The sequence below is a fragment of the Undibacterium sp. GW821-FHT11B02 genome (assembly GCF_058808955.1).
Genome location: NZ_JBXASD010000005.1, coordinates 250020 through 307690 on the forward strand (window position 1 = coordinate 250020; position 57671 = coordinate 307690).

The 57671-nt window shown below is 51.1% G+C and carries 55 protein-coding genes (1 of these 55 only partly in view); 43 read left to right on the forward strand and 12 right to left on the reverse strand.

The genetic code is table 11. From position 1 onward, the window contains the following. Both AC1RVX_RS12300 and AC1RVX_RS12305 read left to right on the forward strand, forming a co-directional pair. A partial coding sequence (locus AC1RVX_RS12300; RefSeq protein ID WP_493216881.1) for a histone occupies nucleotides 1-478 on the forward strand: 478 nt, incomplete at its 5' end. A 90-nt stretch (nucleotides 479-568) separates the two neighbouring features. Further along, nucleotides 569-1120, forward strand: a complete 552-nt coding sequence (locus AC1RVX_RS12305) for a YggT family protein (protein WP_493216882.1) — start codon at nucleotides 569-571, stop codon at nucleotides 1118-1120. A 24-nt stretch (nucleotides 1121-1144) separates the two neighbouring features. On the opposite strand, the gene AC1RVX_RS12310 is transcribed toward AC1RVX_RS12305, so the two are convergent. Then, nucleotides 1145-2149 carry a LacI family DNA-binding transcriptional regulator gene (locus AC1RVX_RS12310; protein ID WP_493216883.1) on the reverse strand — a complete coding sequence of 335 codons (1005 nt, stop codon included), beginning with the start codon at nucleotides 2147-2149 and terminating at the stop codon, nucleotides 1145-1147. Nucleotides 2150-2252: 103 nt separating this feature from the next. Here AC1RVX_RS12310 and AC1RVX_RS12315 point away from each other — a divergent pair, with 103 nt between their 5' ends. Further along, nucleotides 2253-3530: an amidohydrolase family protein gene (locus AC1RVX_RS12315; protein ID WP_493216884.1), complete on the forward strand. Its 1278-nt coding sequence runs from the start codon at nucleotides 2253-2255 to the stop codon at nucleotides 3528-3530. A gap of 54 nt (nucleotides 3531-3584) precedes the next feature. On the opposite strand, the gene hemL is transcribed toward AC1RVX_RS12315, so the two are convergent. Then, nucleotides 3585-4865: a glutamate-1-semialdehyde 2,1-aminomutase gene (gene hemL, locus AC1RVX_RS12320; protein ID WP_493216885.1), complete on the reverse strand. Its 1281-nt coding sequence runs from the start codon at nucleotides 4863-4865 to the stop codon at nucleotides 3585-3587. 56 nt (nucleotides 4866-4921) lie between these two features. Continuing rightward, complete coding sequence (gene thiD, locus AC1RVX_RS12325; RefSeq protein ID WP_493216886.1) at nucleotides 4922-5737, reverse strand: bifunctional hydroxymethylpyrimidine kinase/phosphomethylpyrimidine kinase; 816 nt, start codon at nucleotides 5735-5737, stop codon at nucleotides 4922-4924. Nucleotides 5738-5905: 168 nt separating this feature from the next. Between thiD and AC1RVX_RS12330 the strand changes: the two genes are divergently transcribed. The 6 genes from AC1RVX_RS12330 (at nucleotide 5906) to AC1RVX_RS12355 (ending at nucleotide 16594) form a co-directional block, all read left to right on the forward strand. After that, a complete protein-coding gene (locus AC1RVX_RS12330; RefSeq protein WP_423035256.1) occupies nucleotides 5906-6058 on the forward strand; it encodes a rubredoxin in 153 nt (50 codons plus the stop codon). 127 nt (nucleotides 6059-6185) lie between these two features. Then, on the forward strand, nucleotides 6186-6578 hold the full coding sequence (locus AC1RVX_RS12335; RefSeq protein ID WP_493216887.1) for a response regulator: 393 nt from the start codon (nucleotides 6186-6188) through the stop codon (nucleotides 6576-6578). Nucleotides 6579-6615: 37 nt separating this feature from the next. After that, nucleotides 6616-6981: a response regulator transcription factor gene (locus AC1RVX_RS12340; RefSeq protein WP_186947024.1), complete on the forward strand. Its 366-nt coding sequence runs from the start codon at nucleotides 6616-6618 to the stop codon at nucleotides 6979-6981. Nucleotides 6982-7039: 58 nt separating this feature from the next. Beyond that, nucleotides 7040-7624, forward strand: coding sequence for a chemotaxis protein CheW (locus tag AC1RVX_RS12345; protein ID WP_493216888.1), 585 nt, complete (start codon nucleotides 7040-7042; stop codon nucleotides 7622-7624). Nucleotides 7625-7684: 60 nt separating this feature from the next. After that, entirely contained in the window at nucleotides 7685-10012 is a 2328-nt protein-coding gene (locus AC1RVX_RS12350) for a methyl-accepting chemotaxis protein (RefSeq protein WP_493216889.1), read from the forward strand. 90 nt (nucleotides 10013-10102) lie between these two features. Continuing rightward, nucleotides 10103-16594: a hybrid sensor histidine kinase/response regulator gene (locus AC1RVX_RS12355; protein ID WP_493216890.1), complete on the forward strand. Its 6492-nt coding sequence runs from the start codon at nucleotides 10103-10105 to the stop codon at nucleotides 16592-16594. A gap of 588 nt (nucleotides 16595-17182) precedes the next feature. On the opposite strand, the gene AC1RVX_RS12360 is transcribed toward AC1RVX_RS12355, so the two are convergent. Then, the gene (locus tag AC1RVX_RS12360) at nucleotides 17183-18673 is read right to left on the reverse strand and encodes a cryptochrome/photolyase family protein (protein WP_493216891.1); all 1491 of its coding nucleotides are present in this window, start codon (nucleotides 18671-18673) and stop codon (nucleotides 17183-17185) included. Nucleotides 18674-18780: 107 nt separating this feature from the next. On the opposite strand from AC1RVX_RS12360, the gene AC1RVX_RS12365 reads away from it, so the two are divergent. From AC1RVX_RS12365 to AC1RVX_RS12390, 6 genes are all read left to right on the forward strand, one after another. Then, a complete protein-coding gene (locus AC1RVX_RS12365) occupies nucleotides 18781-19461 on the forward strand; it encodes a YqgE/AlgH family protein (RefSeq protein ID WP_493216892.1) in 681 nt (226 codons plus the stop codon). Beyond that, the gene (gene ruvX, locus AC1RVX_RS12370) at nucleotides 19461-19856 is read left to right on the forward strand and encodes a Holliday junction resolvase RuvX (protein WP_186947028.1); all 396 of its coding nucleotides are present in this window, start codon (nucleotides 19461-19463) and stop codon (nucleotides 19854-19856) included. The genes AC1RVX_RS12365 and ruvX overlap by 1 nt, the downstream gene beginning before the upstream one ends. Continuing rightward, on the forward strand, nucleotides 19853-20365 hold the full coding sequence (gene pyrR, locus AC1RVX_RS12375) for a bifunctional pyr operon transcriptional regulator/uracil phosphoribosyltransferase PyrR (RefSeq protein ID WP_493216893.1): 513 nt from the start codon (nucleotides 19853-19855) through the stop codon (nucleotides 20363-20365). The genes ruvX and pyrR overlap by 4 nt, the downstream gene beginning before the upstream one ends. After that, on the forward strand, nucleotides 20358-21329 hold the full coding sequence (locus tag AC1RVX_RS12380; RefSeq protein WP_493216894.1) for an aspartate carbamoyltransferase catalytic subunit: 972 nt from the start codon (nucleotides 20358-20360) through the stop codon (nucleotides 21327-21329). Before pyrR ends, AC1RVX_RS12380 begins: the two co-directional genes overlap by 8 nt. A 7-nt stretch (nucleotides 21330-21336) precedes the next feature. After that, on the forward strand, nucleotides 21337-22623 hold the full coding sequence (locus tag AC1RVX_RS12385; protein ID WP_493216895.1) for a dihydroorotase: 1287 nt from the start codon (nucleotides 21337-21339) through the stop codon (nucleotides 22621-22623). A 161-nt stretch (nucleotides 22624-22784) separates the two neighbouring features. Continuing rightward, on the forward strand, nucleotides 22785-23522 hold the full coding sequence (locus tag AC1RVX_RS12390) for a lysophospholipid acyltransferase family protein (protein WP_493216896.1): 738 nt from the start codon (nucleotides 22785-22787) through the stop codon (nucleotides 23520-23522). Here the strand turns inward: AC1RVX_RS12390 and AC1RVX_RS12395 are convergent. From AC1RVX_RS12395 to AC1RVX_RS12410, 4 genes are all read right to left on the reverse strand, one after another. Then, nucleotides 23519-24343, reverse strand: a complete 825-nt coding sequence (locus AC1RVX_RS12395; RefSeq protein ID WP_493216897.1) for a symmetrical bis(5'-nucleosyl)-tetraphosphatase — start codon at nucleotides 24341-24343, stop codon at nucleotides 23519-23521. The two genes, AC1RVX_RS12390 and AC1RVX_RS12395, sit on opposite strands and share 4 nt — an antisense overlap. 6 nt (nucleotides 24344-24349) lie before the next feature. After that, the gene (hemH, locus tag AC1RVX_RS12400; protein ID WP_493216898.1) at nucleotides 24350-25456 is read right to left on the reverse strand and encodes a ferrochelatase; all 1107 of its coding nucleotides are present in this window, start codon (nucleotides 25454-25456) and stop codon (nucleotides 24350-24352) included. Nucleotides 25457-25470: 14 nt separating this feature from the next. Continuing rightward, nucleotides 25471-27117 (reverse strand): DNA repair protein RecN, encoded by a 1647-nt coding sequence (recN, locus tag AC1RVX_RS12405; protein WP_493216899.1) that lies wholly within the window; start codon nucleotides 27115-27117, stop codon nucleotides 25471-25473. Nucleotides 27118-27222: 105 nt separating this feature from the next. Continuing rightward, a complete protein-coding gene (locus AC1RVX_RS12410) occupies nucleotides 27223-28116 on the reverse strand; it encodes an NAD kinase (protein WP_493217113.1) in 894 nt (297 codons plus the stop codon). Nucleotides 28117-28191: 75 nt separating this feature from the next. On the opposite strand from AC1RVX_RS12410, the gene AC1RVX_RS12415 reads away from it, so the two are divergent. The 3 genes from AC1RVX_RS12415 to AC1RVX_RS12425 all read left to right on the forward strand — a co-directional run bounded on the left by AC1RVX_RS12415 (nucleotide 28192) and on the right by AC1RVX_RS12425 (nucleotide 30489). Continuing rightward, nucleotides 28192-28878 carry an HAD family hydrolase gene (locus tag AC1RVX_RS12415; protein ID WP_493216900.1) on the forward strand — a complete coding sequence of 229 codons (687 nt, stop codon included), beginning with the start codon at nucleotides 28192-28194 and terminating at the stop codon, nucleotides 28876-28878. Between the two features lie 44 nt (nucleotides 28879-28922). Further along, nucleotides 28923-29942: a heat-inducible transcriptional repressor HrcA gene (hrcA, locus tag AC1RVX_RS12420; RefSeq protein WP_493216901.1), complete on the forward strand. Its 1020-nt coding sequence runs from the start codon at nucleotides 28923-28925 to the stop codon at nucleotides 29940-29942. Nucleotides 29943-30105: 163 nt separating this feature from the next. Then, entirely contained in the window at nucleotides 30106-30489 is a 384-nt protein-coding gene (locus AC1RVX_RS12425; RefSeq protein WP_493216902.1) for a response regulator, read from the forward strand. Nucleotides 30490-30577: 88 nt separating this feature from the next. Here the strand turns inward: AC1RVX_RS12425 and fur are convergent, their stop codons facing one another. After that, on the reverse strand, nucleotides 30578-31006 hold the full coding sequence (gene fur, locus AC1RVX_RS12430; RefSeq protein ID WP_493216903.1) for a ferric iron uptake transcriptional regulator: 429 nt from the start codon (nucleotides 31004-31006) through the stop codon (nucleotides 30578-30580). Between the two features lie 75 nt (nucleotides 31007-31081). On the opposite strand from fur, the gene AC1RVX_RS12435 reads away from it, so the two are divergent. The 16 genes from AC1RVX_RS12435 (at nucleotide 31082) to AC1RVX_RS12510 (ending at nucleotide 47928) form a co-directional block, all read left to right on the forward strand. After that, nucleotides 31082-31651, forward strand: coding sequence for an outer membrane protein assembly factor BamE (locus AC1RVX_RS12435; RefSeq protein WP_493216904.1), 570 nt, complete (start codon nucleotides 31082-31084; stop codon nucleotides 31649-31651). A gap of 6 nt (nucleotides 31652-31657) precedes the next feature. Next, entirely contained in the window at nucleotides 31658-32464 is an 807-nt protein-coding gene (dapB, locus tag AC1RVX_RS12440; RefSeq protein WP_493216905.1) for a 4-hydroxy-tetrahydrodipicolinate reductase, read from the forward strand. 21 nt (nucleotides 32465-32485) lie between these two features. Then, complete coding sequence (locus AC1RVX_RS12445) at nucleotides 32486-33133, forward strand: MotA/TolQ/ExbB proton channel family protein (RefSeq protein WP_493216906.1); 648 nt, start codon at nucleotides 32486-32488, stop codon at nucleotides 33131-33133. Nucleotides 33134-33202: 69 nt separating this feature from the next. After that, the gene (locus AC1RVX_RS12450) at nucleotides 33203-33583 is read left to right on the forward strand and encodes an ExbD/TolR family protein (RefSeq protein WP_493216907.1); all 381 of its coding nucleotides are present in this window, start codon (nucleotides 33203-33205) and stop codon (nucleotides 33581-33583) included. A 147-nt stretch (nucleotides 33584-33730) separates the two neighbouring features. Continuing rightward, complete coding sequence (leuS, locus tag AC1RVX_RS12455) at nucleotides 33731-36358, forward strand: leucine--tRNA ligase (RefSeq protein ID WP_493216908.1); 2628 nt, start codon at nucleotides 33731-33733, stop codon at nucleotides 36356-36358. A 56-nt stretch (nucleotides 36359-36414) separates the two neighbouring features. Further along, nucleotides 36415-36924, forward strand: a complete 510-nt coding sequence (locus AC1RVX_RS12460) for an LPS-assembly lipoprotein LptE (RefSeq protein WP_493216909.1) — start codon at nucleotides 36415-36417, stop codon at nucleotides 36922-36924. Nucleotide 36925: 1 nt separating this feature from the next. Continuing rightward, complete coding sequence (holA, locus tag AC1RVX_RS12465; protein ID WP_493216910.1) at nucleotides 36926-37945, forward strand: DNA polymerase III subunit delta; 1020 nt, start codon at nucleotides 36926-36928, stop codon at nucleotides 37943-37945. A 100-nt stretch (nucleotides 37946-38045) separates the two neighbouring features. Next, nucleotides 38046-39338 (forward strand): glutamate-5-semialdehyde dehydrogenase, encoded by a 1293-nt coding sequence (locus AC1RVX_RS12470; protein ID WP_493217114.1) that lies wholly within the window; start codon nucleotides 38046-38048, stop codon nucleotides 39336-39338. A 15-nt stretch (nucleotides 39339-39353) separates the two neighbouring features. Then, nucleotides 39354-39776 carry a CopD family protein gene (locus AC1RVX_RS12475; RefSeq protein WP_493216911.1) on the forward strand — a complete coding sequence of 141 codons (423 nt, stop codon included), beginning with the start codon at nucleotides 39354-39356 and terminating at the stop codon, nucleotides 39774-39776. 95 nt (nucleotides 39777-39871) lie between these two features. Next, entirely contained in the window at nucleotides 39872-41086 is a 1215-nt protein-coding gene (locus AC1RVX_RS12480; protein WP_493216912.1) for a THUMP domain-containing class I SAM-dependent RNA methyltransferase, read from the forward strand. A gap of 115 nt (nucleotides 41087-41201) precedes the next feature. Further along, nucleotides 41202-42683: an NAD-dependent succinate-semialdehyde dehydrogenase gene (locus AC1RVX_RS12485; protein ID WP_493216913.1), complete on the forward strand. Its 1482-nt coding sequence runs from the start codon at nucleotides 41202-41204 to the stop codon at nucleotides 42681-42683. Nucleotides 42684-42786: 103 nt separating this feature from the next. Then, a complete protein-coding gene (locus AC1RVX_RS12490; protein ID WP_493216914.1) occupies nucleotides 42787-44022 on the forward strand; it encodes a multidrug effflux MFS transporter in 1236 nt (411 codons plus the stop codon). A 380-nt stretch (nucleotides 44023-44402) separates the two neighbouring features. Further along, nucleotides 44403-45479, forward strand: coding sequence for a porin (locus tag AC1RVX_RS12495; RefSeq protein ID WP_493216915.1), 1077 nt, complete (start codon nucleotides 44403-44405; stop codon nucleotides 45477-45479). A 210-nt stretch (nucleotides 45480-45689) separates the two neighbouring features. Continuing rightward, a complete protein-coding gene (locus tag AC1RVX_RS12500) occupies nucleotides 45690-46130 on the forward strand; it encodes a hypothetical protein (RefSeq protein WP_493216916.1) in 441 nt (146 codons plus the stop codon). Between the two features lie 29 nt (nucleotides 46131-46159). After that, complete coding sequence (locus AC1RVX_RS12505) at nucleotides 46160-47122, forward strand: homoserine kinase (protein ID WP_493216917.1); 963 nt, start codon at nucleotides 46160-46162, stop codon at nucleotides 47120-47122. After that, entirely contained in the window at nucleotides 47122-47928 is an 807-nt protein-coding gene (locus AC1RVX_RS12510; RefSeq protein WP_493217115.1) for a BPSS1780 family membrane protein, read from the forward strand. The genes AC1RVX_RS12505 and AC1RVX_RS12510 overlap by 1 nt, the downstream gene beginning before the upstream one ends. Here AC1RVX_RS12510 and AC1RVX_RS12515 read toward each other — a convergent pair. Beyond that, complete coding sequence (locus AC1RVX_RS12515) at nucleotides 47913-48368, reverse strand: OsmC family protein (RefSeq protein WP_493216918.1); 456 nt, start codon at nucleotides 48366-48368, stop codon at nucleotides 47913-47915. The genes AC1RVX_RS12510 and AC1RVX_RS12515 overlap by 16 nt on opposite strands. A gap of 408 nt (nucleotides 48369-48776) precedes the next feature. Here AC1RVX_RS12515 and rplM point away from each other — a divergent pair, with 408 nt between their 5' ends. The 9 genes from rplM (at nucleotide 48777) to glcF (ending at nucleotide 56512) form a co-directional block, all read left to right on the forward strand. Then, nucleotides 48777-49205: a 50S ribosomal protein L13 gene (gene rplM / locus AC1RVX_RS12520; protein ID WP_110255178.1), complete on the forward strand. Its 429-nt coding sequence runs from the start codon at nucleotides 48777-48779 to the stop codon at nucleotides 49203-49205. Nucleotides 49206-49214: 9 nt separating this feature from the next. Further along, nucleotides 49215-49607, forward strand: a complete 393-nt coding sequence (rpsI, locus tag AC1RVX_RS12525; protein WP_162039944.1) for a 30S ribosomal protein S9 — start codon at nucleotides 49215-49217, stop codon at nucleotides 49605-49607. A gap of 161 nt (nucleotides 49608-49768) precedes the next feature. Beyond that, nucleotides 49769-50806 carry an N-acetyl-gamma-glutamyl-phosphate reductase gene (gene argC, locus AC1RVX_RS12530; RefSeq protein WP_493216919.1) on the forward strand — a complete coding sequence of 346 codons (1038 nt, stop codon included), beginning with the start codon at nucleotides 49769-49771 and terminating at the stop codon, nucleotides 50804-50806. Between the two features lie 9 nt (nucleotides 50807-50815). Continuing rightward, entirely contained in the window at nucleotides 50816-51541 is a 726-nt protein-coding gene (locus AC1RVX_RS12535; protein WP_493216920.1) for a DUF6776 family protein, read from the forward strand. A 78-nt stretch (nucleotides 51542-51619) separates the two neighbouring features. Further along, a complete protein-coding gene (locus tag AC1RVX_RS12540) occupies nucleotides 51620-52009 on the forward strand; it encodes a bactofilin family protein (protein ID WP_493216921.1) in 390 nt (129 codons plus the stop codon). Nucleotides 52010-52058: 49 nt separating this feature from the next. Further along, nucleotides 52059-52409, forward strand: coding sequence for an iron-sulfur cluster insertion protein ErpA (gene erpA, locus AC1RVX_RS12545; protein ID WP_110255173.1), 351 nt, complete (start codon nucleotides 52059-52061; stop codon nucleotides 52407-52409). A gap of 256 nt (nucleotides 52410-52665) precedes the next feature. Next, the gene (locus AC1RVX_RS12550) at nucleotides 52666-54147 is read left to right on the forward strand and encodes an FAD-linked oxidase C-terminal domain-containing protein (protein ID WP_493216922.1); all 1482 of its coding nucleotides are present in this window, start codon (nucleotides 52666-52668) and stop codon (nucleotides 54145-54147) included. Between the two features lie 40 nt (nucleotides 54148-54187). Then, nucleotides 54188-55252 (forward strand): glycolate oxidase subunit GlcE, encoded by a 1065-nt coding sequence (gene glcE / locus AC1RVX_RS12555; protein WP_493216923.1) that lies wholly within the window; start codon nucleotides 54188-54190, stop codon nucleotides 55250-55252. A 6-nt stretch (nucleotides 55253-55258) separates the two neighbouring features. Continuing rightward, complete coding sequence (gene glcF, locus AC1RVX_RS12560; protein WP_493216924.1) at nucleotides 55259-56512, forward strand: glycolate oxidase subunit GlcF; 1254 nt, start codon at nucleotides 55259-55261, stop codon at nucleotides 56510-56512. A gap of 66 nt (nucleotides 56513-56578) precedes the next feature. Here the strand turns inward: glcF and AC1RVX_RS12565 are convergent, their stop codons facing one another. Both AC1RVX_RS12565 and AC1RVX_RS12570 read right to left on the reverse strand, forming a co-directional pair. Then, nucleotides 56579-57061, reverse strand: coding sequence for a glutathione peroxidase (locus AC1RVX_RS12565; protein ID WP_493216925.1), 483 nt, complete (start codon nucleotides 57059-57061; stop codon nucleotides 56579-56581). Beyond that, nucleotides 57058-57671 carry the 3' portion of a PilT/PilU family type 4a pilus ATPase gene (locus tag AC1RVX_RS12570; RefSeq protein WP_493216926.1) on the reverse strand. 523 nt of this gene lie beyond the right edge of the window, so the window shows 614 of its 1137 coding nt (coding positions 524-1137); its start codon lies beyond the right edge, outside the window; it ends in the stop codon at nucleotides 57058-57060. The genes AC1RVX_RS12565 and AC1RVX_RS12570 overlap by 4 nt, the downstream gene beginning before the upstream one ends.

The window sequence follows — 57671 nt, forward strand, 5'->3', positions numbered from 1 at the left end:
AGCTAAACCAGCAGCCAAGGCCGCTAAGCCAGTAGCTAAAAAGGCAGCAGCCAAGCCAGCAGCTAAAAAAGCCGCCGCTAAGCCAGCAGCAAAAGCTGCAGCTAAACCAGCAGCCAAGGCCGCTAAGCCAGTAGCTAAAAAGGCAGCAGCCAAGCCAGCAGCTAAAAAAGCCGCCGCCAAGCCAGCAGCAAAAGCCGCAGCTAAACCTGCAGCCAAGGCCGCTAAGGCAGCAGCTAAGCCAGCAGCAAAAGCCGCAGCTAAGCCAGCAGCTAAACCAGCAGCAAAAGCCGCAGCTAAACCTGCAGCAGCTAAGAAAGTTGCAGCTAAGCCAGCAGCAGCGAAGCCAGCCGCAAAAAAAGCCGCGGCTAAGCCAGCCGCAAAAAAGGCCGCTCCAGCAAAACCAGCGACACCTGATGCAAAAACCGTTGTTAGTCCAAACGCAGCTTGGCCTTTTCCAACTGGTAACCGCCCGGCATAATCTTTGATATGCTTGGTTGCCTGGTCTTATTCAGGCACAATACCCACTGTTTGATTCGTCATGCAGTGGGTTTTTTTTTGAGGATGTGTCGTGTTATATGAAATTTTCACTTTTGTCATTGATACGGTGACAGGTTTGTTTGCAGGTTTTTTGTTGCTGCGTTTTTGGATGCAGGTGCAGCGTGTCCGGCCGCCTATGGGCCTGGCTCAAGCTATTTTCCAGCTGACAGACTGGCTAGTACATCCTATCCGGCGTGTGGTGCCTGGTTTCCGTGGTTATGACTGGGCCACGCTGATTGCTGCATTCCTGGTATCGCTATTGGCTATGTCATTGAATGTCTGGCTGATGTCGCAGTTCTCTTTCAATGCAATCTTGCTGCTGGCGGTTTTTCGTATGGTGCAGTGGATATTGTATGGGCTGATGGCCTTGCTGGTGCTGGAGGCGATTTTTAGTTGGGTCAATCCACAGGCACCGTTTGCGCCATTTATCCGGGCCCTGAATGAGCCTTTGTTGTCGCCGTTACGCAAATTGATCCCCCCATTGGGCGGACTGGACTTCTCACCACTGGTGGCCCTGATTATCTTGCAGGTATTGAACAAGGTGTTAAGCGAAGGCTTTCCCAAGTTGCTAATGTTGCTGTAGACAATATTCTTCCTGCCGGCTCGCTTACCGGTCTGGTCTGGAGGTAGATTGGCGAATAACCAGTTGTGGCTTCAGCATTTCACGCCTTAACGGTGCTTCTGGATCCACAATACGGTTGACCAGAATTTGTGCAGTCAGGTTGCCAATATCCTTCTTGGGTTGGGCAATGGTGGTCAGTGGTGGTGTGCTGAATGAAGCCAGGGCAATATCATCATAGCCAATGACGGACAGGGATTCTGGTATCTTGACCCCAACTTCATTGGCGGCACAGATACCACCTATTGCCATCAGGTCATTACTGGCAAAGATGGCAGTCGGTCGTTGAGGCAAGCTCAACAATTGCTGAAAGGCGTTAAACCCACCCTGGCTGGTAAAGTCAGCATGCACCAGATATTCCGGCCTGAATGCCAGTCCGGCCTCGTTCAGGGCGCGCCGGTAACCGGTCACGCGATCACCGCTGGGTAATAAGATATCCGGTCCAGCAACACAGGCAATCTGTGTGTGACCGAGGTCGATGAGGTAGCGGGTCGCCTCATAGCCGCCCTGTTCGTGGTCGGCTTCGATAAAATCTGCCACCACACCTGACACTTCACGGTCTACCAATACCTTGGGAATACCTTCGTCGGCCAGCAATTGAGTCAGTTCTTCATCCGAACCGGATGACACCAGGATCAGGCCATCGATACGTTTCTCCATCAACACACGGATATAAGCAGCCTGTTTTTTGGGGTCATCATAGGAATTGCACAGGATAATGTTATAGCCCAGCTTGAATGACGCGTCTTCTATTCCCTGTATGATTTCTGCAAAATAGGGATTGGAATTGTTCGGTATCATCATACCCAGGGTATGTGTGCGGTCATTTTTCAGGCTGCGGGCGACAGCACTGGGGATGTAGCGCAATTCCTGGATGACGGCCAGCACACGTTCGCGAGCATCTTCGCTGACGACACGGGTATTATTGATGACGTGAGAAACCGTGGTCGTGGACACCCGGGCTTTCTCTGCGACTTGCTTCATTGTTGCCATAAGATTCCTGCCTTTCTGTGTCAAGATTATGACGCAGGATGCGGCTCATGGCGTAAATTTTATGTAATAACTATTGTGTAATAATTATATAGAGAGATTTCTGATGAACGATCTTGTTATTCGTAACGCCAGTTTGCCGGATGGTCGCAAAGGTCTTGATATCGCCATCCAGGATGGTCGTATCAGCGCAGTAGAGGTGGCCCTGCCAGCCAAGGGCGTAGAAGAGATTGATGCACATGGCAATCTGGTCACGCCGCCATTTGTGGATGCCCATTTCCATATGGATGCCGTGCTCAGCTACGGCTTGCCACGCGTTAACCAATCTGGCACTTTATTGGAAGGCATAGCCCTGTGGGGAGAATTGAAACCCATGTTGACGCAAGAGGCATTGGTGGAAAGGGCCATGCGTTATTGCGATTGGGCCGTAGGGCGTGGCTTGCTGGCTATACGTTCACATGTGGATATTTGTGATGACCGTTTACTGGCGGTCGAAGCCTTGTTGGAAGTGAAGCGCCGGGTTGCACCGTATCTGGATCTGCAACTGGTCGCATTTCCACAGGACGGTATTTTGCGCAGTGCGACTGCCATGGATAATCTGAAGCGTTCGATTGCCATGGGTGTTGATGTGGTCGGTGGTATCCCGCATTTCGAACGCACCATGGCTGATGGCGCGGAATCCGTACGTCTGCTGTGCGAGTTTGCTGCTGAAAAAGGCTTGCGGGTTGACATGCATTGCGATGAATCGGATGACCCGTTGTCGCGCCACATTGAAACCCTGGCTTATCACACACACAGGCTGGGCATGCAGGGCAGGGTAGCCGGTTCTCACCTGACTTCCATGCATTCCATGGATAATTACTATGTCAGCAAACTGTTGCCGCTGATACGTGAAGCTGGAGTGGCCGCCATTGCCAATCCGCTCATCAATATTACTTTGCAGGGCCGGCATGATACCTATCCCAAACGCCGTGGCATGACACGCGTGCCGGAAATGCTGGCGGCCGGGATAGAAGTAGCCTTTGGCCACGATTGCGTGATGGACCCCTGGTATAGCCTGGGGTCTGGTGACATGCTGGATGTCGCGCAGATGGGCCTGCATGTGGCCCAGATGACGGGGCAGGACGCCATGCGCCAGTGCTTTCAGGCAGTGACTGCGGCACCGGCACGCATTTTGGGGCTGGAAGGATATGGGCTGGAAGTGGGTTGCAATGCCGATCTGGTGATATTGGATGCGAGTGACCCGGTAGAGGCGATACGCCTGCGTGCCACCCGCACCCATGTGCTGCGTCGTGGCAAAGTCATCAGCCAGACCCCGGCACCGCATGCGAATTTGAATTTGCCAGGCCGGCCAGAGCAGGTGGATTTCAGGACGAAAAACTGAATGTACTAATAAAGAAGGCAGCTTGCTATAGCAAGCTGCCTTGGAGCTTGATGATCAAAGTTGCGCGAAGGCTTTCTCGGCTGCTGCAATCGTGTCGGCAATAATGGCGTCATCATGTTGTGCAGAGACAAAGCCTGCTTCAAATGCGGATGGTGCAAGGTACACACCCTGGTCCAGCATCAGGTGGAAGAAACGATTGAACCTATCCTTGTCACTGGCCATCATTGCAGCATACGAGTTCGGTACTTCACTGGCAAAATACAGGCCAAACATGCCACCCACGGCATCGGCACAGAAAGTGACATTGGCTGCTTTGGCGGCTGCAGTTAATCCATCTGCCAGCTTGCGGGTTTGCGCTGTCAGGTTTTCATAGAAGCCTGGCTGCTGAATAATTTTCAGGGTAGTCATACCGGCTGCCACAGCGACCGGATTGCCGGACAAGGTGCCAGCCTGATATACACCGCCCAATGGGGCCATGTGGCCCATCAGGTCGGCGCGACCACCAAAGGCAGCTACCGGCAGGCCGCCGCCGATGACCTTGCCCAGGCAGGTCAGGTCAGCCTGTACACCATACAAGGCTTGTGCACCATGCAGTTCTACACGGAAGCCACACATCACTTCATCAAAAATCAAGACGCTGCCATGCTTGGTGCACAGCTTGCGCATGGTGTCGATGAATTCCTGTGTAGCCCGGATCAGGTTCATATTCCCGGCCACTGGTTCAACAATGACGCAGGCGATTTGATCACCGATGGACGCAAATACTTCTTCCAGTTGCTGACTATTATTATAGTCAAGCACCAGGGTATGTTTGCTGAAGTCTTCCGGCACACCGGCTGAAGTTGGGTTGCCAAATGTCAGCAGGCCACTACCTGCCTTGACTAATAAAGAGTCGGCATGACCGTGGTAGCAACCTTCAAACTTGATGATCTTGTCGCGTTTGGTGGCGCCACGGGCAAGGCGCAGGGCGCTCATGGTGGCTTCGGTACCACTGGATACCAGGCGTACCTGTTCCACGCTGGGTACGAGTTTGCAGATTTCTTCTGCCATCTCGATTTCACCTTCGGTCGGTGCACCAAAACTCAGACCCCGGGCTGCTGCAGCTTGCACGGCGCTGATGACCTCCGGATGAGCATGGCCGACGATGGCTGGACCCCAGGAACCGATGTAATCAATATAGCGCCGGTCTTCCGCATCCCAGAAATAGGGGCCTTCTGCACGCGTGATGAAACGGGGGGTGCCACCTACGGAGCGAAACGCACGCACGGGGGAATTCACGCCACCAGGAGTGGTTTTTTGGGCGCGTGCAAACAGGATATCGTTTTTATCAGTCATGATGATGCTTATGGAGTGGTGTGACAATTCAGATTCAAAGGAGGTGCGAGGAAATATCAGCCAGGTTCTCTCGCCCAGAAATACCGGTCTGGTATCAGCTTGCCCATACCCAGCCTTTGCGCATGGCTGAGGGCCGCATGGGTAAATTCTTGCGCTTCCAGCACGGCATCAGGAATATCCAGGCCATTCGCCACCAAGGCGGCGATGGCTGCAGACAGGGTGGAGCCGGCTCCGGCATGCGAGCCAGGCAGTCTTTGCCACAGATCATGCCTGACCACACCAGCCTCGCTATATAAAGTGTTGGCGAATTCATTACTGTCGCTGGCAGTTCCGGTTACTAATATATATTCGCAACCAGATTCTATGAGTGTCATGGCATCGGCAGCCAGGTCTTCGCTTTCGCCACCTTCTTTCCAGGTTTCCGCCAGCCGCGACAGTTCGACCGCAGAAATCATTAACAGGCTGGCCTGCGGTATCAATAATTCGCGTATCGCCAGTACCAGATCTTCTGCTTCTGGCCCCTGTTCAATAATGACGGCATTGAATGGATCAAGTATCAGAGGCAGTTCGGGGTAGTCGGAAACGATTTCGGCAATGACGGTGACATTTTCGACGCTGCCGACCTGACCGACCTTGAAAGCCAGTACCGGCATGTCTTCGAGAACAGTGCGGGCCTGCTCGTCGACCAGATCGGCTTCCAGTGGATGTAAATCATCGATTTGTGCCGTGTCGCCCGTTAAAATGGCCGTCATGACAGGCAGGCCGTAACAGCCCATGGCTGCAAATGAAGCGAGGTCGGCCTGGATGCCAGTTGCTGCCACCGGATCAGAGGCACCAAAACTAAGTATTAGAGGAGAAATTTGGTTTTGCACGTTGGGTAGATTAATATAGCTGACTTCGTGGGGGCTTAAATTACTCGCGCAAATGCCATTAATAACACAATGCAAACAAATATTTGCAGCAGTTTCAATATTTTACTTGATTGAAGGGTTTTAGTCGTGACTGATACGGTAACGGAAAAGGGTGGTTTCAAGGCGTGGATGTGTTTGATTTGTGGTTGGGTGTACGACGAAGAGCAAGGGTCGCCTGAAGATGGTATACCGGCTGGCACACGCTGGGACGATGTACCGATGAATTGGACCTGTCCGGAGTGCGGGGCACGCAAAGAAGATTTCGAAATGGTCGCAATTTGATAATAATCTGATCTATTTGACGAATTTGATGTTGCTTCGCATGTTTATTCAAGGAAAAAAAGCGCAAAAGTGCTATTTTTTGTTACAGTGATATGTAACCTTAATACTGCAGGGAAGAGATGATTTTATGTCAACGTTGACGAGCAACGAGAACTTGAAAATCATGGTGATTGACGACAGCAGCACCATACGACGTTCCGCCGAAATTTTTCTTGGTCAGGCTGGATACAAGATAGTTTTGGCCGAGGACGGCTTTGATGCGTTGGCAAAGATCAATGATTCTCATCCAGACCTGATTTTTTGCGATATCCTCATGCCTAGGCTGGATGGATATCAAACTTGCGCTTTAATTAAAAAAAGTGCGAAATTCCGGGATACACCGGTAATTATGTTGTCTTCTAAAGACGGTTTATTTGACCGTGCTCGTGGTGCTATGGTCGGATCAGATGAATATTTGACCAAACCATTTACAAAAGATAGCCTGCTGAAAACGGTGAGAAATTACACGACAGCGACCTAGTTATATATGAAGTTAGTTAATGTGAGGTAAAAACAAGATGGCCATTCAAAAAATTCTGGTAGTAGACGATTCTCCGACAGAACGCTATTTCCTGACCGATGTATTGGTGAAAAATGGTTTTTCAGTGTCCACTGCTGAAAACGGTGAAGAAGCCCTGACAAAAATCAAGGCGGACAAGCCGCAACTGATTTTGATGGACGTGGTGATGCCAGGTCAAAATGGTTTCCAGATTACCCGTGCAATTGCTAAAGACCCTGATACGCAGGACGTGCCAGTCATCATCTGCACCAGCAAAAATCAGGAAACCGACCGTATCTGGGGCTTACGTCAGGGTGCACGTGATTATCTGGTCAAGCCGATTGATCCGGTTGAGCTGCTGGCAAAGATTTCTGCCCTCGGCTAATTGGGTTTTCAAGTACCATTTCTTGTATTTAAAATAAAAGATATCTTCGGATTGCCTCATGAATCAGACTGTGCGTGAACCTGCTGCAGCAAATCTGGAAGTTGTCAAAACTGATAAGGGTGTGCGTCGTACCCGCTTGCGCGAATTTCAGGCGCAGTTGGTGGAGCGCATGCAGGCTGCCCAGCGTGGCGGTTATACCAAACTCAGTCAACTGGGCATTATGATAGGACAGGGTCGCTATCTTTTGGATTTGCGTGAGGCCGGAGAGATCGTCACAGCCGGTGCCCTGACCAGGGTGCCGCTGACGCGTGACTGGTATATAGGATTGTCAAATATTCGTGGTAATTTGACTGGTGTCGTTGATCTGCCACGTTTCCAGGGTAAAGATGCAACCAAATTGGATGGCTCGTGCCGGATTGTAGCGTTTGCACCCGGCATGGCATTCAATAGTGGTTTGTTGGTATCGCAGGTTCTCGGTTTGCGTGCCGTTTCCGAAATGGAAGAACTGCCACTGGAAACAGAGCATCTTGAAAATAAAGACTGGCTGAAGAAGAAGTATCGTGACCGTGACGGCAACATATGGTTCGAACTCAGCCTGGCGATGTTGGTGCAGGATCAGGATTTTTTGCAAATAGGTTTATAGTCAGCGTGCAATATTTAGCAGCATGGCTGATAGCTTTTCAATCGTTTAGGAGACTTAGTAATGGCATTTAATCTACCGTTCTTGTCCAAGGGAAAAGAAGATCCGGAAATTGACGGAGCAGAAGGCACGGCAAGGTCGTTCGGGAATGCTGATTCGATTGAAATTGAAGAAGCAAGCAACGTCAAAATGCTGTCACCTGAAGCACGCACGCATGCAGCGCCGGTAGAAACACCGGCAAAGCTTGACACCCCGGCTGATGCGACCTTCATCGGTGACGCACTTGAAAAAGGTGGCGATATTCGCCTCCCTATTATTGGTCGAATGTCCCTGCAGCAGCAGATGCGTATTCTGTCCATCATCATGGCGCTTGCCTTGTTTATGGGTGCAGTATTCGTTTGGCTAAACTCCAATCAGTCTGCCTTGATTTCCACCCAGGCACAGATCGCGGGTGAGGCGCTGATGCACTCGCAGCGTATTGGTAAAGCGGCACCGAATGCGATTCAGGGTAACGTCGAAGCGTTTAAGCAGCTGAAAGACAGCCGTGCCGAGATGAACAACGATTTGACGATACTGTTGAACGGCGGTAATTATCAGGGTCGTAGTGTTGACCGTGCTGATTCAAGCCTGGAACCAGTCGTTAAGGAAGCGCAAAAAGCCTGGGGTAATTCCAATAAGGCTGCGGAAACGATCTTGAATCGTCAGAAAGAATTGACAGGTTTCGGTCAGACTCTGCAAAAAATGAATGCCCTGTCCCCTTTGCTGCTGGAACTGACAGAACAGATTTCTACCCTGAAAGTACAGGGCGGTGGTTCTGCGCGTGAAATTAATGCTGCTGGTCAGCTGGTCATGTTGACCCAGCGTCTGGGTCGTAGTGCGAATGAATTCCTGACTTCCGAGGGTGTTAATCCAGAAACGGCATTCTTGCTGGGTAAAGATACTAATACCTTCCGTGATCTGGTGGATGGTTTCCTGAAAGGCAGTGACGTCTTGCGCCTGACAGCGACCAAAGATGCCGATACTCGCGACAAGCTCACAGAACTGCAAAAAACGTTTAGCGAATACCAGGTATTTGTATCCAGTATTCTGGGTAACTTGCAAAACTTCATTGCTGCCAAACAGTCGGAACAATTGCTGTTTAATGAAAATGAAGATTTGAAAAACAAACTCAATAAACTGCAAAAAAACTATACCGCCCAACAAGATTCCACCAGCATATCGTTCTGGTTGATGTTGGTCAGCGCCGTCGTTGCCTTGCTGGCTGCGGTTGGTGTTGCGCTGGTGCTGTTGCAGGATAGCCGTAACCGTGCGAAAGAGGCGAATGAACGCCGTATGGAAGCGGCGGCTCAGATGATGCAGGCGCAAAAGCAAGAGGAAGAAGCGAAAGCTGCCAACGATCAGAACCAGGCTGCGATTTTGCGACTGATGAATGAATTGCAAGAGGTTGCGGACGGTGACTTGACGGTGCAGGCGACAGTTTCCGAAGATATCACGGGCGCGATTGCCGACTCGGTTAACTACACGGTGGAAGAATTGCGCGGTCTGGTCGGTCGCGTAACAACTACAGCGGAACAGGTTACTTCAGCGTCCAATCAGGCGCAGAATATTTCTACCGATTTGTTGAACGCTTCTGAACAACAGTCACGTGAGATCAGTGATGCAGGTCAGGTGGTCTTGACAATGGCGGCAGATATTACCGACGTTTCCCGTTCTGCAAATGAATCAGCCGAGGTTGCACGTCAATCGGTTGCGGCGGCGGAACAGGGTGCCCATGCGGTGGAAAACGCGATCAAGGGTATGAACGAGATCCGCGAGCAAATCCAGGAAACTTCCAAACGTATTAAACGACTGGGTGAATCTTCCCAGGAAATTGGTGAGATCACTGAACTGATTTCCGACATTACTGAACAAACTAACGTTCTGGCGCTGAATGCGGCGATTCAGGCGGCGTCTGCCGGTGAAGCAGGCCGAGGCTTCTCGGTGGTTGCGGAAGAGGTTCAGCGTCTGGCGGAACGTTCAGCTGAAGCGACCAAACAGATCGGTGCGCTGGTGCGTACGATTCAAACGGATACCCATGACGCGGTTGCCGCGATGGAAAAATCCACTCAGGGTGTGGTTGAGGGAGCAAAACTTTCAGATGCGGCGGGTACCGCGTTGTCTGAAATCCGTAGCGTTTCCAACCGTCTGGCGGAACTGATTCAAGGTATCTCGCTGGCGACGGAACAACAGGCGACATCAGCTAACGGCGTGGCACAAAATATTCAGCATATTTTGACGATCACTGAACAAACCCAGCATGGTACGCAGCAAACTGCGGTTTCCATTAAGGAATTGTCCATGTTGGCTGAAGAACTCAAGAACTCTGTGTCACGGTTCCGGGTTGCTGCCTGATTTTCACGCTCCGGTTGTACTAGCTGCAACCCTATCATATTTGCACGGCAATGAACTGATGTTCATTGCCCTTGAGTTTGCGGAGTACGCATGACATCCGATTTTTCAAAATCGCCAGATCTTCCGCAGGAACAGTTCGACATCGGGCCACTTTCCTGGGTGATGGGAGAAGTGCGGGAAGCAATCACGAATGCTGGCAAGATGCTCAAAGATGCACTTGCCCAGGATGCTGAAACCCGCCCTACCACCATTTTGCATGCAAAAAGCTATCTGCATCAGGCACATGGTGCCTTGCAGATTGTTGATATCGACGGGGTATCCGTCGTTACAGAAGCGATAGAAGAATTACTCGAACGTCTGCAAAGCGGTCAGCTGGAAATGACGCCAGCGAATGTGGAAGTTATCGTTGATGCTTTTCATGCCGTCTTGCGTTACCTGGAAGACCTGTTGTCTGGCTCGCCACATCAGCCAGTGCGCTTGTTTCCTTATTATCGCGGTTTGCTGGAATTAAAGGGTGCAGAAAGAATACACCCGGCTGATCTGTTTTTTCCTTCGCTATATGCCAAGGAACAAATCCCCGAACTGGCCGTTAGCAGCAAGCCCTCTGCCATCAATGTTGCAACTTTGCGTCAGCGCTTTGAAAAACTGTTGTTGACCGTATTGACCAGTAAAGACAAGACACAACAGAGCATTGCTGCGCAATCCATGCATGATCTGCTGGCTGAAATTGAACAGGGTCAAAGCAACTCACAGGCGAAAGCATTCTGGGTGGTTATGCGCGCTTTTGTTGACTCAGTCAGCCATGGCGGTTTTGAGAGTAATCAACAACATGCGAAGCAGATATTTGGTCGTATCAATCTGCAGATTCGCCGTTTGGTAGAAGGTGCTACAGCCATTCCTGAACGGTTGTTGTGTGATACCCTGTTTTTCCTGGCGCAGGTCGAATCCCCATCGCCATTTGTAGCCCGCATACGTACAGCTTATCAACTGGATAACACGGTTCCAGCTGACTACAATCAAAAGAGTTATGGTCAGATCACAGCCGGTGCACAAACAACGGCAAAAGAACAACTGTCTGCCGCCAAGAATTTGTGGGGCAGGATTGCTAATGGCGAAAATGGCCTGGCAGATAAGTTTTCCCAAAAAATGAATGACCTGTCAGAGACAGGTGCTGGTTTGAATGCGCCATCTCTGTCGAAATTATTGCGTGAACTGAATGGGATAGCCCGCAGTGTGTCGCATTCGCCTGAAGCCAGCAAACTGGGCCTGGAATTGGCAACCAGTCTGCTATTTGTCGAACACGCTGTGGATAATGTGGCACGTCTGCCAGCTCATTTTGCCGAGCGTGCTGAAGAAATCACCAAGCGCCTGCTGGCGGTGGTATCTGGCCAGGTACCACAGGCCCAATCCAGCTGGATGGGTGAAATTTCGCGTGAAGCACAGCAACGCCAAACCATGGGGGTGCTGGTGGCAGAGATGCAATCAAGCTTGCGCCACATAGAAAAAATTCTGGACGAGTATTTCCGGGCACCCGACAATAAAGAAGCACTGAAACCGATTGATGGCGTGTTACATCAGATAGGTGGTGCACTTGCCATCCTGGATCAGGATGATGCCATGGCCGCTGTAGAGCATACACGCCAGTTGATTGCGCAGTTTGCCAATCAGGAAGACGGCGATGCGACTGCGCAAGGTGACGCCCAGGTTGCAGCGCATCAAAATGTCGCGCAAAACATAGGCGCGCTGTCATTCTTCATCGAGACCTTGCAGTCACAACCGGATACAGTCAAGAAAAAATTCAGCTTCGACCACGAAGCTGGCGTATTCCGCTCCAACTTGCTGGAAGCACAGGCAGCCAAGGAATTGTTACCTAGTGCTGATATTCATCTGCCAGAGGAAGAGCACGCACATGATGCTACAACTGCTGCACATGGTACGGAACAGCTTCACTCTCAAGAAACTCCCCATGTGGATCATGTCGCAGAAGAAAGCAACGCTGCAGAAGCCTTGCCGGATCTTGTTGCTACCACCATACAGGCAGCACCTGCACCGGTAGTCGCAGAAGTAGTTGAGGAAAAAACAGCGGCTGATGAGGCAATTGATGCCGAACTGCTTGAAATCTTCCTCATGGAGGCAGATGAAGTGCTAGCCTTTGTCCAGAGCACTCTGCCTATGTCCAGAAAGGATCCGGACAACCAGGAATATCTGACCAGTTTGCGCCGCTCTTTCCATACACTCAAGGGCAGTGGTCGCATGGTCGGCCTGAATGTGTTTGGTGAAACTGCCTGGAGCATAGAACAGGTCATGAATCTCTGGTTATCAGAGTCTCGTGACGGCAATGAAAATTTATACTCTCTGCTTGAACATACTTCAAACGAGATGTTGGTGTGGGTTGACGAGCTGAAACAAAGTGGCACATCGCCTCGTACAGGTGCCCGTATTGTCGCTGCAGCTGAACGCGTCAAAGCTGGTCTGGATTATGTCGATGAGCCAGAAACAGAAGTTCAAACAGTGGCTGCGGTTACCGCACCGGTAGCTGAAGTGCCAGTGTTGGAAATTGCAGTTGAAGAACCAATTGTTGTCGAAGCATTGGCGCTTCCGGTTGTGGAAGAATTGCCAGCAGTGGCAGAAGAGGCCGTAATCGCTGCACCGCTTGAATTGGCCGCTTTCGATGATTTACCGCTTGCAGATCTGGATGTGCCAGTCAGCGCGACTGTGGCAGCAGAAATCCCTGCACTTGATGAGCCAGTCGAAGCAGTCCATATTCCTGAGCTGCATGTAGAAACAAGCTTGCAGGATGCTACTGTTGAAGACACAGCAGGAGACGCGGCGGTACATGATGAAGCCTTGACGCAGGAAGAAGAATTACTGGCATTGCCAGTTGCAGAAACGCTGACGCTCGATGCACTGCCAGTAGAAGAGGTGACCGATGTCACTGTGCTTGAATCACTGGTGGCGGAAGACATCCCCGGTGAGGCCGAGAAACTGGCGGCTGTTACCACAGAAGAAATTACCGCGCTGGCTGATATTGCACCTGCCGTCGTTGAGCCTGAACTGCCTGTCCAGCAAACACCGGTGGAAGTCGCTACAGCACAAATCATAGAATTCCCTGATTTGTCTGCTCCGATATCCGATGTTGATGACAACGTTAAACGTATTGGTGACATCGAAATCAGTTTACCGCTGTACTCTATTTACATGGCGGAAACCGACGAAATAGTGCGTTTCCTCGTGCAGGATTTTGCGGAGTGGCGACACGAGCCACATCGCCATGTTTCTACTCATGCGGTCCACGCCAGTCACTCGCTGGCCGGTAGTTCTGCTACGGTAGGATTGAAGCCATTGCAAGAATTGGCGCATAGTCTGGAATTTGTATTGCAACGCCTGGAACGTCATCCGGTCACCCTGTCCGACAATGAATATGATGTGCTCGATCATTCGCTGGAATCGGCCAAACGCATGTTGCAGAAATTTGCCTTGTCCGAAATGGCCGCGTCTGCACCGGACGATATCCGTGAACTTGAACGACTATTGCAGGCTGTCATAGAGCGTTCGGATGCCGGTGTTGATGAAGAATACCTGACTTCGACCAATGAAAAATTGGATCTGGATATCCTGTCTCATGCGGAAGAAGTGACACCACTGGAAGAAGTCACTGAAGAATTGGTTGCCGCAGCACTGCCAGAAGAACCAGAGATGGCAGAGGCATTGCCTGTTCTGGATGAACCTGCGTTGGCGTTGCCAGAAGAACTGGTTCTTGCAGTACCGGTAATTGAACCTGAAGCCGTGGTGCCGGATCTGGTATCTGCTGACGTAGTAGAAGCCTTGCCTGAAGAAACTCATGCTGAAGCATTGATATTGCCTGAAGCGATTGACGTCGTCGAAGTGCCTGACATCCCTGTCCTGCACGACGAACCAGAATTGCCTGTGCATGCTGAAGTTGAACACGAAGCGCTTGTTGAAGAAGTCTTGCCAGAGCCTGAAGTTGCTGCCATCACCGCTGTTGAAGAGCCACAAGCAACGGCAATATCAGTTGCTCCGGTCGCTCCAATAGCACCTGTTGTGCCAGTAATACCTGCGATAGTCCAGCCAGTCGTGCCGGAACCTGTTGCTGTCAATGACTACGTGCCTGCAGTGGCAGATCAGGGCGTCCAGATCAAGGATGACCTGGATATGGACCTGTTACCGGTCTTCATAGAAGAAGGTAATGATCTTTTGCCTATGGTAGGGCAATTGCTGCGCTCGTGGCAGCAACAGCCAGACGACAGTGCCATTCCACAATCCATAGCCCGTCTGATGCATACCATCAAAGGTAGTGCAAGGATGGCTGGCGCGATGGGCCTGGGTCAACATATCCATGACATGGAATCGCGTATCGAGAGCCTGATGCATGGTGGTAGTGCCGTGCGTGCGTCCTTGCTGGACGACTTGATGGCTCGTCACGATCACAGCATGCACATGTTTGATCGCCTGATACATCCGGAAGCCTATGCGGCAGCGGCGCCAGTCGATGCTGCGCTGACCACTGCGCAAGAACTGGATCAGTTCCAGGATCAGTTGGCAGCCAACACTGTAGAGCAGCCTGTTGTTAAAAATGAGCTGGTCAATCTGACACCGGTCATGCCGGTCATGACGCGCTCTTTGCCATCGGCAGCCGTGGCACCAGCCGCCAATTCACCAGCGGCAGCTGGCGCACCTGTTACTTTGGTGCGTGTACGCGCCGATATCCTGGATCGCCTGGTCAACCAGGCCGGTGAGGTATCGATCTCGCGTTCACGTTTGGAAAATGAAGTCAGCACCCTGCGCTCATCTCTTAGCGAGTTGACGGAGAACGTCAATCGTCTGCGTGACCAGTTGCGTGAGGTGGAGATCCAGGCGGAAACCCAGATTACTTCACGCATGGCACACTCTGCCGACCGTGAATTTGATCCGCTGGAATTTGACCGCTTCACTCGCCTGCAAGAACTGACCCGCATGATGGCTGAAAGCGTCAGCGACGTGGCCACCGTGCAGACCAATCTTACCCGCACCATTGATGGCGCATCGAATGACCTGTTGGTACAGGCACGTTTGACGCGTGATTTGCAGCAGGATCTGATGCGTGTGCGTATGATTCCGTTCGCCAGTATTTCCGAACGCCTGTATCGCGTGACGCGCCAGACTTCCAAAGAAGTCGACAAGCGCGTGAATCTGGATATTCGCGGTGCGACGGTGGAAATGGATAGGGGCGTTCTGGAAAAAATGGCTGGTCCATTTGAACACTTGTTACGTAACGCCATTGTCCATGGTATCGAAACCCGCGAGCAGCGACGCAACCACGGCAAGGAAGAAACTGGCGAATTGCTGATTGAAATCCGTCAGGAAGGTAATGAGGTCGTGATCCGCTTCAGCGATGACGGCCAGGGCCTGAACTTGAAACGCATCCGTGAAAAAGCCCTGTCGGTTGGTTTGATCACGAATGACGACAATCCAGGTGAGTTGGAAACAGCCAACATGATTTTCGAGCCTGGTTTCTCGACAGCGACAGAAATTACAGAACTAGCTGGTCGTGGCGTCGGTATGGACGTTGTCCGTTCCGAAGCGGCATCGCTGGGCGGTCGTGTCGAAGTGACCACCAACGAAGGCAAGGGCGCAGAATTCACCATCCGCCTGCCTTTGACGCTGGCGGTAACGCAGGTTGTACTGCTGAGCTCCGGTGGCCGTACATTCGCCGTACCGTCGGTACTGGTTGAGCAGGTTCAGCAATTGAAATCGAACGCGCTTGCCAATGCCTATAACGAAGGTGCTGTCATGTGGCAAGGTCAGCGCGTGACTCTGTATTACCTGTCTTCCATGCTTGGACAGGATGATGCAACACCGATTACACAGCAATACACACCTTTACTGATCATGAAGAGTGGTGGTGAACGGATTGCCATCCACGTCGACGATATTATTGGTAACCGCGAGGTGGTTGTTAAAAACATCGGTCCGCAACTGGCCCGTATGACAGGTATTGCCGGTGCTACGGTACTGGGTTCTGGTGAAATTGTGTTGATTCTCAATCCGGTGCCATTGGCACACAGGATGGAACACGAGCATGCCCGCCTGCAACAACTGGGTACGGAAGCTACGCCAGATATGGGCGCTGTGGCTAACTTGCATACCGCCACTGAAGTGATGGAGACCAAGTCTGAACCTGTACAGGGTCTGCGTACTCAGCATACTGTCATGGTGGTCGATGATTCCCTGACGGTGCGTCGCGTGACCCAGCGTTTGTTGACACGTGAAGGTTATCAGGTCATCCTGGCGAAAGACGGTATCGATGCGCTGGAACAATTGCAATCAGTCACACCAGACGTCATGCTGGTAGACATTGAAATGCCGCGTATGGATGGTTTCGATCTGACACGTAACGTACGCAGCGATTCACGTACCAGCCATATTCCTATCATCATGATTACCTCGCGTACTGCGGATAAGCATCGTAATTATGCGAAAGAACTCGGTGTGAATGAGTACTTTGGTAAGCCATATCGTGAAGACGATTTGTTGGGGGCGATTATGGGGTTTGTGGGTAAGGATGCGGCGGTGATTGTGTAAGTGGGCTGCAGGCTTATGTACTAAAAAAGCAGAGAGCAATCTCTGCTTTTTTGTTTTTGTCTTGCATTCGTCTTCGCTTGTGTTTGTGTTTTTTAGCTTTTAGTTTTTAACTTCTGGCTTTTATGCGGCAGGCAATGCGCATAGATTGAATTGCCGTAAACTTGGTAACGTCGCTCCAGCGTAGGCTGGAGGCTACCGGGCTGGCGCTCCAGCGGCGTTCGCGGCATACCGTTTCGTTAATTAAAACGATTGCCCTTCGTGGACCCAAGCCGGGTCTCGGCCCGGTGGCCGAGATACTTTCTTTTGCGTCGCCAAAAGCAAGTATCCAAAGAAAAGGCGACCGCAGACTTGCCCTTCGGGTGCTTACGCTACGCTTCAGCACAATTTGTGCATCACAAAAAATGGGAAAGCTTCGAAACTCGCCTACGGCTCAAACACGAAGCTTTCTGATCCATTTTCTGCGACGCACAAATTGCTATGTCCCAAGCGGATTGAAGTCAAAAGCAACTTCAAAACCAACAGCAACCCCAAGGTCAAAACCAACAACTGCAAATTGCTACAGGTATAGGTTGGACACCTCTCTAGTTTTTACTCACTCTCTTCATGCGTAGCCACCTTCTTCACCACAGCATACCGCGTCAAAGTCTGCTTGCGCGCTACATCGTGTTCGATGATGGGATAGGGATAATCCTTACCCAGTTTGATGCCAGCTTGCTCCAGCAATAGCGGTGCGGCTTTCCACGGCGCATGGATGCTGCGTTTATCCAGCTTGGACAGTTGTGGCAGATAGCGCTTGATGAACTTGCCTTCGGCGTCGAATTTTTCTGACTGGGTGATGGGATTGAAAATGCGGAAATAAGGTTGGGCGTCGCAGCCGGAGGAGGATGCCCATTGCCAGCCGCCGTTGTTGGCGGACAGGTCGAAGTCGTTCAGGTGGGTGGCGAAATAGGCTTCACCCCGACGCCAGTCTATACCCAGGTCTTTGATCAGGAAGCAGGCAGTAACCATGCGCAGGCGGTTGTGCATGTAACCGGTCTGGTTGAGTTGCAGCATGGCTGCATCGACCAGCGGGTAGCCGGTGCGACCTTCGCACCATGCGCTGAAATGGGCGTCGGCCTGGGGGCCGGTTTCCCATTGTATGGCATCGTAATCGGGTTTGAAGGAGCGCTGGGCTACATGAGGATGGTGGTGCAGGATCATGAAATAAAAATCACGCCATATCAGTTCAGATAACCAGATCTCGGCACCGCGATTGGTGGCAATGCGCATTTGCCGTATGGCTTCCTGCACGAGATGTCGGATGGATATGGTGCCGAAACGCAAATGTACTGACAGGTAAGACGGCCCCTTGACGGCAGGGAAGTCGCGCGACTGGTCGTACAGCTTCATGCGCCCCAGAAAATCATCCAGCAAATGGCTGGCACCTGTCATGCCGGCGGCAACCGGCATGCGCCTGTCAGCGGCGGCAGGAAAACCTAGTTCTTCCAGACTAGGTATGTCGCTTGCCGCTGGCCGGGCCAGCTTGTGGGCATATTTTTCAATGGGGTAAGCACGTGAATAAAAATCGCGGGTATCGGCATGAAACTTTTTCAACCAGGCATTTTTATACGGCGTAAATACCGAAAACGGTGTACCAGCCTGTGACAAGATTTCTTCTTTTTCAAAGATAACCTGATCTTTGTAGCTGAAGAAGGCACAGTTGCTGACTGACAAACTTTGCTGGACGGTGGTATCGCGCAATTTCGCCTGTGGTTCATAGTCATGGTTGACAAACACGGCGTCCACATTCAGTTCACGTACAAGTCGTGGTACTTCTTCCACTGCGTCGGCATAGCGCACGATCAACCCGCCACCCATCTGTTCCAGCGACGTTGCCAGTTCACTTAGACTTTCATGGATGAAGGCGACTCGCCTGTCATTGTCAGGTAAATCATTTAATATTTTTCTGTCGAAAATGAAAGCACAGAAGACACTTTCACTTTGCCGCAAGGCATGATGCAGCGCTGCATGGTCAACATTGCGCAAATCCCGTCTGAACCAGACCAGAGAACGTTGAAAATGCAGTTTATTTTCTTGCATGAGGGAAATTGAATGACTAAATGTCAAAAACAGGCACTGTGACTAAAACGCTATGCCGGACCATAGCACACATCGAAAAAGCACGCTAAAAATGCTAAAATGCGGATATGGCGAAGCAAACAAAATCCTTACATATCAATCTGCACGATGAGGCAACGCAGTCTGCATCACTGACTGCCAAACACAAGTTCAAAGTGAAAACTGAAGACGATGCCAATTTGGAACTGAATCTGACAAATCATTTCCTGATAGCAATGCCATCCATGCTCGACCCCATTTTTGGCGGCACGGTCATTTACCTGTGCGAGCATAGCGCACGCGGGGCCATGGGTATGGTCATCAATCGTCCTACCGATTTGACAGTGGCAGGTCTGTTTGACCGTATAGACCTGAAACTGGAAATCATCCCCAATTCCCACCCTATAGGTAAAAGCCCGGTCATGTTTGGTGGCCCGGTGCAGGATGATCGCGGTTTCGTGCTGCATACGCCACCTGGCAAGTATTCATCGTCCCTCAAGGTAACCGATGACGTCGCCTTTACCACTTCAAGAGATGTGCTGGAAGCCGTGGCTGCTGGTGACGGACCGGAGCAGGTACTCATCAGTGTCGGTTATGCTGGCTGGGGTGCTGGTCAGCTGGAGCAGGAAATCCTGGCGAACGGCTGGCTGACTGTGGCTGCTGATACTAGCATCATGTTTAATCTGCCAATGGAAGAGCGCTTTGCCGCTGCCATCAAATTGCTGGGCATCGACCCCATGATGCTTGCGGCTGACGCGGGGCACGCCTGATGGCTGCGAGTGACGGTACCGTCCTTGCATTTGACTTTGGTTTGAAACGCATAGGCGTTGCCGTTGGAAATACTTTTCTGCGCCAGGCAGAAGCCTTGAGCATTATTCACGCTCCCACCAATGACGGCAAATTTGCCGAAATCAGTCGCCTGATAGAGCAATGGCAACCTGTGCTCTGTGTGGTCGGCCTGCCCATGCATCCTGATGGGGCAGACAATGAAATGACACAGCGCTGCAAGCGTTTTGCCAATCAGATCAATGGCCGCTTCAATGTGCCCGCCGTACTGGTGGATGAACGTTATTCTTCCGCCGTACTGGATGCACGGCGCGGTGAATTTATCGACGATGATGCGGCTGCCCTTATCCTGCAACAATATTTTGACGAAACGCCATGACTTCTCCACACCTCAGCCTGGATGCAGAAGCACTGTACCAGCAACTCCTGAATCAGATACGACCCCATGCCGCAATACAGAACCATCTTGCCATTGTCGGTATTTATTCTGGCGGTGCCTGGATCGCTGAACGCCTGGTAACTGACCTGGGTTTGAAAAACAAGGCTGGCTTCATCGACGTATCTTTTTATCGCGATGATTATGCGGCCAAGGGCCTGCATGCTGAAGTCAAACCAACGCATATTCCCTTTGATGTGAATGGTGCCCACATCATCCTGGTAGATGACGTGCTGTACACCGGTCGCACTACCCGTGCCGCGATCAATGAATTATTTGATTATGGCCGTCCGGCCCGCATCATGCTGGCAACCCTGGTCGATCGCGGTGGCCGCGAATTGCCGGTTGCTGCCGATTTTGTTGCCTACGCTGCCCCATTTGAACCCGCCGTCTCTGTCAATCTGCAACGTGCAGACGATGGCACACTCAGCATCTCTATTGACCATGCATAATCCCCAGCTCAATAAACACGGCGAACTCCAGCATTTGCTGACCATAGATGGCTTGCCGAAAGCCATCGTCAACCATATCCTGGATACCGCCTCCTCCTTCGTCAGTGTCAGCGACAGGGAAGTCAAGAAAGTGCCGCTGATGCGCGGCAAAAGCGTGTTCAATCTGTTCTTTGAAAATTCCACGCGCACCCGCACCACATTTGAAATTGCTTCCAAGCGTTTGTCTGCCGATGTCATCAATCTCAATATCGCTGCTTCCAGCACCAGCAAGGGTGAATCCCTGCTGGATACCATAGACAACCTGGCGGCCATGCATGCTGACATGTTTGTGGTACGCCATGCGACTTCCGGCGCACCTTTCCTGATCGCCAAGCATTTGAATGACACCAAACAGCATCATGTTCATGTAGTGAATGCCGGTGATGGCCGTCATGCTCACCCTACGCAGGGTTTGCTGGACATGTACACCATACGCCATTACAAAAAAGACTTCACCAATCTGACAGTAGCGATCGTCGGCGATGTCTTGCACAGCCGCGTGGCCCGTTCCGACATTCATGCCCTGACTACCCTCGGCGTACCGGAAGTGCGCGTCATTGGCCCACGCACTCTGTTGCCTGGTGGCCTGGAGCAAATGGGTGTGCGCGTGTTCAACAACATGAACGAAGGCTTGAAAGGCGTTGACGTGATCATCATGCTGCGTCTGCAAAATGAACGGATGAGCGGTGCCTTGTTACCGTCAGCACAGGAATATTTCAAAAGCTATGGCCTGACTCCAGAACGTCTGGCACTGGCCAAGCCTGATGCCATCGTCATGCATCCGGGACCCATGAACCGTGGCGTGGAAATTGATTCTGCTGTGGCCGATGGGCCGCAAGCGGTTATCCTGCCGCAAGTGACTTTTGGTATTGCCGTGCGCATGGCTGTCATGAGCATCGTGGCTGGTAACAGCGGCGGGGTATGAGGGAACTATGAAAATACATATCAAGAATGGCCGCGTGATTGACCCGGCAAGTGAAACAGATGCAGTACAAGACGTATATATCGCCGCTGGCAAGGTCGTGGCCATCGGTCAGGCACCGGCTGATTTTGTCGCCAATAAAACCGTCGATGCGACTGGTCTGGTGGTGGCCCCTGGTCTGGTTGATCTGAGTGCCCGTTTGCGCGAGCCAGGTTTTGAATACAAGGCCACACTGGAATCCGAATTGCAGGCCGCCATGCGTGGTGGCGTCACCAGCCTGGTCTGCCCGCCGGATACCGACCCGGTACTGGATGAATCCGGCCTGGTGGAAATGTTGAAGCAAAGAGCTCGCATGCAAAACAAGGCGCATGTATATCCGCTCGGTGCACTGACAGTCGGCTTGAAGGGCGAAGCTCTGACAGAGATGGCAGAGTTGACAGAGGCTGGTTGCATCGGTTTTTCACAGGCAGAAGAAACCATTGCCAATACCAATACGCTGCAAAGAGCGCTGGAATACGCCAGTACTTTTGGTTTTACAGTCTGGCTGCGTCCGCAAGATGCATACATAGGCAAGGGTGGCGTGGCGCACAGCGGCCCATTGGCTTCACGACTGGGTTTGTCCGGCGTGCCTGTCATGGCAGAAACCATTGCCTTGCACACCCTGTTTGAACTCATGCGTGCTACCAATGCCAAGGTGCATCTGTGCCGCATCTCTTCGGCTGCCGGTCTCGATCTGATACGCAAGGCCAAGAAAGAAGGCTTGTCTCTGACCTGTGACGTGGGTGCCCATCATGTACACCTGACCGATGCAGATATCGGCTTCTTCGATTCAAATGCGCGCCTGACTCCACCTTTACGCAGTCAGCGTGACCGTGATGCGATCAGTGCTGCATTGAAGGATGGTACGATTGATGCTATTTGTTCTGATCACACACCAGTCGATGATGATGAAAAATTACTGCCCTTCGCCGAAGCTTCTCCAGGTGCAACAGGTCTGGAATTACTGTTGTCGCTGGCACTGAAATGGGCAGAAGACAGCCGTGGTGAAGTCAACCTGATGCTGGCCTTGTCCAAAATCAGCCAGCATGCAGCCAGGGTCGCAGGTGTGCCTGCAGGACAAATTGCGGTCGGGCAAGCAGCCGATATCTGCATCTTTGATCCGGCCACGCGCTGGAAGGTGGAAGCAAAAGCCCTTGCCAGCCAGGGCAAGCATACACCTTTCCTTGGTTATGAATTGCCGGGTGTGGTGAAGGCAACCATCGTGTCGGGGCATGTGGCGTTAGATACCTTGCACTAAATAATGCTCATTGAGCAGGCGGTTTTCTAGGGATGCAGATTTAACTGCATCATTTGGGTAATAAGATAACTTACTGGGAGTATGGTTCACCGTACTCCCGTTTGTTTTATTGCGATGTTAAATTTTATTGTTACTCTACGTGAGTATTTTTGTGAGTCAGTATGATCGTTTGGCATTTTTTCCGGGTATTCATTCATCTCATCGCGGGTCTGCTGACCTGCGCAGTGGTCTTTCCGTTTGCCCAAGATGCCAGGCGTGATTATCTGGTGCGTCGCTGGTCGGTCAAGTTGCTGGCCATCTGTACTGTGGATGTTGCTTTCAAAGATAAAAGCAAAGGGGCTGTGAATGCGTCTGCGATGATCGTTTCCAATCATATTTCCTGGCTGGATATTTTCGTTATCAATACGCTGCACCCTTGCCATTTTGTTGCCAAGTCAGATATCCGTAATTGGCCTTTGCTGGGTTGGTTATGTGAGAAGGCAGGTACCATCTTCCTGGTGCGTGGCAGACAGCGCGATGTGCGTCGTATATATGAAGGTCTGGTACACCAGATAGAAGCGGGCAAGCGCATTGCATTCTTCCCCGAAGGTACAACAGCATCGCAAGGGAATGTGCTGTCGTTTCATGCCAATCTGTTTGAAGCAGCGATAGAAGCACGCGTACCGGTGCAGCCATTCGTGATTCGCTATCTGGATGCACAAGGTCAGTTCCATGCCGCGGCTGATTTTATTGGCGACATGACTTTTGCAGAGAGTATGCGCATCATCTTGCTGGCACCGCGCATGACGGCAGAACTAGTGCGCTTGCCTGCCATTCCTACCGAAGGCGCACACCGGCGCGATGTTGCCAAGCTGGCGCGCGCGGCTGTGATGCAGGAATTGGGTGTGACTGAAGATTAACCTGGTTTTTGTTGTTGCGGGCAATCTATCTGTACCAGGTCGCGGTCTTCCAGCGCAACGGCAGTCAATTTGCCACCCCATACGCAACCTGTATCCAGGCTGATCAGATTGGGGCGCAATACCAGGCCCAGTGTGGACCAATGACCGAAAACCACGGTACTTTCTTCCGTTGCTCTGGGCAAGTCAAACCATGGAGAAAATCCTTCCGGTGCAGCACCCGCGCCATCCTTGGTGGCAAAATCCATCTTGCCGTCATTGCTGCAAAAACGCATGCGTGTCAGCGCATTGATAATGCAGCGGTAACGTGCATGGCCCTGTAAATCATCTTGCCAATGGTCTGGCGTGTTGCCATACATATTTTGCATCAGGTCCAGCCAGTCAGGTGCCCGCAAGCGGTTCTCCACTTCTTTGGCCAAGCTAAGCACTTGCGTTGCCGACCATTGCGGAAAGACGCCCGCATGCACCAGCAAATGCTGGTTCTTGAAAATTGCCAAAGGGCGTTGCCGTAACCAGTGCAGCAATTCATCACGGTCTGGTGCTTGAAGGATATCGTCCAGAGTATCGCTGCGGTGGGCTGGACGTATACCATGGGCAACTGCCAGCAAATGCAGGTCGTGGTTACCCAATACGCTTTCCGCACGACCACATTGTTGCAGGTTGCGTATCAAGCGCAGGCTTGCCAGTGATTGTGGACCTCGGTTCACCAGATCGCCGGCGAACAGATAATAGGCGCGGGGTGAACGCGCCTCTATCTTATCCAGCAACGTTTGCAACTGTTCGGCACAGCCTTGTATGTCACCGATGAAATAGGTTTTGCTCATTGCTCTTTAGTGATCCGCGCCCAGTCGTTTCGATTCGGAACGGCTGATCAGGGCTTGCTGTTTTTGTTGTTCACGCACGCTGGCAGTGATCATGGTTGGCCAGCCAATCAGGTGTTGTTCTGCGATCTCTGCCAGTCCGCGCATCCACGCGGGAGATTCGTTCAGGCAGGGGATGTAGTTGAATTCCTTACCGCCAGCACGCAAGAATTCGGTCTTCACTTCCATGGCGATTTCTTCCAGGGTTTCCAGGCAGTCGGCGATGAAGCCGGGGCAGATGACATCGATACGTTTGATACCGTCTTTTGCCAGTTTCTGTACCGTCGGTGCCGTATAGGGTTGCAGCCACTCGGCACGACCCAGGCGTGACTGGAAGGTGACGATGTAATCATCCTTGCCCAGCCCCAGTTTTTCAGCCAGCAGGCGCGCAGTTTTATAGCATTCGCAATGATAGGCATCGCCTCGCATTAAAAAAGCTTTCGGCAAGCCATGAAAACTCATGACCAGTTTCTCTGGCCGGCCATGACTTTGCCAGTGATCCAAGACAGATACCTTCAATGCTTGAATATAGCCATCATGATCATGATAGTTCTTGATGAAGCGCAGTTCAGGCATATTCCTGACCTGTTGGTAATGCTGGACGACGGCATCAAAATTGGATGCCGTCGTCGTACCGGAATATTGCGGATAGGCTGGCAAAATCAATATGCGTTCACAACCATCTTTCTTGAGTTTCTGCAAAACATCAGGGATGGATGGTGAGCCATAGCGCATGGCATAGGCAACCTGAACTTCATGTCCGCGCTCACCAAGGTAACCCTTCAGCAGGCTGGCCTGCTTTTCAGTATGTATCTTCAGTGGCGAACCGTCTTTGGTCCAGATGGAGGCATATTTTTTTGCAGACTGACCGGAACGAAACGGCAGGATGATGCCATGCAAGATCAGCCACCAGATCGGGCGTGGCACTTCAACCACGCGCCGGTCCCATAAAAATTGTTTGAGGTAAGGGCGCACTGCCGATGCCGTAGGGGCATCCGGTGTGCCAAGGTTGATCAGTACGACGGCGGTTTTGCCTGTTCTGCCGTGGGAGTATTCAGGTTCTTTGAGGAAGCGCATGATGTTTTATATTCTTAAGATGCCAGTAATTCTCTGGCGTGTTTGCGCGTAGTTGCTGTGATTTCTATGCCGCCCAGCATGCGGGCAATTTCTTCGACACGTTGTTTGCTGTCGAGTGCTTCAATCTGTGATGTAGTCTTGCCTTTGTGGCTGGCCTTGCTGACCTGAAAGTGCTGATTGGCCTGGCTGGCGACTTGTGGCAAATGGGTGACACACAAAACTTGCCGGTCTTGCCCCAGTCGTTTCAGCAAACGCCCGACTACTTCGGCCACACCACCACCGATGCCGCTATCGACTTCGTCGAAGATGAGGGTGGGGGTAGCAGTTGCACCGGAAGTGATGACAGAGATGGCCAATGAGATACGGGCCAGCTCACCTCCGGATGCCACTTTGGCCAGTGGCCGCGGCTGGACACCGGCATGGCCAGCCACCAGGAATTCAATTTGTTCCAGCCCATAAGCCGCAGGTTCGGAAGCATGCAGGGCGATGGAAAAACTGCCACCACCCATACTCAGGTCTTGCATGGCGGCTGTGACTGCTGCACCCAGTTCCTTTGCCACCTTGGTGCGTGCCTTGCTGAGTTTTTGTGCTACCTGCAGATAGCTTAAGCGGGCTTTTTCTTCCTGTGCTTTCAGGGCATCCATATCGCTGGCATTGGATAGCTGCTGCAGCTGTGCCGATAAAATGGCAAATTCTTCATGCAGCTTTTCTGGCGCGACATGAAAACGACGGGCCGTCGTATGAATTGCTTCGACACGGCTTTCGACCTGGCGCAGACGTGCCGGATCAAGTTCTGTGCGGCTCAGATAATCGTTCAGCGCATAGGTGGTTTCCTGCAGGTTGATGCAGGCAGAATCCAGTGCTTCAATGACTGGCTTTAAGGCTGCGTCATAGTCCAGCAGTTTTTGCAGCTTGTGCTGAACCGCCGTCAACTGTGACAGCACAGCATGATCAGATTCGGAAATCAGGGCGGCAGCTTCCTGTGCTCCTTCCAGCAAGCTGGCAGCATGGGCCAGGCGACTATGTTCCTGGCTGATGTCTTCCCACTCGCCAGGCTTGATCTGCAATTTGTCGAGTTCACCGACTTGCCATTCCAGTCTCTCACGTTCTTGCAAGACATTCTTGGCATTGGTTTCAAATTCTTCGCGCTGCTTGCTCAGATTGCGCCAGGCCCTGTAGCGCAGGCCGACTTCGCGTACCTGTTCTTCCAGCCCGCCCTGCATGTCCAGCAGGGACCGTTGGGCCTCGGTTTTTAACAAGGACTGATGGGCATGCTGGCCATGGATATCCACCAGTAAATCACCGATCTCGCGTAACTGACTGGCGGTGGCGGTGATGCCGTTGATCCAGGCTTTTGAGCGTCCGGCATTATCTATCGTGCGGCGCAGTATCAGTTGCTGGTCAGGGTCGCTGAAGTCATTGGCTTCCAGCCAGTCGGTGAGGTTGGCATTGATGGCAAATTCAGCACTGACATCCGCTTTGGCGGCTGATTCGCGCACCATGCTGGCATCCCCACGGCCACCCAGTGCCAGGGTCAGCGCATCAATCAGGATGGATTTACCGGCCCCAGTTTCACCGGTCAGTACGCTGAAACCGGATGAAAATTCGAGTTCCAGCGTATCGACAATGACAAAATCACGAATGGCAAGCGTGCGCAGCATAATGAACAGACGGTAATAGGGTGAAATGGAGGTGGATATGATGTCTCTGGTACAGCAGCCAACTGGGCTAGCCGCTATTTTAGCAATACACTTTATGTGCGTGTTTCAGTTAAGTGCCCCTTCGACCGAGGGATATTCATTCCAGTGCAGTTTTTCGCGCAGGGTATTGTAATAATTCCAGCCCTGAGGATGCAGGAAAGTTACCGTATGGGCAGAGCGGTTAACGATTATCCTGTCCTGATGTATGAGACTGGCAAAATTTTGCATGTCAAAGTTCAGGCTGATGTCGCGTCCGGCTACGATCTCAATCACGATTTCACTACTGTCCGGCAAGACTATCGGTCGGTTGGACAAGGCATGTGGCGCAATCGGCACCATGGCGATACCCGACAGGCTTGGATGCAGCAGCGGACCGCCTGCGGACAGGGCATAGGCGGTGGAGCCAGTTGGGGTTGAAACAATCAGACCATCAGAACGCTGGTTATACATGAAATGGCCATCGACTTCCACACGCAATTCCACCATCCCGGAACCAGCGCCGCGTGACACCACGATATCATTGAAGGCAACACCGCTGAAAATTTGGTCACCATCGCGTACCACGATGGCCTGAAGCAGGCTGCGGCGCTCCGACACATATTTGCCATCCAGCATGTCCGTAATGGCCGGTATCATGCGATCCAGGGCGATGTCGGTGATGAAACCCAGTCGGCCCTGATTGACGCCTATCAGTGGTACGTTATAGGGTGCCAGTTGGCGCGCTATGCCCAGCATGGTACCGTCACCACCGATGACGATGGCGGCATCAGCAGATTTGCCGATTTCAGGAACTGCCATGGTCGTAAACTGCGCGAGTTGCGGGTATTGTGCGGTTTCTGCTTCGATAACTACGTGGTGTCCTGCGTGTTCCAGGAAATTTGCCAGTTCGGTCATGGAATCCGCGATACCGGCAGCATTATATTTTCCAACAAGTGCAATGGTTTTGGCCTGGACAGTCATAAACAAGGTGGAGGTGACATGATGCCTCAGATTAGACCATAATTAAGCCAGGAATGAATGAATTGAGTGCACTTTATGACATTAAAAGCAGTTTTGCTGGATCTGGACGATACCTTGTGGCCTGTTGTGCCGGTGATACGCCATGCTGAAGCGGCATTGCAGCAATGGATGCATGAACATGTACCTGTAGTTGCTCAAAATTACAGTGTGGAAAAATTGCGTGAACGCCGGAACGCCCTGGTGTCTGCCGATCCGCGGTTTCAATATGACTTGTGGGCGTTGCGCCATACCCTGTTAAGCGAAGTATTTCAGGAACATGGTGTGGCCGTGGAAAAAGCCGATCAAGCCATGGCGGTATTTGCGTATGCCAGGAACCAGGTGGATTTATATGAAGATGTCAGGTCTGGCCTGCAGGCTTTGGAAAAAAAGATCGTACTGGGTACTGTCTCGAATGGCTTCGCGGATTTGTCGGCCATTGGTATTGCCAGCCATTTCAAGGTATCAATAGCGGCCTATCGTTTTGGATGTGCCAAGCCTGACCCGCGAATTTTCCTGGCGGCTTGCGATGCGCTGGAATTGGCACCGGCTGAAGTATTGTATGTGGGTGATGATTTGTTGCTGGATGTGCAAGGCGCGCAACAAGCTGGCCTGAAAGGTGGCTGGATGAATCGCAAGGGTTTGAAAATTGAGGATGAGCGCCATATTCATATCAGGCCAGATGCAGAATTTGCCAGCCTGCATGAGTTGGCGCAGTGGATATAAAACTTTCTATGTTCATTGCTGGCATGAACGCATAAAATGAAACTATGCAACTCGATATTCGCGCACAAACCTTATTAAAAGCCCTGGTCGAACGGTATATCGCCGATGGCCAGCCTGTGGGTTCCCGCGCCCTGTCAAAAATTTCCGGCCTGGAATTGTCGCCAGCGACCATACGCAATGTCATGGCTGACCTGGAAGAGATGGGTTTTGTTGCTAGTCCGCACACTTCGGCAGGGCGTATACCCACGCCACGTGGGTATAGAGTGTTTGTGGATAAATTACTTACAGTGCAAGAAATCAATGAAGTCGGCCTGGAGTCACGCTTGCAGGCTGGTATGTTGTCGCAACCGCCACAAAAGCTGATCGCCAATGCAGCACAGATTTTGTCTTCGCTATCGCAATTTGCTGGCGTAGTGATGACGCCGCGTACCGAATCCATCTTCCAACAAGTGGAATTTTTGCGACTGTCGGAAAAACGTATCTTGCTGGTCGTGGTGTCGCCTACTGGCGACGTACACAACAGGCTGTTGCTGACTGACGTGGACTATAACCAGGGGCAACTGGTGCATGCTGCCAATTACCTGAACCAGAATTTTGGCGGTTTGAGTTTTGCTGATGCGCGTACCCGTATCAACAGCGAATTGCGGCAACTGCAAAATGACATGACCAGACTGATGCAGGCAGCAGTGGAAGCTGGCAGTAACGCCATGGATGAGCAAAATGAAGAGGTTGTCATTTCAGGCGAGCGCAATTTATTGAATGTGCAGGATCTGTCATCCAACATGGGTTCCTTGCGCAAGTTGTTTGATATGTTCGAGCAAAAAAGCAGTCTGATGCAGTTACTGGATGTGTCCAGCAAGGCGACTGGCGTGCAGATCTTCATAGGCGGTGAATCGCAGCTCGTCCCCATGGAAGAAATGAGCATCGTGACCGCGCCCTATGAAGTTAACGGGAAGATAGTCGGTACACTGGGAGTGATAGGTCCGACGCGCATGGCTTATGAAAGAGTGATACCGATTGTTGATATCACTGCAAAATTATTGTCGAATGCATTAAGCCAATAAAAATTTGGCATTAGCTTCCCATCAAAAGCCACAGGCAAGGTTTTGTTAAATTCTGAGTCTTGCGGTATAGCAACATCACTCTGCTCTTGTTACCTTGTATGCCAGGGCCTATCCTTAGCTGATATTAAGCAGCAGCTTAAACTTTTAAGTAATCAATACGGATATGGACAAAAAAAACGTAACAATATTGCTGGTAGACGATAATGATGTCACCAGAGAGGTGCTGAGGGTGATTTTGCGCAGCGAGGGTTATAACGTTGTTGGCGAAGCAACTGATGGCAGCACGGGCCTGGAAATGGCGGTCAGGCTCAAGCCTCACCTCATCATGCTGGATGTGGTTATGCCCAAGATCAGTGGTATCGAGATTTTGCCTCGCCTGAAAGAACTGGTCCCCACGGCTTGTGTGCTGATGGTTACTGCGAATAAAGATCAGGAAACCATTTCAGAGGCTGTGAAAACCGGTATCCATGGCTATATTCTCAAACCTTTCAATGCTCAAAAAATAATTGACACAGTAGCCAGTGTGGTTGCCAAGATAGGCATGTAAGGACTGCTATGAGTGGCAGTTAAATCAGGCATGCAGATATGCCTGATGCGGTCTACTTTAATACAAAGCTGCAATAGTCAGCGTAAGCTTAGCCCTTGTGCTCGCAGTTGGGTTTGGTGCAGTTGCCGTATATGGCCAGTGCATGTTCGGCAATTTTAAAGCCACGCTCCAGGGCGACCTTGTGCTGGCGTTGTTCAATTTCTTCGTCAAAGAATTCTTCCACCCGTCCACAATCGAGGCAGACCAGATGGTCATGGTGTGAACCTTCATTCAACTCGAAAATTGCCTTGCCGGTCTCGAAATGATTGCGATTGAGCAGGCCTGCCTGTTCAAATTGCGTCAGAACCCGATACACCGTTGCCAAACCAACATCCATATTTTCATTCAGCAGGATCTTATATACGTCTTCTGCTGTCAAATGGCGAACCGGGCTGTTCTGGAAAATTTCCAGTATTTTCAGTCGTGGAAGGGTGGCTTTCAGGCCGCTGGCCTTCAGGTTGGGAGTGCTGTTTGTCATGTTTTCGATCAAAAATTTGCTATCTGCTTTATGATATCGGGTTTTAGGGCTTGTTGCTCAATAATGAGGTTACCTATGCGTTTGTTGTTTTCAGAGTCAAAACGGACCACACTGGGTCGTGCTGCGGGTCTGGCACTGATTGCCTGCCTGACTGCATGTTCATCAGCTTTACCTTTTTTGTCGACTGCAGACAAAACTTCGGTGTATGCCAGTCCAACCAATACTGGTGATACCAGTGGTGCACAGGTGGTTGCGCCTACCGGCTTTGCCAAGTTGCTTAGTTATATCTCGCCTTATCGCATCCCTATTCAGCAAGGTAACTTCGTATCACAAGAAATGGTTTCCCAATTAAAAGAAGGCATGACTCGTGAACAGGTTCGGTTTTTGCTGGGCACAGCTTTGTTGACCGACATGTTTCATGAAGACCGCTGGGATTACCCGTTTCGCCTGACCAAGGGCAATGGTGAACAAATCACCAGCCGGGTATCAGTGTATTTCAAAAATAACACTGTTGCCAAATTTGAAGGCGGTAACCTGCCTACTGAAAAAGATTATCTGGCCCGCATTACCGAATCCGCATTGGGCGTGAATCGCGTACAGTCAGTGATTGACACTGATGGCCCAGCCAAGAAAAAAGAGAAATAAAACACTATGACAGCTTTGAAAATTGCCGTAGCGGGTGCTTCTGGCCGTATGGGAAAAATGTTGGTTGAAGCGATCAGCAATGCTGATGATCTGGTGCTGGCCGGGGCGCTGGATGTGCCCGGTTCCCCTGCATTGGGTACGGATGCAGGTCTTAGTCTGGGCAAGCCGACAGGTGTGTCGATAGAGTCCGACCTGGCAAAAGCTTTGGCGGATGCCGACTATCTGATCGACTTCACCCGCCCCGAAGGTACACTCAAACATCTTGAATATTGTGCTGAACACGGTATCAAGATGATCATAGGCACAACCGGTTTTGACGAGGCGGGCAAGGCAGCGATTGCCGCTGCCGCGCAAAAGACTGCCATCATGTTTGCGCCGAATATGAGTGTGGGCGTGAATGTCACGATGAAATTGCTGGAAATGGCTGCCAAAAGTTTTTCGCACGGCTATGACATTGAAATTATCGAAGCACATCACCGTCATAAAGTGGATGCGCCGTCAGGCACAGCCCTGAAAATGGGTGAAGTGATCGCTGACGCACTGGGGCTTGACCTGAATGAAGTTGGCGTATTTTCCCGGGAAGGCGTCACTGGCGAACGTGATCCATCATCGATCGGTTTTGCCACTATCCGTGGTGGCGACATTGTTGGTGACCATACTGTCTTGTTTGCCGGTATTGGCGAGCGGGTTGAAATAACACATAAATCATCCAGCCGTGTCACTTATGCGCATGGTAGTTTGCGTGCGGCCCGTTTCCTGCAGGATAAACCTACAGGCCTGTTCGACATGTACGACGTATTGGGCTTGCGCTAAGTAAAGTGCTGACCCGGCCCTATGAATTCTGCGATTGCACATTATTGGGAACAGGCTGACTTGCTGGGACACATGGTCGGCTGGTTCTTGCTGGCCATGTCGGTACTCAGCTGGACCCTGATTTTATTAAAGGCATGGACTTTCTGGCGTATCCGCCAGGCAGCACCAGCCTTGCGGGTCTTTTGGCAGTCACCCAGCCTGGCCGATGCCATGGCGATGCTGCGCCAGGCCGACAGGGGGCACGTCTTTATTGCGCTGGCTGATGCGGCAGAGCAGGCGGACAGACGTGCTGGTACCTTATCTGAAAATACCGCATTTAGCGAAGTCCTCACCCGCAGCCTGCGCCAGCAATTGCAAGCACTGACTACCAGACTTGAAGCCGGGCTGACCATGCTGGCATCGATAGGGGCAACAGCCCCTTTTGTCGGCCTGCTGGGAACGGTGTGGGGTATTTATCATGCGTTGACGGCCATTTCTGCATCGGGTGCTGTGCAGATAGATCAACTGGCTGGCCCGGTTGGTGAAGCACTGATCATGACTGCGCTGGGATTGATCGTCGCGATACCGGCGGTGCTGGCATATAACGGTTTCAATCGTATCAACCGTATAACCCTGGCCGAGCTGGACGGTTTTGCCTTTGACTTACACGCGCACTGGTGCAAAGCCTGAGACTGACCCAGCATGTCATTCGGTAAATTCCAGCAATCTGATTCTGTTACCTCCCGTTCGCAGGAGGCTATGGCAGATATCAATGTCACACCCATGGTGGATGTGATGCTGGTACTACTGGTGATTTTCATCATTGCCGCCCCCTTCATGACGCATGCCATCAAACTGGATTTGCCACAGGCACAGTCTGCTGCCGTACCGGAACCGGCGAACGCTATCCATATTGCGTTTGATGCAGAAGGACGTTTGTACTGGGACAAGGATGTATTGTCCATGGCTGAACTGGAGCCCAGACTGGCTGCGCTGGCGCGTAACAGCAAGCAGACGGAAATACAATTGCGCGCCGACAAGGCTACCCGTTACGAAATCATTGCCCAGGTCATGGCTGCTGCCCAGGCGCAAGGCTTGAGCAGGATTTCTTTCGTTACCGACAAGAAAGCTGCCCGTTAAACCTGGCCCCCGACACAGGTAACGCGCATTATTCCTTCCAATAGCGCCATTATTCGGGTCTCACTCAGAGGCTTTGCTCAATAATACGGCTTAAGCAGTTATAATCTAAGGTTCTGAGTCATTTCTGCACCTACTTCTGCTTACGCCATGCAAGAAAAATATACGCCTTCCGACGTCGAACAATCGGCGCAATCCCATTGGAAAAAGATCGATGCCTATACGGCAGTAGAAAACAATCCACGTTTCCCTAAAGGTAAGTACTACGCTTGTTCCATGCTGCCTTACCCTTCCGGCAAGCTGCACATGGGCCACGTGCGCAATTACACGATCAATGACATGCTGGCACGCCAGCTGCGCATGAAGGGCTATAACGTCCTCATGCCCATGGGCTGGGATGCGTTTGGCTTGCCAGCAGAAAATGCGGCGATTGCCTATAAAAAATCGCCCGCAGAATGGACCTACGCCAACATCGAAGACATGAAGTCGCAGATGCAGCCTCTGGGCCTGGCATTTGACTGGACGCGTGAAGTCGCTACCTGCGACCCTGATTACTACCGCTGGAACCAGTGGCTGTTCCTGAAGATGCTGGAAAAAGGCGTTGCCTACAAAAAGACCCAGGTCGTCAACTGGGACCCTGTCGATCAAACCGTGCTGGCGAATGAGCAGGTGATTGATGGGCGTGGCTGGCGCTCTGGTGCCCTGGTCGAAAAACGCGAAATCCCAGGCTATTACTTTGGAATCACGCAATATGCAGATGAACTGTTGAACAGCATCGACGATCTGGATGGATGGCCTGAGCAAGTGCGTACCATGCAGCGTAACTGGATAGGCAAGAGCGAAGGCGTACGCTTTGCTTTTCCGCATCAGATCGCTGATGAAACTGGCACTTTGGTACAAGACGGCAAGCTGTATGTGTTTACTACCCGTCCTGACACCATTATGGGCGTTACTTTCTGCGCCGTGGCTGCAGAACACCCCATTGCCACGCTGGCAGCAAAGAATAATGCAGATCTGGCAGCATTCATCGAAGTCTGCAAGGCTGGTGGCACCACAGAAGCCGAAATGGCGACCAAGGAAAAAGAGGGCATGCCTACCGGCTTGTTCGTTACTCATCCCTTGACTGGTGAACAAGTCGAAGTCTGGGTTGGTAACTATGTCTTGATGACCTATGGCGATGGCGCTGTCATGGGCGTACCTGCGCATGATGAACGCGACTTTGCTTTCGCGAAAAAATACCATATCGCCATCAAGCAAGTGGTGGCAATTGAAGGCGAAAACTTCAGCACCGATGCATGGGCAGAATATTATGGTGACAAGCAACGCGGTGTCACCGTCAATTCCGGTAAATATGATGGTCTGAGCTTCAAGGCCACGGTGGATGCAGTGGCGAATGACCTGATAGCCAAAGGTCTGGGCGAGAAAAAAACCACCTGGCGTTTGCGCGACTGGGGTATTTCCCGCCAGCGTTATTGGGGTACACCTATCCCTATCATCCACTGCGCCAGTTGCGGTGACGTGCCTGTACCGTATAAAGATTTGCCGGTGGTATTGCCTACCGACTGCATCCCCGACGGTTCTGGCAACCCATTGAAACATCGTGAAGATTTTCTGAATGTGCCTTGCCCTAAATGCGGCAAACCTGCACACCGTGAAATTGACACCATGGATACCTTTGTTGATTCCAGCTGGTACTTCATGCGTTATACCTGCCCTGATGCAAGCACCATGGTCGATGAGCGCAATGATTACTGGATGGCGATGGACCAGTACATCGGCGGTGTCGAACATGCAGTCCTGCATTTGCTGTACGCACGTTTCTGGACCAAGGCCATGCGTGATCTGGGTCTGGTCAAGATTGATGAGCCTTTCAAGAACCTGTTCACGCAAGGTATGTTGCTCAACGAGTCTTACTATCGTGAAGATGAAAGCGGCAAGAAAATCTGGTTCTACCCGAATGAAATCGAAGTCCAGCATGATGACAAGGGGCGTCCCATAGCCGCCATGTTGAAATCGGATGGGCAGCCTGTACAAATGGGCGGCATCGAAAAGATGTCGAAGTCCAAAAACAATGTGGTTGAACCCAAAGACATTATTGAACAGTTCGGTGCCGATACCGCGCGCTTGTTCACCATGTTTGCCGGCCCTCCGGATCAAAGTGCGGCCTGGAGTAATAGCGGTGTAGAAGGTGCATCGCGTTACCTGCGTCGCCTGTGGGCATCAGCCCTGAAATTGTCTGGCACTATCGCTGCTGGTACTACAGCGCCAAGCGCTTATGCAAATGATGTCAAGGCACTGCGCCGTGAAGTGCATTTGACGCTGAAGCAGATTGATGCAGATTACGATCGTCTGCAATACAACACGGTTGTCTCTGGCGCGATGAAGTTGCTCAACACCATAGAATCCTTCAAGTCAGAAGCCGAAGGCAGTGCAGCAGCCTTGCGCGAAGCGTTCAGCATCTTGCTGCGTGGCCTGTATCCGGTGTGCCCGCATATCACTCACGTCTTGTGGCAGGAACTTGGTTTAGCTACTGATCTGGGTGAGATCATCGATGCACCATGGCCGCTGGTGGATGAGGCTGCATTGGTTCAGGATGAAATCGAGTTGATGGTCCAGGTCAATGGCAAATTGCGCGGCAGCATCAAGGTTGCCAAGGATGCAGACAAGGCAACCATCGAAGCGACCGCACTGGCGAATGAAAGCGTACAGAAATTCATGGAAGGTGCGGCCAAGAAAATCATTATCGTGCCTGGCAAGTTGGTGAATATTGTTGCCTAAAGTGTGACTAAAGCCTGACCCTGAACAATAGTCTGACAAGTAATAAAGGAAACCGCATGCAAGCAATGTATTTCAAGCGTCTGCAATGGCTGGTAGCCATCATCTCCGTGATGCTGCTATCCGCTTGTGGTTTTGCCTTGCGCGGGCCGGTGGCTTTGCCATTCAAGAATATTTACATAGGCATGCCGGAAAGCTCTGCCCTGGGTGGTGAATTGCGTCGCCAGATACGCGCCAACGGGCAAACGCAGATTATGTCCAGCGCCAAGGATGCGCAGGTCATACTTGAAGTGATGAGCGAAACCAGGGACAAGCAGATTCTGTCTCTGAACAGCCAGGGCCGTGTACGTGAGTACAATTTGATTTACAACTTCCGTTTCCGCCTGCGCAATAACGAAGGCAAGGAATATCTGGAGCCGGTAGACATTCAACTGAAACGCAATATCAGTTTCAATGAAACCCAGGTGTTGGCGAAAGAGGCGGAAGAAGTCTTGCTGTACCGTGACATGCAAAACGACCTGGTACAGCAGATCATGCGTCGTCTGGCCGTTGTAAAGATGGACGATTAAGATGTTGTTACGCTTCGATGCCCTCGATGGCCATCTGGCGAAAACACTGGCGCCACTGTATGTGATCACCAGTGATGAGCATTTGCTGGCGCTGGAAGCTGCGGACAAGATACGCCGTACAGCAAAGGCACAGGGTTTTTACGAGCGTGAAATCCTGACGGTGGAGCGCAGCTTCAAATGGGGTGCTTTGCTGGCAGCAAATCAGTCGCAGTCCCTGTTTGGGGATAAAAAGCTGATTGACTTGCGGATACCTACCGGCAAACCCGGCAAGGACGGCGGGCAAGCCTTGCAGGATTATGTAGCAAATCTGTCGCCGGATAACCTGACCCTGATCACCTTGCCCAAGCTCGACTGGGCGACGCAAAAGGCAGCCTGGGTGGCCAGCTTGCAGCAGGCTGCGGTGTACATCGATATTCCGCTGGTGGAGCGCAATCAGTTGCCTAACTGGATCAGCCTGCGTTTATCAATGCAACAGCAAAACGCAGACAGGCAAAGCCTGGATTTTATTGCTGACAGGGTGGAGGGCAATTTGCTGGCTGCCCATCAGGAAATCCAGAAACTGGCATTGCTGCACCCACCAGGCAAGCTGAGTTTTGAGCAAATCCATGATGCCGTGCTGAATGTGGCGCGTTATGATGTCTTCAAGCTCAATGAAGCCATGCTGTCCGGCGATGTGGCAAGACTGGTCCGCATGTTGAATGGTTTGAAAGGCGAGGGCGAAGCGCTGCCGCTGGTTTTGTGGGCCATGGCAGAAGAAATACGCACGCTGTTGAAACTGAAGTCCGGGATGGCGCAGGGCAGACCCTTGTCAGCCTTGCTGAAAGAATATCGGATCTGGGGCCCGCGCGAAAAACTCATGGACCCTGCTTTGCGACGTGTCAGCCTGGCGAATTTGCGGGCAGCCCTGCAAGAAGCGGCACAAGTCGATAAGATGGTAAAAGGTTTGCGAGCGAAAGCATTTGCGGGTGATCCCTGGGATGCCTTATTGCAATTGGGTTTGAAAGTGGCAAAGGCAGCTTAGCAGCTATTTGACATGTACTTGCCATGTACATGTCATGCAGTTTATCAAACCAGAAATTGAATTCCCGCCTCTGTCTGGAGGCTCATTAACGAATATGGGGATGCACAGACATCCTCTGAATGACAATATGGATATCAAGCACTACATGAACGACCTCGGCATCCGTGCCCGCGCTGCATCACGCGCCATGGCCAAAGCCGACACCGCCGCCAAAAACAAGGCCCTTTCTCTGATCGCTGCGGCCATCAGACGTGAGGCTGCCGCCCTGCGCGCTGCCAATGAGCTTGACCTGGCTGCGGCAAAAGCCGGTGGCATGGAAGCTGCCATGCTGGACCGGCTGACCCTGTCCGACAAGGCAATTGCCACCATGGCAGAAGGACTCGAGCAGATAGTCAGTCTGGCAGACCCTATAGGTGAAATCTCAAACATGAAATACCGCCCTACCGGCATACAGGTAGGGCAGATGCGCGTGCCATTGGGTGTCATCGGCATTATTTATGAGGCGCGTCCGAATGTGACTGTGGATGCGGCTGGCCTGTGCATCAAGAGCGGCAATGCCACGATATTGCGTGGTGGCTCGGAAGCCATACATTGTAATCAGGCTCTGGCGAAATTGGTCAAGGAAGGCCTGGCCGGCGCTGGCTTGCCAGCGGATGCAGTGCTCATTGTTGAAACCACGGACCGCGCCGCAGTTGGTGAGCTGATCACCATGCCCCAATATGTGGATGTCATTGTCCCGCGTGGCGGCAAGGGCCTGATTGCCCGCCTGATGCAGGAAGCCACCGTGCCCATGATCAAGCATCTGGATGGTATCTGTCATGTGTATATCGATGACAAGGCTGATTTGAAGAAAGCTGTCGACGTGGCATTTAATGCCAAATGCCATCGTTACGGCACGTGCAACACCATGGAAACCTTGCTGGTTGCCCAAGGGATTGCGGCTCAGGTCTTGCCTGCACTGGCTGAATTATTTGCAGGCAAGCAGGTTGAATTGCGCTGTGATGATACAGCCGCTGCGATATTGGCAGGCTACCCGCATCTGGCCAAAGCGACGCAAGAAGACTGGGGCACGGAATACCTTGCGCCTATCCTGGCAGTAAAAGTAGTGGCTGATATCGATGAAGCCATCACGCATATCAATGACTATTCATCCAAACATACTGAGTCCATCATCACTGAAGACTATAGCCGGGCACTGCGTTTCTTGCGTGAAGTGGATTCGGCATCGGTGATGGTGAATGCATCCACCCGGTTTGCCGATGGTTTTGAATATGGTCTGGGTGCTGAGATCGGCATCTCGAATGACAAGCTGCATGCACGTGGCCCGGTAGGTCTGGAGGGGCTGACTTCGATGAAGTATGTGGTCTTCGGTCATGGCGAAGTACGTCAATAATTGAAAAGGTAGAGCATGCTCTGGGTAAAAGCGTTTCATATCCTGTTCGTCACGTCCTGGTTTGCAGGTCTGTTTTACTTGCCGCGCATCTTCGTCAATCTGGCGATGGAAAATGATGCACCAACTGTTGAGCGTCTGTTGTTGATGGCGCGCAAGCTGTATCGCTTCATGACCATGCTCATGGTGCCTGCAGTCTTGTTGGGGGCCTGGTTATGGCTGGGTTATGGCATAGGCAAAGGGCCCGGCAATGCCTGGCTGCATGCCAAGCTGGCTTGCGTGATTTTGCTGTTTGGTTATCACCACGCCTGTGGCAGTTTGTTGAAAAAGTTTGAACAAGGTCACAATAAGCGTAGCCATGCGTGGTTCCGCTGGTTTAATGAAGTGCCGGTGATTTTATTGCTGGCGATATTGATTTTGGTTGTCGTCAAACCATTCTGAGTTTGGTGGCAAAGCTGGTCCGGGGTGCAGAACGCCGGGCTGGTACTTGGCGGTGAATTTTCACCATTGTTTTTTAACGGATAAAGGGTACTCCTATGACGCGTTATTCTTATTTTTGTCCATGCCCGCGTGGCCTGGAAATAGCCCTGGCTGAAGAGTTGGGTGAAATTGCAGCCACGGATAAAACCATGGCAGTGCACAATCAGGTGCCTGGCGGTGTGCACTGCTCAGGCAGCCTGCATGATGGCTGGCGTATCAACCTGCATTCACGTATCGCTTCGCGTGTGCTGATGCGCATGGCACATTCTGGCTATGCTAACGAAAATGATATTTATGACCTCGTGCTGGATCAGCCCTGGGAAGACTGGTTTGGTTACCATCACACTATACGGGTGGACGTCACGGCAGTGAAGTCGCCTTTGAAGAGTCTGGATTTTGCCACGCTCAAAATCAAGGATGCGATCTGTGACCGTTTCCGTGACCAGTTCACCCAGCGCCCATCCGTCAATACCAAGAACCCGGACATGCGCATTGTCGGTTTTCTGGATGCACGCAATTTCACGATTTACCTGGATATTTCGGGCGAACCTTTGTTTAAACGCGGCTGGCGCCTGGAAACGGGCGATGCGCCTTTGCGTGAAAACCTGGCAGCCGGTTTGTTGCGTACCGCTGGCTGGAAGCCAGGCACTCCCCTGTTTGACCCCATGTGTGGTTCTGGCACCATCTTGATTGAAGCCGCACAAATTCTCGCGGGTATCCCCCCAGGCTTGAAGCGTGAATTTGCCTTTGAAAAAATGCATCAGTTTGACGCAGATGCATGGGCGCAGATCAAGGCCAGTGCCAAGCCACATCCTTTGCCAACTGAGCCGACTATTTTTGGCAGCGATATTTCTGGCGACATGATCGTCATGACACGCAATAACCTGAACAAGGCGGGTATACGTTTTGATGTGCCCTTGAAACAGATAGAAGCACAGGAAATCAAGGCACCAACGACAACGCCAGGTATCTTGCTGACCAATCCACCTTACGGTGAGCGTATTGGTGTGCGTGGAGATAGCACAATCGAAGACGACGATCTTGCCAAAGACTTTTTCAGTGCTTTCAGTACCACCCTGAAGCAACGTTTTGCTGGCTGGAGCGTATTCCTGTTCACTGCTGACCTGGGTTTGCCGAAGTTGTTGCGCCTCAAAGAATCTCGCAAGACACCTTTCTATAATGGTGCGCTTGAATGCCGTTTGTTCCGTTTTGATATGGTGGCCGGTTTTAATCGCAGGGAAGAAGCCAAGCCCAAAGATATCGCTGAATAATTTTCACGATAGTTATTGTGATGTTTATGCAAAATGGCCACGTCTCAGCAGACCTGGCCATTTTGCTTTAGGCTTACGGGCATTCCTGTCGTTTGCAAAAAGTGGAGATACTCTGATGTCACAAGAAGCAATAGCTAAGCAATTGAATTTGAAAGACCCATCCTTGTTACGTGATCGCGCCTATATCAATGGTGAGTGGGTCACAGGTACAAGCAGTTTTGAAGTGAACAATCCTTCCACATTGGCAATATTGGGTTCGGTGCCAAATCTGGATGCCAGTCATACCGAAGTCGCCATCAAGGCAGCGCAAGTTGCTTTCCCGCTGTGGGCTGCAAAGACCGGTAAGGAACGCGCCAATCTCATGCGCAAATGGTTTGACCTGATGATAGAGAATGCTGATGACCTGGCCGCCATCATGACGGCAGAGCAGGGTAAACCGCTGGCAGAAGCCAAGGGCGAAGTCATCTATGGTGCCAGCTTCATAGAATGGTTTGCTGAAGAAGCCAAACGGGTATCTGGTGATGTCATGGCTTCCACCTGGAGCGATAAGCGCATGGTGGTCTTGAAGCAGCCCATCGGCGTCTGTGCATCGATCACGCCATGGAATTTCCCTATTGCCATGATTACGCGCAAGGTGGCACCAGCAGTCGCTGCCGGTTGTTCCATTGTCATCAAACCTGCAGAACAGACACCCTTATCTGCATTGGCCATGGCTGAACTGGCGCACCGCGCCGGTATTCCTGCTGGTATCATCAATATTATCACGGCGGATTCTGAGCAATCCATCGCTGTCGGCAAGGTATTGTGCGACAGCCCTGTAGTCCGGCATTTGTCCTTCACCGGTTCAACACCTGTTGGTCGTATCCTGATGCGGCAATCGGCGCAGACGGTGAAAAAGCTGGCGCTGGAACTGGGCGGTCATGCACCTTTTATCGTATTTGAAGATGCCGATCTGGATGCTGCCGTTGAAGGTGCACTGCAGTCGAAATTCCGTAATTCTGGTCAGACCTGTGTCTGTACCAACCGTTTTTATGCGCATGAATCAATTTATGATGCTTTCGTGGAAAAGCTGGCAGCTGGTGCCAAAAAAATCAAGGTGGGTGATGGTTTTGCGACTGGTATCAACCAAGGGCCGATGATAGATGCACAGGCCGTAGCCAAGGTGGAAGAACATGTTGCAGATGCGCTGAAGCAAGGGGCAAGCTTGCAGGCCGGTGGTAAGTTACTTGAATCCGGGAAACTTTTTTATGAACCAACTGTATTGTCGAATGTCACATCCGGCATGTTGATCATGAATGAAGAAACTTTCGGCCCGGTGGCTGCCGTCGTCAAGTTCAAGACTGAAGAAGAAGCCGTGGCTGCTGCCAATAATACTGATTTTGGTCTGGCTTCGTATTTTTACTCACGTGACATTGGGCGCGTCTGGCGGGTTGCTGAAAAACTTGAATACGGTATGGTAGGTATCAATACCGGCCTGATTTCGAATGAAGTGGCGCCTTTTGGCGGCGTCAAACAATCCGGCCTGGGGCGTGAAGGTTCCAAATATGGCATGGATGAATACTTGGAAATGAAGTACCTGTGCATGGGCGGAATCTAAATGTCCGGGCGTGGTCTGGCCCGGCATATTCTGCTTACAAAGAAGCATCCAACACAGCTATCCGGGTTTGCCACCCGAATGGCGTGAAACCTGAATAATAACTATGTCCTCTGCAACCAAGATCAGTATTGCTGGCCTGGCGACCTTATTGGCTGCCCTGGCCATGTTGGGTCCTTTTTCGATTGATACCTATTTACCGGCCTTCCCGAATATCCAGGTAACCCTGCACGCCAGCGCGCTGGAAGTACAGCAAACTCTGACCGCCTATATGCTTTCGTTTGCTGTCATGACTTTGTGGCATGGGGCCTTGTCTGACGCCTTCGGTCGACGCAATGTGATTCTGGTGGCGCTGGCGGTATTTGCTGTGGCAAGCTTTGGTTGTGCTTCCGTGCACACCATTCATTACCTGTGGGGGTTTCGTATTTTGCAGGGCGTGTCTGCCGGTGCCGGCATGGTGGTGGGGCGAGCCATCATTCGTGATTTGTATGCTGGCGCACCGGCGGAGCGTCTGTTATCCCTGGTGACCATGATTTTTTCTATTGCCCCTGCAATCGCTCCGATTTTAGGTGGCTGGGTAGTTGGCTTTGCGAGTTGGCGTGCCATTTTTCTGTTGTTATTTGGCTACACTATCGTTTTGTGGTGGGCTTGTTACAAATATTTGCCTGAGTCACTACCGCTGGATAAACGACAACCTTTTAGTGCAGAATTTCTTTGGGAAAGTTATAAAAAGGTCTTCAAATCACCACTTTTTCACTTGAAGGCGGGTACCATTGCCTTTAATTTTGCGGGCCTTTTTTTGTATGTGTCGGCAGCACCAGCTTTTATTACCCAGCATTTGCATCTGGGGCCAGATCAGTTTGGCTGGCAGTTTGTGCCTTCTGTGGGGGGGATTTTCTTTGGCGCACTGACGGCTAATCGCCTGGCCGGGAAAATGACAGTCTGGAAACAGGTCAGTATAGGGTTTTGCTTCTTGCTGGGGGCAGCCTTATTTAACGTGGTGTTCCATTTTTTCTCACCCCCCATATTGTTATGGTCGGTAACGCCTTTGTTTTTTTATACTTTTGGAATGTCCCTAGTCGCACCAGGGGCAACCTTGCTGGTTCTGGATTTGTTTCCTAATATCAGAGGCATCGTTGCTTCGTGCCAGTCAGCGACCGTGACCTTGCTTGGCGCTGTCATTGCAGGTGTGGCGGCTCCGGCACTGGATCATTCAGTATTGACCCTGGCCCTGGGACAACTGGCATGTACGACGATTGCAGCTATTATGTGGTACACCGGACGTGCCTACTGGCGAGCCATGACGGCGCAAAACCAGAATGCATGGGAAACGGTAGGCTAATTGAAGGGATTTATTTATTTGATAACTAATAAATAAATTTTGAGTCAGTTACTTGAAATCCTTTTTGTCGACCATATATAATTGATGCTTTGCAGCAAATTGTTAAATTTCTTCTTGTAACACATGACTTGCGTGAAATTTACTTCAATTTATTTTGCATATGCAAATAAGATTTCCATTGTGTTCTTTTAAGGTAGACTTGTATAAAGTGTAGCCTTTTAGACACGCCGAATTCATCAAGTTGTCACTTTCCACAGGTATCGTGCCGCTTGTCATTGGATCTCTTACCGATTCAAGGCTGTAAAACACCTGTAATTCTGTTTTTACCGTGCTTGAAATCAATTGGTGAAAACTTAACATTCATTTTTGGAAACTAGATAATGAAAAAATCATTCCTCGCACTTGCTCTGATGAGTGCTTTCTCCGGTGCAGCGTTTGCTCAATCTTCCGTTACTGTTTACGGTATTGTTGACGCTGGCTTCCAAAGTCTGGACAACGGTACAGTTGCTGGCCGTTTCAACAAGCTCCAGAGTGGTCAGGAAAACGGTTCCCGTCTGGGTTTTAAGGGTACTGAAGACCTCGGTAGCGGACTGAAAGCCAACTTCGTTCTGGAAATGGGTCTGAACGTTGATGACGGTAGCTCTGCACAAGGCCGTACCTTTGGTCGCCGTTCCACAGTTGGCCTGTCTGGCGATTTCGGTTCCGTAGATCTGGGCCGTGACAAAACTCCAACTTTCAAATTCTTCGACAACTTTGATCCGTTTGCATCTGGTTTCATCAACAGCGGTAGCGGTCTGTCCAACCTGTACTTCATCGGTGGTACAGCAACAGTTGCTGGTGCTAATGCCAACTCCGGCGGTCGTGCAAGCAATTCGATCTTTTACTACACACCAGGCAACCTGAATGGTTTCTCTGCTGTTGGTCAATATGGTTTCGGCGAAGCCGCTGGCGACAATTCTGCTGGCCGTTCCCTTGGTCTGAATCTGCGTTACAACGCTAATGGTCTGGATGTTGGTTACTCTTTCGTCAAAGACAATGGTCAAGCTTTGGCTGGCGGCCCAATCAATGCACGTAAAGGCAACACACTGGCTGCTTCCTACGACTTCGGCGTAGCAAAACCAGTTGTGATCTATCAAAAAGTGAGCGATGACGCTGCTTTGGCTGTTGATCAAAAGCTCTTTACTTTGGGTGTAACCGTTCCTTTTGATACAGCAAACAAAGTCTTGGCTACTTACACCAAGATCAAAGATTCCACACGTTTGTCTGCTGCTACAACAGATACAGTTGGCGATGCCAAACAGTTTGCTCTTGGTTATCAATACACATTCTCCAAGCGTACTGATCTGTATGCAGCGTATGCAACTACAACACAAGATGCCAATTCCCAAAAAGTGGGCGCAGCAGTTAAAGGCGCTGACGTAAAAGAATTGACAGTTGGCATACGTCACCAGTTCTAATATCTTTGTCAGTCAGGTTACAGTCTGACTGGTACGGATGATAAAAGAGGCGTTGTCTTTGAGGCAGCGCCTCTTTTTTTATTAATGTCAGGGTGCTGACCATAACTGCATTGATATTAATGCATTGAAACAGACCCATGGCCGATATTTCTGTCAGTCCAAGCCGGGTTTGTTACAATGTTCATATACTTAGTTGAACAGGGCTGTATCATGAAAACAACATCGAACATTGTCGCTGGCTCGCTGGCCAGTCTGGCTGTCTTACTGGTGAGTGTGGCTGCGATGGCACAAACGCCATCCAAAGTGGACCCGGTACCACCAAAACTGGAAAAACTGGAAGAAATCGCCAATGAACCTGGAGTGACAACTGCCAAGCCTGTGCCAAAAAACAAAGTGGTAGAAAAGCGCAGTAATGGCGGTAAAGTAACTGAGGTGCAGGTCAAGGCTGGAAATAGTAACTATACAGTGAAGGCCGACCCTGAGTATGGTAATGCACCAAAGGGAACAGTGCAGGGGGACGCTAATCGTGCCGCCCAATGGACCATACTGGAATTCGGTGGCAAGAAAGAAGTCAAGGAAGGTAGTCCGCCAGATGTGCTGCCGCCTGCTCCAGCCAAACCGGCACCAGCCAGTTCTGCTGTCACCAAATAAATTTTTTTCGCCCTTCATTTTTAAATAACATGGCAGTTTTTACACCGGTAAGTCTGGAAGACCTTGGCCCCTGGATGACACAATACCCGCTTGGCAAAGCGCTGGGCATCAGAGGCATTGCTTCAGGAATTGAAAACAGCAATTTCTTCATCAATACTGAAGCAGGTGAGTTTGTTCTGACGATTTTTGAAAATCTGAATTTCGAACAACTGCCATTCTATTTGAAGCTGATGCGCCATCTGGCTGATCACGGTGTCCTGGTACCTGCACCGATTGCCAATGACCAGGGTGAACTGGTAGTAGCGCTGCATGGCAAGCCGGCAGCTATCGTCAGCAAGCTGGAAGGCCGCTCGCAGATGGAGCCGCAAGCACAGCACTGTGCCGAAGTGGGTGCCATGCTGGCACATATGCATCTGGCGGGACGGGACTTCAGCATACAACAGCCCAATCTGCGCTCGTTGGACTGGTGGCATGAAACCACGCCCAAGGTCCTGCCTTTCTTATCGGATGAATTACAGCATCTGTTGCGGGCTGAAGTGCATTTTCAGGATGCCTTTGACAGCACCCCTATCTACCGTGCTTTACCGCGCGGCCCGATTCATGCTGACCTGTTCCGCAACAATGTGATGTTTGACGGTGATCGACTGACGGGCTTCTTTGATTTTTATTTTGCTGGCTGTGATACATGGATATTTGACGTGGCTGTTACCGTCAATGACTGGTGTATCGATGTTGCTACCGGTGTACTGGATGAAAAACGTGTACTCGCGCTGGTGAACGCCTATCATGCAGTAAGGCCGTTCACCCATGAAGAAGGCATTGCCTGGCAACCTATGTTGCGTGCTGCCGCATTGCGTTTCTGGCTGTCACGGCTGTATGATTTTTATCAACCACGGGACGCCGAAATGCTGACGCCGCATGATCCTGGCCATTTCGAACGCATACTTCGTTTACGAGAATCCGGTAGCGTTCCTTCTTTACCGGTTCAATGATGGCTGCTGTTGATGCCATGTCCGGCTGGGGATGGGTGAAACGAGGTTTCACACTGTTTGGCAAACAGCCGGCTGAAATGCTGACGCTGTTTTTTGCCTATATGTTTTTGAGCCTGGTGATAGGGTTTATTCCCTTTGCAGGACGATTTCTGCCATTAATACTGGTGCCGGTTTTTGCCATGAGTTTCATGCAGGCCTGTAGGCAAATTGAAGATGACAAACGGGTTTATCCCAACTTGTTGCTAACAGGATTTCGTTCAGAAGGTTTTTTACGTCTGCTGAGTCTGGGATTGCTCTATGTGTTGGCGGTAATGTTTGCTATAGGTTTATCCAGCCTTGCTGATGACGGCGTATTTTTTGACTTTATTTTTGCACAAACACCTGTAGATCCTGAAACTCTGCCCAAAGACAAATTGTTTTTAGGCATGCTGACGGCAGCTCTTGCCTATCTGCCAGCCATGATGGCTTTCTGGTTTGCCGCACCCCTGATTGCCTGGGGCGGAATGTCGGTGGGCAAAGCCGTGTTTTACAGTTTTTTTGCCGTTCAGCGCGCTGGCGCAGCATTTACCTTGTATGGCCTGGCCTGGATGTTAATCGGTGTTTTTGGGCCAATATTATTGGGAATGATTACCGTTGCAGTGGTTGGCCAGGTCGCCATAGGCTTACTGGTGATGATACCGGTGTCGTTGGTACTGACGGTTGTGATGTATTGCTCGTTTTATCCGACCTACACAACTATTTTTGGCAGGCCGGATGAGCAGGGAGCACAAACCTCGCAAAACCCTGGGGATCAGTCCGCAGACTGATGCTCTGAAGGCAGATCCAGGTCTTCGATAATTTCGTAGCTATGCGTCATTTCTGCTGTTTTTTCCAGCATGATGGATGCTGAACAGTATTTCTCATGCGATAGCTTGATGGCGCGCTCTACCAGGTTGGGTTTCAATTGGCGGCCACGCACGATGAAGTGAAAGTTGATCCTGGTGAAGACCTTGGGTTCGGTGTCCGCGCGTTCTGCTGTCAGCTTGACCTCGCAGCCACGGATATCCTGTTTGCTTTTACGCAATATCAGTACCACATCATAAGCGCTGCAGCCACCGGTACCCAATAACACCATCTCCATCGGCCTTGGTGCCAGGTTGCGACCACCGCCATCGGGTGCGCCATCCATCAGTACGGCATGGCCTGAGCCGGTCTCTGCCAGAAAAGACATGCCAGACAAACCTGTCCAGCGTACGGTTGCTTCCATTTTTCCTCCTTGAAATTACACTTGTTACAGATTGTAGCCTAACGAGCAAAAATGTGACTTTCTACGTCAAAACCACAAATTACCTTGCACTGCACAATTTCTTGTCCTATTATTGACTCATCGGTAAGTTAATGCTGTTTTGACCTTAACTTCCAAGCAATTGTCTCCTCCACCTACTCCTTTGGTGGATTCAACCCGAAGCCAGTCTTCGGGTTTTTTTTGCCTTTTTACAAAACCATCTGCACAAAAATTAAACAATCCTTGCACTAAGTCTTTGAAAATACTATAATTTCCGACTCCCTGATCGCCCAAGGGGGTAGTGATAAGGACGAGTCTGCTGAAATGAGTGGCAGAACCACCAAAAACACAGAATATTCAGGGCGTTTTTAACTTTTATTAGGATTCAACATGAAAACCTTTTCCGCTAAGGGCCATGAGGTTCAGCGCGACTGGTTCGTGATTGACGCGACAGATAAAGTACTCGGACGTGTTGCCAGCGAAGTGGCACTCCGTTTACGCGGCAAGCATAAACCAGAATTTACACCACACGTAGACACAGGCGATTTTATCGTTGTTGTTAACGCAGGCAAACTGCGCGTGACTGGTACTAAAGCTCTGAACAAAACATACTACCGTCACACTGGTTATCCAGGCGGTATCTATGAAACAAATTTCCAGAAAATGCAAGAGCGTTTTCCAGGTCGTGCACTCGAGAAAGCTGTTAAGGGCATGTTGCCTAAAGGCCCACTCGGTTATGCAATGATCAAGAAGCTGAAAGTCTATGCAGATGCAACACATCCGCACGCAGCTCAGCAACCACAAGTACTCGACATCTAAGGATTAGCCATGATCGGTAATTACAACTACGGAACTGGCCGTCGCAAGAGCGCAGTTGCTCGCGTATTCCTGAAATCCGGCAGCGGCAAGATCGTTGTCAACGGCAAACCAGCAAACGAGTATTTTTCTCGTGAAACTGGCCTGATGGTCATCCGTCAACCTCTGGAACTGACTAATAATCTCGAAACATTCGACATTATGGTTAACGTTCACGGCGGCGGCGAATCCGGCCAATCCGGTGCTGTTCGTCACGGTATCACTCGTGCCCTGATCGACTACGATGCAACTTTGAAATCTGAATTGTCCAAAGCTGGCTTCGTTACTCGTGATGCTCGCGAAGTTGAACGTAAAAAAGTCGGTCTGCGCAAAGCACGTCGCGCAAAACAATTCTCCAAGCGTTAATTTCCGCTGGAATCAATTGTTACAAGAAGGCCGCCTGGAAGGGCGGCTTTTTTGCTTTGTGGGATGGCGTATACCAGACATGTAACGAGTTTTATACTGAATATCAGGTTCCAGTCTTCTGCTGTTAGAATAGCGTCAAAATTGCTTGCAAGGAAAATATCATGATCAAAATAGGCATTGTGGGTGGTACCGGCTATACCGGTGTGGAGCTGTTGCGGATACTGGCATCACATCCGCAGGCACGAATTACGGCAATTACTTCACGTAAGGAAGACGGTTTGCTGGTATCCGAAATGTATCCATCCTTGCGTGGCAGGGTCGATATTGCCTTTTCTTCGCCTGACAAAGCCAACCTGAAAGAGTGTGACGTCGTGTTTTTTGCGACACCGCATGGCGTTGCCATGGCGCAGGCACCAGAATTGCTGGCAGCAGGCGTGAAAGTGATTGATCTGGCCGCAGATTTCCGCATGAAGAATGTGGCGGAATTTGAAAAATGGTATGGTATCCCGCATACCTGTACCAACGTACTGGAAGAAGCTGTCTACGGCTTGCCTGAATTGAATCGGGCAGCCATCAAGTCCGCGAGAGTGATAGGCAACCCTGGTTGCTATCCGACCACCATGCAGCTGGGCTTTTATCCACTGCTGAAGGCCGGTATCATTGATGCAGGCAATTTGATTGCGGATTGTAAATCAGGTGTTTCCGGGGCGGGCAGAAAGGCTGAGCTGGGTCTGCTGTTTTCTGAGACCAGCGATAGCTTTAAAGCCTACGGCGTATCTGGCCATCGCCATACGCCAGAGACCGTGGAACAGTTGCAACGTCTGAGCAAAGACGCGATTGGCCTGTTGTTCACGCCACATCTGGTACCGATGATACGTGGCATGCATTCGACCTTGTACGCTCGTCTCAATACTGAGATCAGCAACGACCAGCTGCAATCCATGTTTGAAGACGCTTATAAGGATGAGCCTTTTGTCGACGTGATGCCGTTTGGTGCACATCCTGAAACCCGCTCTACCCGTGCATCGAATATGTTGCGCCTGGCTTTGCACCGGCCAAACAACGGTAAGACCGTGATTGTTCTGGTGGTACAGGATAATCTGGTGAAGGGGGCATCAGGTCAGGCAGTTCAGTGTATGAACCTGATGTTTGGACTCGAAGAAACTACCGGGCTGATGCATGTGCCCGTCATGCCTTAAGCAAAGGCCATGACCAAATCCCGTTATGCTCAGCGGCGTTATCTGGCGCCGAAAATGACCATCACCAATGAAAAACCCTGGTCCATCAAGTTGGCCATGGCCGGGGTAGTGATAGGCATTGCTGCCGTGGTGGCATGGTGGACGTATGACTTGGGTAAAAGTTTTGCTTTCGGCAGCAAGATCAGTGCAGAGCAAGTCGAACAGTTGAACAAGAAGGTAGAGGAACTGACCGCTGAGCGCGACAAGCTGTCACTGTCCGCCAATACCATAGATAGCAAGGTTAACATCGACAAATCCATGCAGAAAGAATTGACGGATCAGGTCAAGGCATTGACTGCCGAAAATCTGAAGCTCAAGGATGATCTGGCTTTTTTTGAAAGCCTGAGCCCGTCTGCAGTAAGTGCTGAAGGTATTTCCCTGCAAAATTTCAAGGTGGAAATGTTAAGCCCAGGCCAGTTGCGCTATCGTGCTTTGGTCATGCAGGGGGGGAAGACAGGGCGGGATTTCGCTGGGGAAATGCAATTCAGCTTGAACTTGGTACAAGCCGGTAAACCTGCTACGATGCTGTTTCCCGATCCTAAATCGGGCGATGCAGGGAAGTTAAAATTGTCATTCCGGCATTATCAGCGACTGGAGGGAACAATTTCTCTGCCAGAGGGAGCATCGGTCAAAGGTGTGCAGGCCAGGGTATTATCAAATGGCCAGATCCGTGCTCAGCAAACGGTCAATTTATAAACCACGCAAAGAAACTGCTGCGACCGGTACATCGCTTACGCTGCGGGTTCTGGCTCTATTCCTGAAGAGGAAGCAAGAATGTTTAATCGAAAAAGCAAAAGCACCATAGACAGCTTGATTGGCGCAACCACCGTCATTGAAGGTGACCTGATGTTCAAGGGCGGGCTACGCATTGATGGACATATACGTGGCAACGTTGTTGCTGACCTGGATTCTTCCAGCATGCTGGTTATTTCTGAACAGGCGACGATAGATGGTGAAGTCCGTGCGGCACATATAGTTGTCAATGGTGTTATTAATGGACCAGTTTTTTCGTCTGAGTTGTTGGAATTGCAACCAAAAGCGCAAATTTCCGGCGATGTCCACTACAAGATTCTGGAAATGTTGAGTGGTGCTGTCGTTTCCGGCAAGCTTTCGCATGACCTGGCACAAGAACCCGTATTGAAACTCGCAGCGAGCAATGCATAGTTTTCTGTGCGGGTCTATAATGATGGTAAATAGTTTGAAGGAGTAATTTATGAACGCTGTTGCCGAAATGCCCGCACCCATTGTTTTCACTGAAAGCGCCGCTGCCAAGGTAGCCCAGCTGATTGAAGAAGAGGGTAACCCTGACCTGAAACTGCGCGTGTTTGTGCAAGGCGGCGGTTGCTCTGGTTTTCAGTATGGTTTCACTTTTGATGAAATCACTAATGAAGACGACACCACCATGACCAAGAATGGAGTCCATTTGCTGATCGATTCCATGAGCTACCAGTATTTGGTCGGCGCGGAAATCGATTACAAAGACGACCTCGAAGGCGCACAATTTGTGATCAAGAACCCGAATGCAACCACCACCTGTGGCTGCGGTTCTTCGTTCTCTGCCTGATTTGCCTTAAATTTGGCAAGTATGAAAAAGGACGCTGCGGCGTCCTTTTTTGTTTTTTCAGAATAAACGTGATCAAGCATGGTCCGACAATGACATGCTGCCTGTGCTATGTATGCCATATTCGCGAAGTACAATGAAAAGTATTTGCGGGAATTTCTCTGAACAATTCATCACAAGACAAGCAAAGCTGATTACACTCATCTGTAATTCATCTCATCCCTATTGATGAAATGAGTCCTAACAAACAGGATCCAGCATGGAAGCACCTACACTTGCCATCTCTTCACGCCAGCAAGAATTAGTGCAAGCTTTGCGCAGGCAATTGCCCGCGCATTGTATTTTGCATGACGAAGAAGATACCCGTCCCTATGAATGTGATGGTTTGGCCGCGTATCGTCAGTTGCCTATGGCGGTGGCACTGCCTGAGAATGAAAGTCAGGTCATCAGCATCATCAACATCTGTCGGGAAATGCAGATCGCCATCGTACCGCGCGGCGCAGGGACTGGCCTGTCAGGTGGTGCCATGCCGATTGCAGACGGCCTGGTGCTGTCCACTGCCAGACTTAACCGTATCCTGAAGGTGGATGCCTATGCCCGTACTGCCGTGGTGCAGCCGGGCGTGCGTAACCTGGCTATTTCCGAGGCAGTGGCCAAACATGGTTTGTATTATGCGCCCGACCCTTCGTCACAGATCGCCTGCACTATAGGCGGTAACGTGGCAGAAAATTCCGGTGGGGTGCATTGCTTGAAATATGGCCTGACGGTACACAATGTGATGGCGGTACGTGCTATCACCGTGGAGGGTGAAATCATTGAACTCGGTGGTGGCGCACTGGATGCGCCGGGGCTGGATTTGCTGGCGGTGTTCATCGGTTCCGAAGGCATGCTGGGCATTGTCACCGAAGTGACGGTCAGGCTGATACCCAAGCCACAGACGGCACGCGTCATCATGGCTTCGTTCGATGATGTTGTCAAAGGCGGCAATGCGGTTGCCAGTGTGATCGCTGCCGGCATCATCCCTGCCGGGCTGGAGATGATGGACAAGACCTCGTCGCGCATGGTTGAGCCTTTTGTGCATGCCGGTTACGACACCGAAGCGGAAGCTATTCTGCTGTGTGAATCGGACGGTACCATTGAAGAAGTGGAAGAAGAAATCGGTCGCATGAGCGTCGTGCTGGAACAGGCAGGTGCCACTGCACTGGCTGTCTCCAATAGCGAAGCCGAACGCCTGCGCTTCTGGTCTGGTCGCAAGAATGCCTTCCCTGCAGCGGGCCGGATATCGCCTGACTATTACTGCATGGACGGCACCATTCCACGCAAACATTTGGCGCGGGTATTGATAGGCATCAGCGAGATGGAAAAGAAATATGGCCTGCGCTGCGCCAATGTATTTCATGCTGGTGATGGCAACCTGCATCCTCTAATTTTATTTGATGCCAACAAGGAAGGTGAATTCCATCAGGCTGAACTGTTTGGTGCCGAGATACTGGAGTTGTGCGTCACCGTAGGTGGCACCATCACTGGTGAGCACGGCGTCGGTATTGAGAAAATCAATTCCATGTGTGTGCAGTTTTCCAGTGAAGAAATTACGGCGTTTCTGGCATTGAAGCGGGCATTTGATCCTGCCGCTTTATTGAACCCGGATAAGGCCATTCCTACCTTGCACAGGTGTGCCGAATATGGGCGCATGCATGTGAAAAAAGGGGTATTGAAGTTCCCGGATTTACCGCGCTTCTAGTGGACTGCAAGAGAGTCAAAAATTCATTTCGGAACATGGCATGCAAAGCATAGTAGAAAATTTTCGTGAACGCATACTTGCTGCCAGCAATCAGCAGACAGCGTTGCAAATCCAGGGTGGTGGCAGCAAGCGCTGGTATGGGCAGGAACTGAATGGTGAGTTGCTGGAAACCACAGCCTATCAGGGCATTCTGGCATATGACCCGACCGAGCTGGTGCTGACAGCGCGCAGCGGCACCCGCCTACAAGAAATTGAAGCGGCACTGGCTGAACACAATCAGATGCTGGCGTTTGAGCCACCGCATTGGGGCGCTACTGCCACCATCGGCGGAGTAGTTGCCACCGGCTTGTCTGGCCCCAGGCGGCCTGCAGTAGGGGCTGTACGCGATTTTGTGCTGGGTGCCAGCCTGATGGATGGTCAAGGGCAGGTATTGGAGTTTGGCGGCCAGGTCATGAAGAATGTAGCGGGCTATGATGTCTCGCGTTTGCTGACTGGTTCCATGGGCTGCCTGGGTTTGTTGCTGGATATATCAGTCAAGGTATTGCCGCGTCCGTTTGCTGAAACCACGCTGGTGTTTGCTCTGTCTGAGGCAGATGCGATCACCTGTCTTAATCAATGGGCAGGGCAGGCCTTACCGATTTCTGGCAGTTGCTGGCATGTGGGTCGTCTGATGTTGCGTTTGTCGGGGGCGGAGGCTGCGGTACGTGCGGCCAAACTCCGGCTGGGTGGGGAAGAGGTACAGGACGCTAGCGAGTTCTGGATCAGCCTGCGTGAGCAGACGCACGATTTTTTTGTGCAGGATGAAGAACAAGGTCTGTGGCGACTGTCTTTGCCGTCGACAGCACCACCTCTACGTTTGAGCGGTAAATCGATGATCGAATGGGGTGGGGCACAGCGCTGGCTGTACAGTAATGAAAAGCCAGAGCTGATACGCCTGAATGCACTGGCAGCTGGCGGACATGCCTGTCTGTTCCGTGGTGGCGACAAAAGTCTGGGTGTGTTTGCCCCCTTGTCCGCTCCTCTTGAAAAAATTCACCAACGACTTAAAACCGTATTTGATCCAGTCGGGATATTCAATCCTGGTCGCATGTACAAAGGATTTTGAACGATTATGCAAACCAATCTCGCTGATTTCATCAAAGATACCCGCGAAGGTAAGGAAGCCGAAGACATTTTACGTAAATGTGTGCATTGCGGATTTTGCACAGCTACCTGTCCTACTTATCAATTACTGGGAGATGAGCTGGATGGGCCGCGTGGCCGCATTTATCTCATCAAGCAGGTACTGGAAGGCAAGCCCGCAACACTCAAGACACAACAACATCTGGATCGCTGCCTGACCTGCCGCAACTGCGAAACTACCTGTCCATCAGGGGTGCAGTATGGTCGCCTGGTGGATATTGGTCGGCAGGTGGTTGAACAACAAGTCAGCCGCCCCCTGGTTCAACGTATCAGTCGTACCGCCTTGAAGCAGTTGTTGCCGCGTAAATGGTTGTTTGCGCCTGCCATGAAAATGGGGCAAAGCCTGCGCCCTCTGTTGCCGCGTGTTTTGCAAAATAAAATACCGGTAGCGCAAGAGTCCGGGGTTTGGCCGCAGACTGAACATGCGCGCAAGATGCTGTTACTGGATGGTTGCGTGCAACCGTCCATGTCGCCAAATATCAATGCCGCCACCGCCCGCGTGCTGGATGCGCTGGGCGTGCAATTGCAGATAGCACCGAAGGCAGGCTGCTGTGGAGCCATACGCTATCACCTGAATGCGCAGGAAGATGGTCTGGATGACATGCGCCGCAATATCGATGCATGGTGGCCATATGTAGAAGCGGGGACGGAAGCTATCGTTATGACTGCATCTGGCTGTGGTGCAACCGTCAAGGAGTACGCACATTTGCTAGCGCATGACGCAAGCTATGCTGACAAGGCGAAGAAAGTCTCTGCGCTGACGCAAGATCTGAGTGAAATATTGCCTTTGTTTCAGGACGAGCTGGTGCGTCGTTTGCAAGGCAAGATCAGCAAGCGTATTGCCTGGCATCCGCCCTGCACGCTGCAGCATGGCCAGCAGATACGCGGCAAGGTAGAAGGTTTGCTGACGGCCTTGGGTGTTGATGTGCAGCTATGTGCCGACAGCCATTTGTGTTGTGGTTCTGCCGGTACTTATTCGGTATTGCAACCGACTTTATCGTATCAGTTACGCGACAACAAACTGGGCAATCTGCTGGCAACAGAGCCACAGATGATTTTGTCAGCGAATATAGGATGCATCACCCATTTGCAGTCTGGCACCGGAATGCCGGTTGCTCATTGGGTGGAATTGCTGGACCAGATGCTGGCGCTTTCCCGCATGGAACAGCCGTCAGTAGAGTGAGGAAGTATATTGACTGCAGTGCAGACATCAGTCTGCACTGCAGGCATGTACCATCAACTAGCGGAATTACTCGGCAAGTAATTTCTCTATGTCATTGATCAAATCTTGTGGTGATGTCTGTGGTGCGTAGCGCTTGAACACGCTGCCATCTTTTTTAACCAGGAACTTGGTGAAATTCCATTTGATGGACTGGCTGCCCAGCAAGCCGGGGGCCTGAGATTTCAAATGCTTGAACAAGGGGTGTGCTTTATCGCCATTCACATCAATCTTGTCAAACAGGGGAAAGGTAACACCGTAATTCTTTTCACAAAATGCCCCGATCTCTCCGGCAGAACCTGGTTCCTGATGGCCGAACTGATTGCAGGGAAACCCCAGTACTTCCACACCCTTGTCCCTGAACTGCTGGTAGATGGATTCCAGTCCCTTGTATTGCGGCGTAAAGCCACAATTACTGGCCGTATTGACGATCAGCACGACCTTGCCTGCATACTGTTTCAGATCAACTGGCTGACCCTGCAGATTATTGGCATTGAATTCGAGTGCGCTCATACTATCCCCAGATGTTTGGTCCCTGCAGTCAGGTCACGGTCCTTGGCATCCTTGCCTTGCAACATGATGGCCAGACGCAGCTCATTGACAGAGTCAGCATTGCGCAAGGCATCTTCATAGGTGATCTGGTCTGCTTCATGCAAATCAAACAGCGATTGATCAAAGGTTTGCATGCCCAGTTCACGAGATTTCTTCATGATTTCCTTGAGCTCATGAACCTGGCCTTTAAAGATCAGGTCAGAAACCAAAGGTGTGTTGAGCATGATTTCAACTGCTGCTGCACGGCCCTTGCGACCCTTCAGCGGTATCAGACGCTGGGAAATAACGGCCTTCAGGTTCAAAGATAAATCCATCAGCAACTGGGCACGGCGCTCTTCAGGGAAAAAGTTGATGATACGGTCCAGCGCCTGGTTGGAACTGTTTGCATGCAGGGTAGCCAGGCAAAGATGGCCAGTTTCTGCAAATGCCACCGCAAAATCCATGGTTTCGCGGTCACGTATCTCACCAATCTGGATGACATCAGGGGCTTGACGCAAGGAATTTTTCAGTGCTGCACCCCAGTCCTGGGTATCAATGCCGACTTCACGCTGGGTGATGATGCAGTTCATAT

Coding starts and splice junctions, on each gene's coding strand:
- AC1RVX_RS12485 (WP_493216913.1), top strand. CDS start 41,202: ATGTCACAAGAAGCAATAGCTAAGCAATTGAATTTGAAAGACCCATCC.
- leuS (WP_493216908.1), top strand. CDS start 33,731: ATGCAAGAAAAATATACGCCTTCCGACGTCGAACAATCGGCGCAATCC.
- AC1RVX_RS12335 (WP_493216887.1), top strand. CDS start 6,186: ATGTCAACGTTGACGAGCAACGAGAACTTGAAAATCATGGTGATTGAC.
- AC1RVX_RS12345 (WP_493216888.1), top strand. CDS start 7,040: ATGAATCAGACTGTGCGTGAACCTGCTGCAGCAAATCTGGAAGTTGTC.
- AC1RVX_RS12380 (WP_493216894.1), top strand. CDS start 20,358: ATGCATAATCCCCAGCTCAATAAACACGGCGAACTCCAGCATTTGCTG.
- dapB (WP_493216905.1), top strand. CDS start 31,658: ATGACAGCTTTGAAAATTGCCGTAGCGGGTGCTTCTGGCCGTATGGGA.
- rpsI (WP_162039944.1), top strand. CDS start 49,215: ATGATCGGTAATTACAACTACGGAACTGGCCGTCGCAAGAGCGCAGTT.
- AC1RVX_RS12535 (WP_493216920.1), top strand. CDS start 50,816: ATGACCAAATCCCGTTATGCTCAGCGGCGTTATCTGGCGCCGAAAATG.
- AC1RVX_RS12475 (WP_493216911.1), top strand. CDS start 39,354: ATGCTCTGGGTAAAAGCGTTTCATATCCTGTTCGTCACGTCCTGGTTT.
- AC1RVX_RS12435 (WP_493216904.1), top strand. CDS start 31,082: ATGCGTTTGTTGTTTTCAGAGTCAAAACGGACCACACTGGGTCGTGCT.
- AC1RVX_RS12495 (WP_493216915.1), top strand. CDS start 44,403: ATGAAAAAATCATTCCTCGCACTTGCTCTGATGAGTGCTTTCTCCGGT.
- AC1RVX_RS12515 (WP_493216918.1), bottom strand. CDS start 48,368: ATGGAAGCAACCGTACGCTGGACAGGTTTGTCTGGCATGTCTTTTCTG.
- AC1RVX_RS12410 (WP_493217113.1), bottom strand. CDS start 28,116: ATGACTGTCCAGGCCAAAACCATTGCACTTGTTGGAAAATATAATGCT.
- argC (WP_493216919.1), top strand. CDS start 49,769: ATGATCAAAATAGGCATTGTGGGTGGTACCGGCTATACCGGTGTGGAG.
- AC1RVX_RS12330 (WP_423035256.1), top strand. CDS start 5,906: ATGTGTTTGATTTGTGGTTGGGTGTACGACGAAGAGCAAGGGTCGCCT.
- recN (WP_493216899.1), bottom strand. CDS start 27,117: ATGCTGCGCACGCTTGCCATTCGTGATTTTGTCATTGTCGATACGCTG.
- AC1RVX_RS12460 (WP_493216909.1), top strand. CDS start 36,415: ATGCAAGCAATGTATTTCAAGCGTCTGCAATGGCTGGTAGCCATCATC.
- glcE (WP_493216923.1), top strand. CDS start 54,188: ATGCAAAGCATAGTAGAAAATTTTCGTGAACGCATACTTGCTGCCAGC.
- AC1RVX_RS12450 (WP_493216907.1), top strand. CDS start 33,203: ATGGCAGATATCAATGTCACACCCATGGTGGATGTGATGCTGGTACTA.
- hemH (WP_493216898.1), bottom strand. CDS start 25,456: ATGCGCTTCCTCAAAGAACCTGAATACTCCCACGGCAGAACAGGCAAA.
- AC1RVX_RS12415 (WP_493216900.1), top strand. CDS start 28,192: ATGACATTAAAAGCAGTTTTGCTGGATCTGGACGATACCTTGTGGCCT.
- rplM (WP_110255178.1), top strand. CDS start 48,777: ATGAAAACCTTTTCCGCTAAGGGCCATGAGGTTCAGCGCGACTGGTTC.
- AC1RVX_RS12390 (WP_493216896.1), top strand. CDS start 22,785: ATGATCGTTTGGCATTTTTTCCGGGTATTCATTCATCTCATCGCGGGT.
- AC1RVX_RS12385 (WP_493216895.1), top strand. CDS start 21,337: ATGAAAATACATATCAAGAATGGCCGCGTGATTGACCCGGCAAGTGAA.
- AC1RVX_RS12425 (WP_493216902.1), top strand. CDS start 30,106: ATGGACAAAAAAAACGTAACAATATTGCTGGTAGACGATAATGATGTC.
- holA (WP_493216910.1), top strand. CDS start 36,926: ATGTTGTTACGCTTCGATGCCCTCGATGGCCATCTGGCGAAAACACTG.
- AC1RVX_RS12470 (WP_493217114.1), top strand. CDS start 38,046: ATGCACAGACATCCTCTGAATGACAATATGGATATCAAGCACTACATG.
- hrcA (WP_493216901.1), top strand. CDS start 28,923: ATGCAACTCGATATTCGCGCACAAACCTTATTAAAAGCCCTGGTCGAA.
- AC1RVX_RS12480 (WP_493216912.1), top strand. CDS start 39,872: ATGACGCGTTATTCTTATTTTTGTCCATGCCCGCGTGGCCTGGAAATA.
- AC1RVX_RS12350 (WP_493216889.1), top strand. CDS start 7,685: ATGGCATTTAATCTACCGTTCTTGTCCAAGGGAAAAGAAGATCCGGAA.
- AC1RVX_RS12550 (WP_493216922.1), top strand. CDS start 52,666: ATGGAAGCACCTACACTTGCCATCTCTTCACGCCAGCAAGAATTAGTG.
- hemL (WP_493216885.1), bottom strand. CDS start 4,865: ATGACTGATAAAAACGATATCCTGTTTGCACGCGCCCAAAAAACCACT.
- AC1RVX_RS12395 (WP_493216897.1), bottom strand. CDS start 24,343: ATGAGCAAAACCTATTTCATCGGTGACATACAAGGCTGTGCCGAACAG.
- erpA (WP_110255173.1), top strand. CDS start 52,059: ATGAACGCTGTTGCCGAAATGCCCGCACCCATTGTTTTCACTGAAAGC.
- AC1RVX_RS12565 (WP_493216925.1), bottom strand. CDS start 57,061: ATGAGCGCACTCGAATTCAATGCCAATAATCTGCAGGGTCAGCCAGTT.
- AC1RVX_RS12360 (WP_493216891.1), bottom strand. CDS start 18,673: ATGCAAGAAAATAAACTGCATTTTCAACGTTCTCTGGTCTGGTTCAGA.
- fur (WP_493216903.1), bottom strand. CDS start 31,006: ATGACAAACAGCACTCCCAACCTGAAGGCCAGCGGCCTGAAAGCCACC.
- AC1RVX_RS12315 (WP_493216884.1), top strand. CDS start 2,253: ATGAACGATCTTGTTATTCGTAACGCCAGTTTGCCGGATGGTCGCAAA.
- AC1RVX_RS12505 (WP_493216917.1), top strand. CDS start 46,160: ATGGCAGTTTTTACACCGGTAAGTCTGGAAGACCTTGGCCCCTGGATG.
- AC1RVX_RS12540 (WP_493216921.1), top strand. CDS start 51,620: ATGTTTAATCGAAAAAGCAAAAGCACCATAGACAGCTTGATTGGCGCA.
- AC1RVX_RS12510 (WP_493217115.1), top strand. CDS start 47,122: ATGGCTGCTGTTGATGCCATGTCCGGCTGGGGATGGGTGAAACGAGGT.
- AC1RVX_RS12445 (WP_493216906.1), top strand. CDS start 32,486: ATGAATTCTGCGATTGCACATTATTGGGAACAGGCTGACTTGCTGGGA.
- AC1RVX_RS12355 (WP_493216890.1), top strand. CDS start 10,103: ATGACATCCGATTTTTCAAAATCGCCAGATCTTCCGCAGGAACAGTTC.
- AC1RVX_RS12365 (WP_493216892.1), top strand. CDS start 18,781: ATGGCGAAGCAAACAAAATCCTTACATATCAATCTGCACGATGAGGCA.
- glcF (WP_493216924.1), top strand. CDS start 55,259: ATGCAAACCAATCTCGCTGATTTCATCAAAGATACCCGCGAAGGTAAG.
- AC1RVX_RS12500 (WP_493216916.1), top strand. CDS start 45,690: ATGAAAACAACATCGAACATTGTCGCTGGCTCGCTGGCCAGTCTGGCT.
- ruvX (WP_186947028.1), top strand. CDS start 19,461: ATGGCTGCGAGTGACGGTACCGTCCTTGCATTTGACTTTGGTTTGAAA.
- AC1RVX_RS12340 (WP_186947024.1), top strand. CDS start 6,616: ATGGCCATTCAAAAAATTCTGGTAGTAGACGATTCTCCGACAGAACGC.
- AC1RVX_RS12490 (WP_493216914.1), top strand. CDS start 42,787: ATGTCCTCTGCAACCAAGATCAGTATTGCTGGCCTGGCGACCTTATTG.
- AC1RVX_RS12310 (WP_493216883.1), bottom strand. CDS start 2,149: ATGGCAACAATGAAGCAAGTCGCAGAGAAAGCCCGGGTGTCCACGACC.
- pyrR (WP_493216893.1), top strand. CDS start 19,853: ATGACTTCTCCACACCTCAGCCTGGATGCAGAAGCACTGTACCAGCAA.